This is a genomic window from uncultured Thiodictyon sp., from assembly GCA_903837595.1.
Lineage (GTDB): Bacteria > Pseudomonadota > Gammaproteobacteria > Chromatiales > Chromatiaceae > Thiodictyon.
In genome coordinates, this window is sequence record CAILVI010000471.1 from 1 (window position 1) to 43,525 (window position 43,525).

Here is a 43,525-nt window from a genome sequence, read left to right on the forward strand (position 1 = left end):
CGGCCCCCCGGCCGCGACGGTTTTGATAGCAGCCCCCCCGGCCGCGTCCTGTTCTGCTATTTGACGGCCAGCGAGTCCGCCGCTACTATCTCGCTCCTGCCCTTCAGGGCGCGTAGCTCACCGGTAGAGCATCGCCTTCACACGGCGAGGGTAGGAGGTTCGATCCCTCCCGCGCCCACCAAATTATCAATCAGTTAGAGAAAGCCGGCGCAGTGCCGGCTTTTTTGTGCGCACGCGTTCTTGAAGCTGAATTTTGAGCCTGCCGAGGGCAGGCAGTCGATGGGCTCTCGCCAAGAGGCACACAGTAATGAACCGACTTGAGCCCCCGTTCCCACCGCCTGCCCAGGTCAATGCCTTTCTTGCGGACCATATCGGCCTGCTGCGGCGCAGTTACCGCCACCTCACCGGGCGCGACCTGATCGATTCCGGGCTCACCGACCAAGCCGCTGCACTGGCCTTGTTCGAGGCGCCCTTCGCGTTGCTCTCGCACGGCACTCAGGCCGATCCGATCCTAGCCTATGGTAATCGCACGGTGCTGCGGCTGTTCGAGCTCACCTGGGAGCAACTCACCGCCATGCCCTCGCGCTACACGGCGCAGGCGCCCAATCGGCAGGAGCGGGCGCGATTGCTCCAGCAGGTGACGGCGCGCGGCTATATCGATGACTATTGCGGGGTGAGGGTAGCGGCGAGCGGCCGGCGTTTCATGATCGAGAACGCCTGTGTCTGGAATCTGGTCGATGCGGGGGGCGCCTGTCACGGGCAGGCGGCGACCTTTTCGCACTGGCGCTATCTGGAGTCGAGTGCCGACTGATGTAGACCGCCGGGTGCGGTCGCATTCTGATATTATTGGCATTCTAAGAACCAAATCCGGACAAGGCGCGAATCCTGGGGAATCGACCTGCCGCCCAGGGTCGCCCGATCAACGTCCGCCCAGGGTCGCCCGATCAACGTCCGCCCAGCCAGACTCAGGCCATGCACGCCAACCCCTGTTCACGCATCGCCACACCTGCCCCCGGGGGCGGGGGACGCGCGTCAATTCGCATGCCATCCCGGCCGCTCGGTCGGTCGCGCGACTGCGCGCCCGTGCTCGACCCGTCCCGCGGACGGTGCACCGGACGTAGGGCCCCTGCGGCGTGTCGGTGAGCGCCGCCGCGACGGCCGCCGCCGTCCTGTGCGTCTTGGGACTCGCCCTTGGATGGCGCCTGATACGCCGCCGCTGGTCTGACATTTTGCTAGGTGCGGTGGTTCGCGGCGCGCCCGAGCAAGCGATCCGCCCCGCCTTAGAGGCCCAACGCGGTAGCCTGCGCGCCATCGCCGACGGCGCCGCGGAGGGGATCTTCCTGACCGATGACCGCGGGCGGATCGTCTATGCCAATCCCGCCGGGGAACAACTCCTGGGCTACCCCGCGGGCGCCCTGATCGGCTGCGATGCCCATGCCACCCTGGCGCCCCCGGAGTTACAGGGGCAGTGCCGGCACGGCCTGGAGGGCTTCGCCCGGGATGGCCGCGGGGAGTTTCTCGGCAAGGCCATTACGTTGCCGGCCATCCGTGGCGACGGCCGTCGGGTCCAGGTCGAACTGTGGGTCATCCCGCTCTGGCTGGATGAGTGCTGGCACGCCATCGCGGTCATGCGTGACCTCTCCGAGCGCCACGCACTGGAGCGCGACCTGGATGAGACCCGGCAGAATTTTCACAGCCTGGTCCAGGACAACCTCACCGGCATCCTGATCCTGGATGCCCAGGGCACGGTCCAATTCACCAACCCGGCGGCGGAGAGCCTGCTGGACGTCGGGGCGAACGGCCTGATCGGACAGCCGTTCGGCATCCCCGTCACCGGCGACCAAAGTGAGGCCAGGCAGACGGAGATTCGTACCGTCCGCCACGACGGCAGCGCCGGGGTAGCCGCCATGGGGGTGACCGAGACCCGCTGGCAGGGCCGCCCGGCCTATCTGGTCATGCTCCACGACATCACCGAACGCAAGGCCGAGGAGACCCGCATCCAACGCCTCGCCTTCCAGGACCGACTCACCGGCCTGCCCAACCGCGATCTCTTTTTCGATCGCCTGCACCAAGCCATCGAGTTTGCCTCGCGGGAGGGCAAGGGGCTGGCGGTGGTGTTCATGGACCTGGACCGCTTCAAGGTCATCAACGATACCCTGGGCCATGCGATGGGCGACGCCCTGCTGTGCGCGGTCGCCGAGCGCCTGGGCGCCCTGCCGCGCACCTCCGACACGCTGGCGCGCTGGGGCGGGGACGAGTTCACGGCGGTCTTCTATAATGTGGCCGACCAAGCCGGGGCGGACCGGATCGGGAAACGGCTGTTGAGCGCCTTCCTCCTGCCCTTCAACCCGGAGGGGCATGAGATGTACGTGACCCCGAGTATCGGCATCAGTCTCTTTCCTGCGCTGGCCACTGACCCGGACGTACTGGTGCGCCAGGCCGACGCGGCGATGTACGAGGCCAAGCGTCAGGGCGGCAACGCCTTGCGGCTGTACGATCCCAACACCGCCCTGACTGCCGAGTCCCGACTGGAGATCGAGCGCGACCTGCAAAAGGCCTTGCACCATGGTGAGTTGCTGCTGCACTATCAACCCCAGGTGGCGCTTGCCTCCGGTGAGTGTGTTGGCTTCGAGGCCCTGCTGCGCTGGCAGCGCCCCGGCTGCGGGTTGGTCGGTCCGGCCACCTTCCTGCCCCTGTTGGAAAGCTCCGGGCTCATCGTCGAGGTGGGCAGTTGGGTGCTGGAGGCGGCCTGTTGCCAATTGGAGGAGTGGTCTGCCGCCGGGCTCGTGCACTTATCCCTGGCGATCAATGTCTCGCCCATCCAGTCCGAGCGGGGGGACCTGTTCGCCCAAGTCGCCGAGACCCTGAATCGGCACGCGATCGATCCCCGGCGGTTGGTGCTGGAGTTTGCCGAGAGCGCACTTTTCGCCCACACCAACCGCTCACCGGACCTGCTGCAGCGCCTCGCAGAGCTTGGCGTAACATTGCATGTCGACGACTTTGGGACCGGATATTCCTCCTTCTCCGGACTGCGGCGTCTGCCCGTCGCCGCCATCAAGATCGACGAGCGCTTTGTGCATGATGTGGTGTCCGACGCCGGCAATGCTGCACTGGTAAGCGCCACCCTGACCCTGGCTCACGGCAATGGCAAGCAGGTGGTTGCCGAGGGGGTGGAGACCTTAGCGCAGGCCGCCACCCTCTACCGTCTGGGCTGTGACCTGGCCCAGGGCTATTATTTCGGTCGCCCGATGGTCGCGGCGGCGCTGCCGGAGTGGCTGCGGGGTTGGGGGCAGGGGAGTGGCGCGTGGCGCCTGGTGCGGGACCAGGAATTCTGAGTGAATACAAGATTTTTCAAATGCGTTATTTTGCGGACGACGACCATTCCCACCTTCCACGACACACGAGCCCCCGCGCCATGAGCGAGTCAGAGACCGCGTCGGCGGTGCCGCTGGACCAGGCGCGAGCGGGTGAGGCCGCGCCCGATCGGGGAATCGCCGTGCTGGCGATTGCGGATCCACCGGCCAGTTCCCCGGTACTGATGGTGGCGCAGGACGACCCCGCCGCCGCGCCGCTGCGGGTGACGCACGCCCCGCTGTCGCTGTCGGCGGTGTCTGCACTCCTCGCCGCAGGGGCATTCGACTGCCTCCTGCTGAACCTCGGGTCAGCGGACGCTCAAGCGACCCAGGCCCTGGCCGAGGTGCGGGCACTGGCACCGGACCTGCCGATCGTGGTCTATACGGACAGCGACGACGCCGCGCTCGGTCGGACCCTGATTGCCGCCGGCGCCGAGGACTGGCTGTGCGCGGCGGACCAGGACGCCCGGCACCTCGGGCGCGCCCTGCGCCACGCGGTGGAGCGCCACCGGCTGCGTCGCCAGCAGCGGCGTTGGGCGGAGGCCGCGGACTTGGTCGACCAGCGCGAGAGCGAGGAGCGCGGGGTGGGGCGCCTGCTCGGGGAGTCCGGGCGCGCCGGGGAGGCCGCGCGCATCTATGGCGCGGCCACCCTGCGCGACAGCAATCCCGGTCTGTTCGACGAGTTGTTGGAAGCCTATCTGGTGCTGATCGAGCACGCTGCTGCCAGTCAGATGTACCGCCTGCGGCCGGCGGCGCAGGACAGCGCCCGCCCCTTGGCCGAGCGGCTCGGTTTCATGGGGGCCGGACCGCGCGACGTGATCGAACTGCACACCGAGGCCCTGCGCCGGTTGGCCCAACGGATGGTGCCCACGGACGAGCACCACGTCGCCGTGGAGGGCCGCATCGTGGTCCTGGAACTGATGGGCTATCTGGCGAGTTACTATCGCCGGTATTATTTGAGTCGACAATCGCTCGCCGTCGAACCGGCGAACGCGCCCGACCGTCAACCGGGCTGACCCCCTCGCAATCATGGGCGCCATCATGGGAAAGTATTTATTGAGGCTGTATATCACCGGCCGCACACCGCAGGGCAACCGCGCCATCGCGAACCTGCAGCGTATCTGCCAGACCGAGTTGGCGGGGCGCTATGAGATGGAGGTCATCGACGTGATCGAGGACCCCCAGGCGGCCGAGGACGCCCGCATCATCGCCACCCCGACCCTGATCAAGGCCCTGCCGCCACCGCTGCGGCGCATCATCGGGGACCTCTCGAATAAAGATAAGGTATTGATCGGATTAGACTTGAGTGGTCCAGAAGACCCCAATGGAGACCATCATGGCTGAGCCCAAGAAGCTCCCCGCCGTCACCAAGCTGCCCACCGGCATCGACGGTTTTGACCACATCGGCCTGGGCGGCATCCCGGCGGGTCGTACCACCCTGGTGGCCGGCACTGCCGGCAGCGCCAAGACCATCTTCGCCGCCCAGTTCCTGGCCGAGGGCATCCGCCAATACGACGAGGCCGGGGTTTTCGTTACCTTCGAGGAGTCGGGTGAGGACATCCGCGCCAACGTCGGTTCGCTCGGCTGGGATGTGGCAGCCTGGGAGGCCGAGGGCAAGTGGGCCTTCGTCGACGCTGCCCCCCAGCCTGGGGACGAGGTGGTAGTAAGCGGCGCCTTCGACCTGGGCGCACTGGTGGTCCGGGTGGAGGCGGCCGTGCGGCGCATCGGCGCGACGCGGGTGGCGATCGACTCGCTGGGGGCGGTGTTCTCCCGCTTCGAGAACGAGGTGATCGTGCGTGCCGAGCTGTTCCGGCTCGCCTCTGCACTCAAGGGCCTGGGCGTCACCTCGATCATGACCGCCGAGCGCACCAACGAATACGGCGAGATCAGCCGCCACGGGGTTGAGGAGTTCGTCACCGACAATGTGCTGATCCTGCGCAATGTGCTGGAGGGCGAGAAGCGTCGGCGCACCATGGAGGTCCTGAAGTTCCGCGGGACCGTCCACCAGAAGGGTGAGTACCCATTCACCATCATGCCGGATCAGGGCATCGTGGTGATCCCGCTCTCGGCCATCGAACTGGACCAGCGCTCGTCTTATACCCGTATTACCTCCGGCAATATTGAGTTGGACGCCATGTGCGGGGGCGGTTTTTTCCGCGACTCGGTGATCCTGGTGTCCGGCGCCACCGGCTGCGGCAAGACCTTGACCTCCACCGAGTTCATCGCCGGGGGCGTGGCCCAGGGCGAGCGCTCACTGCTGCTGGCCTTCGAGGAGAGTCGCGACCAGTTGAGCCGCAACGCCTCCGGCTGGGGCCGGGACTTCGACCGCTACGAGCGCGAGGGTCTGCTCAAGGTCGTCGCCGTCTACCCGGAGGCCGCGGGGCTGGAAGACCACCTGATCCGCATCAAGCGCGAGATCGACTCATTCAAGCCCAACCGGGTCGCGGTGGACAGCCTCTCGGCCCTGGAGCGGGTCAGCTCCATCAAGGGCTTCCGCGAATTCGTGATCAGCTTGACGAGTTTTATCAAGCACAAAGAGATTGCCGGGCTGTTCACGGCCACCACCAGTAGCTTGATGGGTGGTGAGTCGGTGACCGAGACCCATATCTCCACCATCACCGACGCGATCATCCTGTTGCGCTATGTTGAGATGTTCGGCGAGATGAAGCGGGGGCTCACGGTGCTCAAGATGCGCGGCTCGGCCCATGACAAGGACATTCGCGCCTTCACCATCGACGGACGCGGCATGCATATCGGCGCCCCCTTCCGCAACGTCACCGGCATCCTCGCCGGCCACCCGCGCCATGTCCCCCCCGCGGAGATCGAACGTCTGGGGCAACTCTTCAGCAACGAGGGGCCGCTGGGGGATTGAGTGGGAGCGCCGCGCTCCCCGCCCTCGTGACACCGCGGCGGCTGTGAAAGTATTCCCGTAGGATGGGTTGAGCACAGCGAAACCCATCGTAAGCGCCTCGATAAGGCATTGATTGCTGCTTTTCGCTGCGCTCTGCCCGGCCTACGGAGGGTGCGTGGATTGGTGCGGCGGCGAATACCTTCATCGTCTCTGCGGCGATGTCGCCCATGGGTCAGGCGCTCCGCGCCGCGAGCGCCGGTGGCCACAGTTATGATCAAGACCGGAGCAAACTTCATGAGCCAAGCCCCTTTGTATCCGTCATCCGTCGCGTTGCCCGGCACCCTCACCCTGGCGCCGATCCTTACCGCCCTGGCACTCGCGGGTTGCGCCGCCTCACCGAACCAGCCGACCGGCGTCATCGACATCACCGTCAAACCCGGCGACACCGGGACCTGTGAGTCCACCCCCTGCCAGGTCAAGTTGGTGATGCCGCCGGGTAAGGGGACTTACGAAGTGACGGGCAACGAGGTGCGGGTCGGCACCTTCCCGGCAGGTCAGACGGTGGCGCTCGGCGGTTACTGGCAGTCCCAGAAATTCGCCATCGTCGGTGCCGGGGTGCCGCCGGTCTATGTCTATATCCCGGCGGACCGGTGAGCGGGCCTTGAACGTTAGGTCGCGCGCGCGTGAGACCGCTGCGGCGGTGTCACGCCTGCGTCAGGCGTTCTGCGCCGGGAGCGCCGGTGGGCCGTCATGATGATCAAAGCCGGTGAGCGACATCATTGATAACCGCCATTGAACAAGCCCGGCGGCAGGTGGCGAGTGGCACCACGGCGAAGAAAAAGGCACTGCTCGGCCAATTTTTCACGCCCGCCAGCACGGCTGAGTTTATGGCCGGCCTCTTTCCTGATGCCCGCGGTGGGACCTGTCACTTGCTCGATGCGGGTGCCGGAATCGGCTCGCTGTCCTGCGCCTTCCTAGAGCGCTGCCTGTCCGGCCGGCTCGATTTCAATCATGTGCAACTGACGGCCTTTGAGTGTGACGAGGCGATCCGGCCCGAGCTGGACCGCTCGCTTTCCAGGTATCGGGACAAACTCGGCTTTTCCTATGAGGTCGTGGGCGGCGATTTCATCGAGTCCGCGGTCAATCGCATGCAGTTCGGGCAGCATGGCTTCACTCACGCCATCCTCAATCCGCCCTACAAGAAGATCAGCAGCAACTCCCGTCATCGCCTGCTGCTGCGCCAGGCAGGCATCGAGACCGTCAACCTCTATTCTGCCTTTGTCGCCCTGGCCCTGCTGCTGATGGCGCCCGGCGGTCAACTCGTGGCGATCATCCCGCGCAGTTTCTGCAATGGGCCATATTACCGACCCTTTCGCAACCTCTTGCTGGAGCGCGCGGCCATCCGGCACTTGCACCTGTTCGAATCACGTACCCAGGCATTCAAAGACGATGACGTGTTGCAGGAAAACATCATCATCCGTCTGGAGCTTGGTGCCCCGCAAGGCCAGGTGACTATCTCCACATCCACCGATGACCGCTTTGCCGACCTGTGCCGCCACGACTACGCGTTTGACCGGATCGTGCGCGCGGACGATCCGCAGCGGTTTATTCATATTCCGACGGCTCCGGGCACCGGGACCAGCGAATGGGCGCCGGCCATTGGCTGTTCGCTGGCCGATCTTGGGATCAGCGTTTCCACCGGTCCAGTCGTCGATTTCCGGTTGAAGGAGCATCTGCGCGACAGCCCGGGGCCGGGCACCGTTCCCCTGCTCTACCCCGGCCATTTCAGCCGTGGGGGCGTCGTCTGGCCCAAGGTCGACCTCAAGAAGCCGAACGCGATCCGGCGCAATGGTGACACCGAGAAATGGCTTTACCCGAACGGATTCTATTGCGTGGTGCGCCGCTTTTCATCGAAGGAAGAGAACCGCCGAATCGTGGCGAGCGTCGTCGATCCAGCCGCGTTCAGCGATGCCCCGATGTTGGGCTTTGAGAACCACCTTAATCTGTTTCATGAACACAAACAAAGCCTGACCGCCGCGCTGGCGCACGGTCTGGCGGTTTTTCTCAATACGACCGCGGTTGATGAATGCTTCCGTCGCTTCAGCGGCCATACTCAGGTCAATGCCACCGATCTGAAACAGATGAAATACCCGAGCCGTGCGGAATTGATCGAGATGGGCGACGAACAGCTGCGGGTGTTGAGGACTTGATCGAGCAAGGCGGTGTCCGCACCGCGCCGGCCCCCGGTTTCCGGACTATGCTTAGAGTCGCCCGCCAGCTCGGGTAGGAGGCGGCGCTGATCGAGGCCCGGCCGGGCCTTGGCACCAAGCCAAGCCGTTCCACGACCCAACGAGGAGTCATGCCATGTCCACCGTATCCCGCCATCGCTCTACGTGGCTTACCGCTGTACTGATGTTGCTTGCCCTCATGGCCCTGCCGGTGCTTGCGCGGGAGCACGCACCGATCACCAAGCAGTTGCAGGCCCTGATCGAGGCCCAGCCGCAGGTCGGCGACCTGCTGACGCAATCCATCGCCGCCGCGGCCAAGGTCAACCCGGACCGGGTGACCAACCCGGTGCAGACCCTGCCTGAGTACTACGCCTTCATCGACGAGGAGACCAAGCTGATCCCGCAGCAGATCGTTGCCAATCCGCCGAGCATGATCCGCGACCAGATCCTGCAAAACATCTGCTACTTCTACTTCCTGGTGGATCAGCCACTGGATGCCTTGAAGGACAAGGGCCTGTTCGACAACACCATCCAGTACGCCGAGCCGTTCTCGGCCTGGCTGCGGGACTTCACCAATAGTTGGGGCCGGTTCCTCGACACCGAGCCGTCCTGGACCCAGGCGACCTATCAGCAGTTCCTGGCGGACCCCAGCTTCGGCCTGATGAACAACTGGTACGAGTCGCCGGCCCGCTGGACCACCTTCAATCAGTTCTTCGCCCGCTATCTGCGCGCCCCGTCGGTGCGGCCCATCGCCGCGCCCGACGACCCGGCAGTGGTCACCGCGCCGGCCGACTCGGTGCCCCAGGGCGTCTGGCCCATTGATGCGCAGTCCCGCATCCAGGTCGAGGGCGGCCTTCAGGTCAAGCTCTCGCGCTTCTTCAGCATCCCCACGCTGCTCGGTCCGGACAGCGCCTACGCCGACGCCTTCGCCGGCGGCGTGCTGACGCACACCTTCCTGAACGTCAACGACTATCACCGCTATCACTTCGCCGTCGGCGGCACCGTCAAGGAGCTGAACCAGGTCCGGCAGAACGTCGCCCTGGAGGTCACCTGGAATCCCGCGACCCGGCGCTACGACCCCGTCGATTCCACCGGTTGGCAGTTCAGCCAGAGCCGCGGCGTGGTCATCGTCGACACCGGGGACCACGGCCTGGTCGCGCTGATCCCGATGGGCATGGCCGTGGTCTCATCGGTCAAATTCGAGCCCGGGGTCACGGTCGGCAGCACGCACCAGAAGGGCGAGATGCTCGGCAACTTCCTGTTCGGCGGCTCCGACTTCGTCATGGTCTTCCAGCCCCAGGCGGGCTTTGTGCTGACCGCACAGAAGGACCCGGCCGATCCGAACGCCTATGCCCACCTGTTGATGGGTGATGCCTACGGGAAGTTGGCTGGCGCCAAGACCGAGCACAAACGGCGGTCTACACGCTAGCTCGGCCGATCGGGCTGAGTCACGTCCCTCGATCAAGGCGGGGACCGTGTCTCCGCCGTGGGGCTCACCCCCGGCCAGGTCTACTGGGTGCGCCGGTGCGCCATCGGCAGCAGTCCGGGCCTTGGACCGATCCGTTGAGTACAATGGCGGTGTTTTGGGTTATCGGCAGCCCAGCCGGGTTCCCCCCTCGACTCCGGATGCCCAAGCTCCGCTTGGGCATCCGGTCTTGGAAGCTCTGCCTCCTATGCTTGCGGGAACAATTTAACCATGCCCCTTAACTTTTTATAAGGTTATGGACCTTTACATCATGATACATGCTGATATCCAGGGAAAGACGGGGGTACCAGAGGACGTTTTGACCTCCTGTTGTCTCGGTTTGTTACGATTGCTGCCAGATGAAAATCTGATCGAACTATTGGCTCTGGCCTGTCATCATGATGGACGCAAGCTTGATTTGACAGGCATTGACACCGTGCGAGAATTAGAGTTTTGGCCTTGGCTGCGTGATGGAGGTGCCCCTGACGCTGTCGCAACTTTGGGCTCAAATTCGACACCACGTCGAGTTAAAATAGTGATTGAGGTAAAGCATGGGTCTGGAAAATCCGGCGGGGATGAGGATCAGTTGGCTAAGTATTATAACGCCGCAGCGCGACAGTACAAGAACCACGACGTTTTTCTAGTATACCTGACCCATCATCGGGATATGCCAATCGGCGACCTTGAATCAAGTCTATCGTGTTTAGCTGGCGGTGCTGTTATTTACTGGTTGAATTGGTTTGCTGTCGCAAAATGGTCTGGCGAAAAACTTCATAGAAGCCAGGCATCAACAATTGAATCGCGCATTCTCTCTACGATAAATACCTATCTGATATTGAAAGGCTACCAACGATTCGATCAACTGAATGCCGCGCCATGGGAGTCGACGGGCGAAACCATTTATGCAAGGAAATATATTGAAAAAGGCGCGCCCTTAAGGCTCTGCTGTGACCCAGCATACAGACGGACATATGTGAAGCAACTAAATCTTCATGCTATTCCCTGTCTTTATACGCGCGGAGGTATATCTAATGAGCTATGTTGAATTGGTTTCGGCGCTAAAGAGTGCTGATGTATTTCATAAGAATCTATTGCTCATGTTTGATGATTTGGTATCCCTGGTTAGAGAGAAAGCTTACAATTCTATATTGAAAGATCTAACTGGGCCAACTGGGCCTGAAGGTGGCTACTGGATCTGGAATGCAAACGCCTCTGAACACAGGCGACTGTGGATCTTCAGTCACGACGATCGCATTCGCTTTGTGGTTATGCTTATAAAAACTCATGAGGATCACTTGAAAGGAAATAGCGCTATTTTCAAAGCGATGTGCGCTCAGCTAAAACGCGACCCCAGGTTTCCTCTGCTGCTCATCTATGGCGTCTTCGAGCCTCGTGACTCCAATCGTTTTAACAAGGATCAAAATCTTCGGCGTCATTGGGCGCGGAACGCCACATTGATCGAGATAAGAGGCGAACAGGAGCATTCTGACATTGCACGGCTACACCTTGGCGATGAATTCACGTTGGAGAGCCAAGTAGACACAGATTCCTGGTGGTGCGAAAAGGGCAAGTTCGTCATTCGTGACCTGACCACAATTACCGACGCAACAGAGCTCTGCTGTGTTGCCGACCATTTGCTGAATTTTTAAGCTTCTGGCCCCAAAAGAGTTTTAGAGGACGGACGCGCAACCACGCCGGAGCCAAGGGGCTAGGGAGCGAAATGGGCCATGCTCGAATTCTTTTCCGGGAAGCAAGAGTATGGGGCTAGGTTATTTAATCAAGCATGGCCCGCTAATGGAAGATCGCATGAAGCAACTTTGAAACCAATAGTCTATATCGAAATTTTAATTGTTAGCTATCTAACGTCGCGGCCAAGCAATGATATCCGTGTAGCCGCAAACCAGAATACAATGATTGAGTGGTGGGGAAATTGCCGTCCCATATTCGATTTGTTTATCTCTGAGAATTCGGCTATGAACCGCCAATAACTTGTACACCCCAAGAACTGATGGAGGGCGGATGTCATGTGGCAAGACCCAATAGTGTAAAGAAACCCGCGAGCGTCGGGAAGGCTATGCTGGGCGGTTCAATCATGACCCCGATGCCATCCTTGAGGATATTCTTAAACGCCAGGGTCAAACGGGGAGAGAGCTGGTGACTATGCCCCCACGCGAGCCCCGATCCAAACACAAAGCGGCCTGACATAAATCACCGCATGCCCTTGGCTGGAGCGACGATCAAGACCCGGTTTGGCCTTGGCCATAACCCCGGTCACCGGACTAACCGCAAGGTCGTTGGTCCGCACAGCGGACCCTACAAGCTACGAGGACGGCGCAAGCCGTTGGCTCTGCTGTGCGGACCGATCGCCCTTGCCCGGAATGATGATCAAGGCGCTACCGCGTTTGCAACGTTAGAAAATCACTGCAAAACGGGGGCGTCGGCGTTACCTTTGGCGGCGATCCGCGCAACGTCTTCGGCACTGAATCCCAGTAACTCGGCGACTTCCCCAGCGTCAAGCCCGGTCAGCAAGCGGCGCACAATCAGTGCCTCGCGCGTCGCATCGCCATCTTCGTACCCGATCGAGTAAGAGGGCAATTGCTTGATATCGACCTGCGTGAGCATTCGTTGAGCCTTTGGCGGTCATAGAGAAAGGTTACCACGATAAAGGCTTGGCGGGTGTGCCACAAGCGGGTTCAGCACCATCACTGCAAGGGTGTCCAAGCGGACGAAGTCGCTGGCGGAAATGGTTTGTGATTTCGGAATCACAACGCCAACGCCAACACCACCGCATCCTCCCGCCCATAGCGCGCCGGATAATACCCCCGGCGGGTGCCGATCTCGCAGAAGCCCTCGGCGGCATAGAGTGCGCGGGCCGGCTGATTGGAGACCCGCACCTCGAGAAAGGCGGTGTCCGCGCCGCGCTGCTTGGCGAGTTTGAGCAGGCGCCGCAGCAGCCGCCGGCCGAACCCCATGCGCTGCCAGTCGCAGTGGACGCAGATGTTGAGTACGTGGCACTCGTCGGCCCCGATGGACATGACGGCATGGGCGACGACCACCTCGCTCATCTCCGCGACCCAGCAGTTGTAGCCGACCCGCAGACACTCGCGAAACACCTCGGCCTCCCAGGGAAAGTCGTAGGTCGCCCGCTCGGACGCCATCACCGCGTCGATATCGCCCTCCTGCATGGGGCGCAGGTTCAGGCCGATTTGCAATCCGGTAGTCACGGGTGCGGCCAGCTGCCTGGATTGGCGGTCAGTCCTCGAAAAGCGACAATGAACGCGAAGGGGGATAATGTGTTGTAAGCGCTTCCGGCAAAGGATAGGCCGCCTGGCGCGTACCGGCGAGATAGCCACCTAACGGCCATGGCGGCGGGGGCCTTGGTCAGCGTGTCGGCCGCCGGCCCTCGCGGCGCGCAGCGCCTGACACCGGCGTGACACCGCTGGAGCGGTGTGACGAGACAAGCTTTTCCACCCACAAGGGGAAAGGGGGCAAGAAGATCGGCGGTTTGCACTAGGACAGGCGCCAATGCCGCGGCAGGGGGCGGGATGATGATCTTGATACTATTCCTTTTCTCAATAGCGTTCATTGTTTTTCGTCGCGCCTTTGCGAGCTAACTGCCGAGTCCAGGTTCACCAGGCGTCCCCGTTATCATGTGGTGCGGTGCATCGGCCGCGGTCGCACACCTTAGCCACTGCACAAGGATCGCGCCAGTGGGCAATTTTCCGCCGAACAGGCACTAGACAGCGTCCCCCGGGCGGGGCTTTGGGTTTATAGTTCTCCGCTGAATTCTTGAGGGGCACGGTCCCTGGCCCGCGCCCCCGCCCCGGTCCTCCCAACTTACGAGAGCAAGCGATGTCGCAATCCGAAATGGTTACCCTCGACGGCAATGAGGCGGTCGCCTATGTCGCCCACATGACCAACGAGGTCATCGCGATCTACCCTATCACCCCGTCTTCGAACATGGGTGAATGGGCGGACGAGTGGTCCGCCCAAGGGGTCAAGAACCTGTGGGGCACGGTCCCCTCGGTGGTCGAGATGCAGAGCGAGGCGGGTGCCGCCGGGGCGCTCCACGGTGCATTGCAAGGCGGGTCGCTCGCGACTACCTTCACCGCCTCCCAGGGCCTGCTGCTGATGATCCCCAACATGTACAAGATGGCCGGGGAACTGTCCCCGGTGGTCATACACGTTGCCGCCCGCGCCCTGGCCGCGCAGGGCCTGTCGATCTTCGGTGACCATTCGGACGTGATGTCGACCCGCTCCACCGGCTTTGCCATGCTGTCCTCGGCCTCGGTCCAGGAGGCCATGGACTTCGCCCTCATCGCCCAGGCGGCGACCCTGGAGAGCCGCGTCCCCTTCATCCACTTCTTCGACGGTTTCCGCACATCCCACGAGGTCGTGAAGGTCGAGCGCATTCCGGTGGAGACCATCCGGGCCATGATCGACGAGGACCTGGTGCGGGCCTGTCGGAACCGCGCGCTCAATCCCAACCACCCGATCCTGCGCGGCACGGCCCAGAACCCGGACGTTTATTTCCAGGGTCGGGAGACGGTGAACGGCTTCTATGACGCCTTGCCCGGCATCGTCCAACGCATCATGGACAAGTTCGCCGGCCTCACCGGCCGTCAGTACAGCCTGTTCGAGTATGTCGGGGCACCGGATGCGGAGCGGGTGATCGCGATCATGGGTTCGGGGATCGGCGCCGCCGAGGAGACCGTGAACGACCTGGTCGCCAAGGGCGAGAAGGTCGGACTGATCAAGGTGCGTCTCTACCGCCCCTTCGATCCGGCCCATTTGCTGGCGGCCCTGCCGGTCACCGCGCGGCGCCTGGCCGTGCTCGACCGCTGCAAGGAGCCCGGCGCGGACGGCGAGCCGCTCTATAAGGACGTGGTCACCGGCCTGGCCCAGGCCCTGTCGGATGGCCGTCTGGCCACTATGCCGCGCGTGATCGGCGGGCGCTACGGCCTGTCGTCCAAGGAGTTCACCCCGGGCATGGTCAAGGGGGTCTTTGATGAGTTGAGCAAGGACACGCCGAAGAATAATTTCTCGATCGGCATCTTCGACGACCTGACCCATCTGAGTCTGGACTGGGACCCGAGCTATCGCCCCGACGCCCCCGGCGTCACCGCCTGCGTCTTCTTTGGCCTGGGCTCGGACGGCACCGTCTCGGCCAACAAGAACTCGATCAAGATCATCGCCGAGGAAACACCCAATTTCGGTCAGGGCTATTTCCAGTACGACTCCAAGAAGGCCGGTGCCATCACCATCAGCCACCTGCGCTTCGGACCGCAGCAGATCCACAGCACCTATCTGGTCGGCGATGACGAGGCGAGCTTCGTGGCCTGTCACCAGCCCACCTTCCTCGACCGCCATGCCATGCTCAACCATGCCCGCCGCGGCGCGACCTTCCTGCTCAACTCCGCCACCCCGGCGGATCAGGTCTGGAACGACCTGCCGCGCAGCATGCAGCAGACCATCATCGACAAGCAGTTGGCCTTCTATGTGATCGACGGCTATGGCATCGCCGAGGCGACCGGCATGGGACGGCGCACCAACACCATCATGCAGACCTGCTTCTTCGCCATCTCCGGCATCCTGCCGCGGGACGAGGCGATCGAGCACATCAAGTATGCGGTCAAGAAGACCTACGGTAAGAAGGGTCAGCGGTTGCTTGACCGCAACTACGAGGCCATCGACGCGACCCTGGCCGGGTTGCATCAGGTGAAGGTGCCGGGTCAGGTCACCAGCACCTTCGACCGCCCGGCGACCGTCCCGGGCGACGCCCCGGAGTTCGTGCGCAACGTCACCGCCTGTCTGATGGATGGACATGGCGACCGCCTGCCCGTCAGCCTGATGCCCGCGGACGGCACTTGGCCGACCGGCACCACGCGGTTTGAGAAGCGCAACCTGGCGCTCAAGCTCCCGGTGTGGGACAAGGACCTGTGTACCCAGTGCGGCAAGTGTCCGCTGGTCTGCCCGCATGCGGCGATCCGCGCCAAGGTCTATCCGGAGTCATTGACGGCCGCCGGCCCGGACAGCTTCCAGCATGTACAGATCAAGGGCAAGGACTTCCCCGTCGGCCACCACGTCAGCTACCAAATCGCCCCGGACGACTGCACCGGCTGCGGGCTGTGCGTGGAAGTCTGCCCGATCCGCGACCGTAAGGACCCCACCCACAAGGCGCTCAACATGGTCGATGCCCATGAGCGTCATGGGATCGAGCTGCCCAACTGGGACTTCTTCCTGACCCTGCCGGAGTACGACCGCCGCGAGTTGGACCCGAGCAAGATCAAGCACGCGATGATGCTCGAACCGCTGTTCGAGTTCTCCGGCGCCTGCGTGGGCTGCGGTGAGACCCCTTACATCAAGCTCGCCACGCAGCTCTTCGGCGACCGGATGATGGTCGCCAACGCCACCGGCTGCTCCTCCATCTATGGCGGCAACCTGCCGACCACCCCCTACACCAAGAACCCGGACGGGCGCGGTCCGGCGTGGAGCAACTCGCTCTTCGAGGACAACGCCGAGTTCGGCCTGGGGATGCGCCTCGCGGTGGATAAGCAGGTGGAGCAGGCGCGCGAGCTGCTCCACGTGCTGGCGGAGCCGCTAGGGGGCGAGCTGGTCGAGGCCCTGCTCAACGCCGATCAGAGTAGCGAGGCTGGAATCTTCGAACAGCGCGAGCGGGTCGCGGCACTCAAGACCCGCCTGGCCGGGATCGACCGGCTGGAGGCGCGTGTGCTGGAAGGGATCTGCGAACAGCTGGTGAAGCGCAGCGTCTGGATCATCGGCGGCGACGGCTGGGCCTATGACATCGGCTACGGCGGTCTGGACCATGTGCTGGCCTCCGGGCGCAACGTCAACATCCTGGTCCTGGACACCGAGGTCTATTCCAATACCGGCGGGCAGAACTCCAAGTCCACGCCCATGGGCGCGGTGGCGAAGTTTGCGGCCGGCGGCAAGGCGTCATTCAAGAAGGACATGGCGATGATGGCCATGGCCTATCAGAACGTCTATGTGGCCTCGGTGGCCTTCGGTGCCAAGGACATGCAGACCGTGCGAGCCTTCCTGGAGGCGGAGAGCTATGACGGTCCCTCGATCATCATCGCCTATGCCCCCTGTATCGCCCACGGGGTGGATCTCTCCAACAACCTGCGGCAACAGGACCTGGCGGTGAACTCCGGCCACTGGGGGCTGTTCCGTTATGACCCGCGCCGCGCCGCCGCCGGCGAGAACCCGCTGCTGATCGACAGCAAGGCGCCGAGCGTCCCCTATCGGGACTTCACCAGCAGCGAGACCCGTTTCTCGATGCTCACCCGCAGCCACCCGGAGGTCGCCGAAGGGTTCTTGCAGCAGGCGCAGAAGCATGTGCAAACCCGCTTCCAGCTCTATGAACAGCTCGCGCACCTGGCCGCTCAGACGGCCGATGTGCCGGTAGGGGCCAAGCCCAAGGAATAAGCAAGCGCACCGCTTGGACGCACCGCCACTGCCGAGCGCGGCGGTGTCGGTGCGTGCCGTGCGGTCACTGATCCTATTCGCTCAACCCCCATTCAACCCATTTCGGAGCAATTGCCGTGGACCTGAGCACCAACTATCTGGGCCTTGCCCTCAAGAATCCCCTGGTTCCCTCTGCCTCGCCGCTCTCCAAGAGCGTCGCGACGGCGCGGGCACTGGAAGACAACGGCGCGGCGGCCATCATCATGTGGTCGTTGTTCGAAGAGGCCGTCACCGCCGATGCCGAATCGATGGTGCGCTTTCTGCACCAACAGGAGACCGGCTTCGGCGAGGCCGAGGGCGGCTTCCTGCCCGCCTTTGAGGACTTTGACAACATCCTGGATCTCTATCTGGACAATGTCCGCCGCCTCAAGGAGTCCTTGAGTATCCCGGTGATCGCCAGCCTCAACGGGGTCACCCCGAGCGGCTGGATTCGTACCGCCAAGGACCTGGAGCAGGCCGGGGCCGACGCGCTGGAGCTCAATGTCTATTACATCGCCGGCGACCTCGACCAGAGCGGCGCCCAGGTGGAGGAGCGCTATCTGAGTGTGCTGCGGGAGCTGCGCGGGCAGGTGAAGCTTCCCATCAACATGAAGCTCTCCCCGGCGTTTAGTTCATTAGGGTATACGGTCAAGCAGATGGCCGCGGCCGGGGCTAACGGGGTGGCGCTCTTCAATCGCTTCTATCAGCCGGATATTGACATCGACGCCCTGCGGCTGCACCCCATCCTGAAGCCGTCCACCTCCGCCGACGCACTGCTGGCGATGCGCTGGATTGCCATTCTCTACGGACGGATCGACGGGCTGTCACTGGGCGCCACCGGCGGTGTCCATACGCCGGCCGACTCCATCAAGCTGCTGCTCGCCGGGGCGGACGTGGTCCACCTGTGCAGTTCACTGCTGGCCCGGGGGCCCAAGCACTTGGCGACCATCCTGACCGGCATCACCGATTGGATGGGCGAGCAGGGCTTTGAGTCGGTCACCGACTTCCGTGGCCGGGTCAGCGCGCTCACCGTCCCCAACCCCGCCGCATTCGAACGGGCCAACTATATGAACACCCTGGACAGCTATAGCGCCGCGGCGGGGGTGATGGTCTAGGTCCGGCGGCGGCATGCAGGCGACGCGCGAGCATTAAGCGGACGCGTCGCCGCCGCCCGCGGGACCGTGCATGCGCCGCCCTTATTAGGTAGTTCGTCCCGCGAAATCTAGTTGGGCCAGGAGAAAGAGAATGGCCACATACATTGAGAAAGAAGAAAAATACGGGAAGGAATTCGATTGCATCATTGTTGACAAATCGGATCCAAACCACACAAATCGGGTTTTCTCGATCTGCGAAGATTTATATCCGTTGGAGAACTCGAAGTTTTATCGCTTTCGAGTGCAAGGAGTGGAATATCATCCAGATATAACTCTAGATGAGTCGGAATTTCTTGAGTTTGTGGAAGCGGTAAACAAGATCGCAGAAAAGATCACAAAGTCCAGCCCGAACCACGGCCACTGAGCCGCCCCCGGCGGAGGACCGGTGGATTCGCCAAGCCGGCGCAGTCCTGCCAATTTGGGATATTGCATAGGAGAGGAGATCGGACTCATGGGCCTAACCTACGCCGATATCGTGCTCGAAAGTACGTTCAGGCAGCGACGCCTGCCGGTGCGGGCGCTGGTGGACTCCGGGGCTGTTTTCATGATCATCCCCGCGCACGTCGCGTTACAGCTCGGCTTCGATGTCGAGGAGGTCAGCACGCGGGAGGTCATCCTGGCGGATGGCTCCCGGAAGGCCGTGCCGATGGTCGGACCGCTGCGTGTCCATTTCGGGGATCGCTATTGTGACCTGTCCGCCTTGGTCTTTGGCGATGAACCACTGCTGGGCGCGGTGCCGATGGAAATGATGGACCTGGTCCTGAACCCCGCGACCCAAACGCTGTCTGTCAATCCCGCCAGCCCCTACCTGCCGGTGGCGTTGGCGAAGTAGCGCCGGCCCCCCGTGCGACCCCCCGCGGTCTGTTAGGTAGTTTGTCCGGCAAAACGAATGAGGCACGCATCGCGTCGCCCTTTGTGAGGAGTCCGTTCGCATGGGTATGACCTATTGGCTGCAAACCCTGCAGGGTCGCCTGATGTCGAGAGACGATGATGACCACTCTCTCATGCACGGGCTTTCCGATGAGCTCGACGCCGTCTGCGACGAGCTGAAGATCCCCAAGCTATCCTCCTTCGCTGACTTCACCGATCTCGAATTGAACATGTCTGATGAGGATATGGACGACGAAGCTGACGAGGAAGATACGGTCGATCCTGAAACGGGCTCTGGGTACGGGATCGACGAGATGCAGTGGTTTGATCTTTCCTCTGGGTTGAGGTGCCTCGAGACCTTGCGTAGCCATGTGGCCGCGGGCTGGAACCCCAAGCTTGAAGCGGAAACGAAGGCCGAACTCCTTGAAGAACTGGATGACTGTATTGCTAAGCTCCGGGCTGCACCGGCAGGCACCGACAGGTTCCACCTGGCCGTTATCATGTGACGCCTGGCCGCTTGCCCAAGCGCCCGTCTTCACTCGAACGTAGCCGTTTTTCCAAATGCGAGAGGAACTTCAAGTGCCTTCTGTTCGCATTGAATTCGACTTGACTGACGTCGCGGTAAGGCAGGCGGCCCGCGAAGAGTGTGATAGCGTGTTTCGAGAACATCTGCGGCTCCGAGACGCGCTGATTGTTCTGGGAGGCACGATCTTCCTGCAATCATTCTGGCTGGTGTGCCTCCGGTCTGGTTCCCGGATTCCGCTGCCGGTCGACGCACTCCCACCAGAGGCAGTCAGTATCTTCGAAGCAAGGTCTGTCGCGGCAAAGTAGCGTGGATGGGCCGACGGCCGGTGCCTAACGGCGGTCATTCAACCCTGCCAGTCCCTACCGGTCGGTCGCGCTGGCGAAGTAACGACCGGAGCCCCCGGCGCGACCCCCGCCCGCCGCTCCGGCCTGTCCGGAAGGCAACAAACCCATCCAGAGCGGGTGGGTCTCACGTTAAGTCGCCAAAACGCAAAGGTTATTCAGTGCTTTGTCAGCCTTCTGCGACTTAACCGGCAAGTGATCTCAGTGCGTGGAGTCCGTTGTTGTTCTTGGCGTCTTGGCGCCTTGGCCTGAGAATTCTTAGGTCTTGGGTCGCGCACCAGCTTCCACCTGGCACTAGTTTTGCTTCGGTCTTGGACCAACGACCGCAACGAGCCACTGACCATGCCAACCGACCTCTCACTGACCACGCTGGCCCACGGCATCGTAACCGGCGAGATCGTCCCTTATCTCGGCCCCGGAGCCCTGACCGGGGTCATCGATCCCGCCAGCGGTGAGCCCATCCCGGCCGACAGCGACAGCCTGATCATCGCGCTCAACGACGGCAAGCCCATGTCGCCCCGACTGATGTGGGAGTTCCCCCGGGCGGCGATGAACGTGGAGCTCAAGCGCGGGCGAGCGGCCGTCCACCGCTTCCTCGACACCACCTACGGCGTGCGCACCTGGACCCGCGCCCCGGTCCATGACTGGCTCCAGGCCTGCCGGCCACCGTATGTGATCGACATCAACCGCGACACCCAACTTCAGGACTCCTATGCCGGGGTCCCCCACACGCTGGTGCGCGGGATCTCCCGGGTCGGCGGCACCGACTATCGCTTCCGCATCCATCACTACGACGGCGCGGCCTACCGTGAAGTGGATCAGGACGCCGTGGACCCGGCGTTGCCGGTGCTCTTCAAGCCCATGGGGAGCCCGCGGCCGGATGCCACTTACATCGCCTCCGACGCGGATTATGTCGATTACATCACGGAGCTGATGGGCGGCTTCGCCATTCCCTCCTTCCTCAAGACCTACCGCCAGGGCCGCCGCTACGCCTTTCTCGGTCTGCGGTTCTTAAGAGATACCGAACGCATGGTCATGTCGGATATGATCTACAGCGCCGGGGCACCCCCCGGCTGGGCCCTCATTTCGGAGCCGACGCCCAAGGAGCGGCGGTTTTGCGAGCGCTTGGGCATAGAGATCATCGCGGCGGGCATACCGGACCTGCTTGCGGCAGCGGACCTGCCCCCCACCCATCATGAGGCCGGTGGCTGAAGGAGACCCATGCTTCTGATCGACGACTTCAAGACCCGTTTTCTGCTCGGTGTGCCGGCGATGGACCGCACCCACCGGGAGTTCGTCGATCTGGTCAACAACTTGGGTGAGGCGGGCGCGGCCGTCTTCGCCTATCTCTATCCTGACCTGGTCAATCACACCCACGCCCATTTCGCTAACGAAGACATGTTGATGCGCGAGACCGGCTTCCCGGCCATCAAAGAACACCGCGACGAGCATGCCCGGGTCCTGGGCGAGATGGACGGCTTCCGGTTACGCGTCAACAGCGGACGCATCGCGCTCGCCAGGGCCTATGTGACAGAACAACTCCCCGCCTGGTTCGCCCAGCACGCGCTCACCATGGACAGCGCACTGGCGGCCCATGTGAAGGCGCAAATGAAGAAAAAGGGGCAGGGCTAGCGCGGCCTGGGAGCGCCGACCTCCGGTCGGCCCCCTAGGGGCCAAACCCCACCGGCAGGCGCTGCGCGCCCCAGTCGCCGGGCGGGCCGTCGAAGACCCCGGCGCAGGGCGTGCCGCAGGTGGTGCAGCGGCCCGTGGCGTCCAACCCCCAGTGACCGAGTTGGTACCAGTCCCGTTCGATCAGCAGCGCCTCGCATTGGTGACACCAGGTGCTGCCGCCGCGCGTATCATGGACATTGCCGGTATAGACATAGCGCAGGCCGTTACGGCGGGCCAGCTCACGGGCGCGGCTCAAGGTCGCGGGCGGGGTCGCCGGGGCGTCGCGCAGCTTCCAGTCCGGGTGGTAGGCGGTGAAGTGCAGCGGAACCTCCAAGCCCAGGTTGTCCACGATCCAGGCCGTCATCGCGTCCAACTCCGCGTCGCTGTCGTTGTAGTCGGGGATCAACAAGGTCGTGAGTTCGAACCAGACCCGGGTTTCGTGGCGCAGATAGCGCAAGGTCTCCAGCACCGGCTCCAGGTGGCCGCCGCAGACCCGGCGATAGAAGTCCTCGGTGAAGCCCTTCAGATCCACGTTGGCCGCGTCCATGGGGGCGAAGAAGGTCTCGCGGGCACCGGGACTCACATAGCCTGCGGTGACGGCCACGTTGCGCAGGCCGAGCGCCCGGCATGCCAGCGCGGTGTCTACCGCGTATTCGAGGAAGATCACCGGGTCATTGTAGGTGTAGGCCACACTGCGGCAGCCAAGGTCGGCCGCGCGCCGGGCGATCAGTTGCGGGCTGGCGGCGGCGGCCAGGGTATCCTGGTCGCGGGACTTGCTCATGTCCCAGTTCTGGCAGAAGCGGCAGGCGAGGTTGCAGCCGGCGGTGCCGAAGGACAGGACCGGGGTGCCGGGCAGAAAGTGGTTGAGCGGCTTTTTCTCGATGGGGTCCACGCAAAAGCCGCTGGAACGCCCATAGGCGTCCAGGACGATGGCCCCGTTGCGCGCGCTGCGCCCGAAGCAGAAGCCTTGCTGGCCGTCGCGCAACTGACAGGCGCGCGGGCAGACATCGCATTGCACCCGGCCGTCCGGGAGCAGCTGCCAAAACTCGGTGGGATGGCTTTTCATGGCGTGTACTCGCTTGTTTGGCCCGGTCACCAGTGCCGGTCCGATTCGCCCCCGGGGGGAGCACCTACTAGAATGGTGACAGAACGCCCGCCTTGCCGGGCCTGACTGTGAAGTTCTGGTGCCTATGTCGTTTTCTGAACCCACAATGTTAGACGATGAGTCGCGCCGGCAGCTGCTCGGGGCGGCCTGGGAATCGATCCGTCATGGCCTGGCCCAGAGGGTGTCGACCCAGCCGAACCCGGCCGACTATCCGGAGCCGTTGCGTGCGCACCGTGCCGCCTTCGTGACCCTGCACCACTTCAACACGCTGCGCGGCTGCATCGGCCACCTGGAGGCCTACCAGCCACTGGTCCTGGACGTGGCGGACAATGCGTACGGCGCGGCCTTCCGCGACCCGCGGTGTGAGCCGCTCCAGGCCTGGGAGTTGGACGACCTGACGCTCTATATCTCGGTCCTCTCCGCCCCCGAGCCGATGCACTTCAGCGACGAGGAAGACCTGTTGCGGCAGTTGCGGCCCGGGGTCGATGGCTTGATCCTTTCCGATGGCGGGGCGCGCGGGACCTTCCTGCCCGCGGTTTGGGAGTCGCTCCCGCAGCCGCGGCAGTTCCTGACCGAGCTCAAGCGCAAGGCCGGGCTTTCCGGCAGCCATTGGAGCGGGACCCTGCGGGTCTCGCGCTATTACACTGAGGCCTTCGGCGGGTGAACTGCCGATCGCCTCGCCATTCACTCAGGGGTACCGGCCGACCGTGAACGACATCCCGCTGACCGGACTCTTGATCGCCCTGGTGATCCTGATCGGGCTCTCGGCCTTCTTCTCGGGGACCGAGACGGCCCTGTTTACGCTCAACCGCTACCGGCTGCGCCATCATGCGGATAAGGGAAACCGGGGGGCGCGGCTTGCCCGTGTCCTCCTGGAGCGGCCGGACCGCCTGATCGGGCTGATCCTGCTCGGCAACACCTTCGCCAATATCCTGGCCTCCTCCATCGCCACCGTAATCGCCATGCACTGGGGCGGGGAGGCGAGCATCGGCATTGCGGCCGGGCTGCTGACCTTCATGGTTCTGATCTTCGGCGAGGTGGCACCCAAGACCCTGGCGACCCTCAAGCCGGAGCGCATGGCCTACCCGGCAGCCTATGTCTACACCCCGCTGCTGAAAATCCTCTATCCCGTCGTGTGGCTGATCAATTTCCTGGCCAACGGGGTGCTGCGCCTGATTGGTGTGCGGCGCGGAGCGGGATCGGGCACGGCCTTAAGCCGCGAGGAGTTGCGCACCGTGGTGAGCGAGGCCGGTGCACTGATCCCCGAGCGCAGCCGCTCCATGCTGCTCGCCATCCTGGATCTCGAAAGTGCCACGGTGGAGGACATCATGATCCCCCGCAATGAGGTCGAGGGCATCGACATCCAGGACGACGCGGATGAGATTATCCAGTCCATCCGCCATGCTGGCTACACCCGCCTGCCACTGTTCGACGGCGGGATCGACAACCTGATCGGCGTCTTTCATTCGCGCAACGCCCTGCACGCACTGCTGGATGAGGGGCTTGGCAAGGACCACCTGCGAGCCATCGCGCAGGAGCCCTATTTCGTCCCCGCTGGTACACCGCTCTACCAGCAACTTCAGAACTTTCAGCGGGAGAAGGAGCGTATCGCGCTGGTGGTGGACGAATACGGCGATTTCCTGGGTCTGATCACCCTGGTGGACCTGCTGGAGGAGATCGTCGGTGAGTTCACCACCGACCCCTCCGACAGCATCACTGAGATCCACCGGGTGGATGACGGCAGCCTGCTGGTGGATTGCGGCATCGGCGTGCGCGACCTCAACCGGGCGCTGCGTTGGGAGCTGCCGACCGATGGCCCCAAGACCCTCAACGGGTTGATCCTCGAATACATGGAGACCATCCCCGAGCCCGGCACCAGCCTGGTGCTGCATGGCCATCCCATGGAGATCATCCAGACGACCGAGAATACGGTGAAGACCGTCAAGCTGCCGCCGCGGGCGGGGCGCAAGGGGCGGCGGACGGAGCGAAAGGGGTAGGGGAGGGACGCCATTCCCGCCGGGACGCCGGAATCCAGGCCAGGGCGGGCCAGCTCTGGGTCGGCACGAACCCGAGGGCCCAAGCCGAACACATCTGCTGTTCTCGTTCGTTCTCGTTCCCAAGGTCCCCTTGGTAATGCGGTCTTGGAAGCTCTGCTTATCGTCTCCCCGGGCCTTGGTCATCGTTTCGGCCATTTGCCCCAGGGATAAGCCAGAATTTCCCATTCTCTGCGTCTCCGCGCCTCTGCGTGAGACATTATTGACTTACGCAGAGACGCGGAGGCGCAGAGGAAGATCAGAATAGCCCGTCGGCATCGCGTTTGGTGGATCCGGCGCGCCTGGATCATCGCTCCGGTCGCGGGCCTCAGGGCGCAGAGCGCCCAACACCTGCGTGACACCGCCGGAGAGACTGGGCCAGTATCCCCGTAGGATGGGTAGAGCGCAGCGAAACCCATCGTTTGCGCTTAGGTCAAGCGTTGATTGCTGGGTTTCGCTGCGCTCTACCCAGCCTACAACGAGCGCGGCGCTGCTCCGACCTGCGTCGCCGTCAAATCAGAAGGGCTCGAACAGGGCCGCCTCGAAGGTGGTGCGGGCGGATTGGCGCAGCTTGGCGGCTTCGCTGCGTTTTTGCTCGGCCGACAAATGACTCGCATCAAGCAGCAATAGCAGCGACTTTTGCTCAGCGATGGGTAGCAGCGGCACAGATAGTGCGGCGACCTCACGGCTATTGATCGAAGCCAAATTGGTTGTCTGCTTGGCCTTTGAGCGGAAATAGCTCTGCCCGTGCCGGCTATTGATGACCGCCAAGACAAACTCGGGAAGCATCACATCTTGATCAAGGCGGACGCGCAGTATGTGATTCTGATGTACGCAATCGCGAATTTCGCCGCGCCATATTGCCGCGCGCCCGACCAACTCAGCGCTGTTTCCCTCGCAGAGCAGAAGATCGCCGACCTTAAGCAGTACCTTGGGTAAATCGGCGTCTGATACTTCGATAAATTTGATTTCCCGCAGGTCCAGTGTCCCACGCTGAACATTCGCGACGCGCAGATAGGGGCGGGCGAAGGTGCCCGGCCTGTTACCCGACCATTTCTGGATACCGTAAGCAATGGTTCCAACCGAACCTAATGCAACCATGGGCCAAACAGTGCCGCCGATGGTCGGCGGAAGGGATGCTCGGAGGATTCCCTCATGGCTCCATTGGTCTAGGTCCTTGAAGCGTGCGATGAACAACGGCCGATCAGGCAAAGGCGGCGGGGGCAACATTCCCAGAGCCTCTTCAAAGCCATGCAAGCCCGCGCTTTCGATCTTCTCTGCCTCCTTTTCGAGCGTGGCAGCCCGCTCAATGGCATCCATATAGGCAGCGACCAATGCATCTTGGTCTGCCAGGCTCGGTAGCGGAATCGTCAAAGCCTCAAAGTCGCTCGGCTTGATACGCGCCTTCGATGTATTGCCCGAGCGTAAGGCCGAGACCCGCGACTTAAATGGCGCGGAACTGACCATCAGTCGCAGGAACTCCGATACTATTTGGGTGTCGTCGAGCCCATAAACCGGATATTCGGGACTCACCGCCAGATGCTCGAGATCGCTTGGCACAATACACAGCGAACCCTGGGCAACACGAATCTTGGAGATGATTAGATCGCCGGGACGAGCAAGAAGCAGTGGCCCTTTATAATTTCGCTTGTCTTCAGCCGTCCGTAAATGCAATGCCCCGCCAAAGCTGATCTTGGCAATGACATTGAGTTGTTCGAGCGATACTTCGTCTCTTGATATTGGCTCGATCCTACGGGCCAATAGTCCTCTTAGGGCATGTTCGGCATATCGGCTGATGTATGCGCTTATTCCATCCTCGATCCAGCGCTCGATGTCCCTCCATCTGCGGATCAGGCAGTGGAGGGCCGCTGAAAATTTGGCGCATTCTCCGCTTTGGCCCCATTCTCCATCCAAGATAAAAAGGCTCGCCAGGCGGCCAAGGTGGTCTCGAAATCATTGGCCACCCCTTCCCCCGTCTCGCCGGTCGACGTGATCCCCACCGTCTTGGGGGCGGCAACGAAGACGGGATAATCGAATAACTCGCGGACCCGTGCCCAGAGTGCCGCATTATGCGCCTCATCAATCGGGCGGTAAGCGGCCTTGAGTGCAGCCAGGGCCACGGCACTCGCCCCCTGCGCTTGAGTCAGGGCCACTTGCGCCTGACGTTTGAGTTCCGCTGCCTTTGCACCTTGGCCATGCTGGGCCTTGCCGGTCCAAGCCGGGGCGGCCTGGGTAGTCCGGCCAATCGCGCGCGGATAGGGCGGTGGTTCTCCGAGCTTCCAAGGCGGCAATTCCCGCCGTACCCCTAAGGTCGCAAGCTCAGACAGCAGGCGCGCGGCTTCGGTGTCACCGCCGGTCAGGATAGCCGGTGCGCTGGCGGCGTGCAGGGCATTGCGCTGTGCATCGAATCCGTTATCCAACTCAGCCTGAGCTTGTGCCCAGGCGGCATCCCAGGCAGTACTATCTGTCTCGGTGAAGCGTCGCAGAAAGACCAGCGATGCCTTTACAGTTGCATCGCTGGAGCGAAAGGTTTCGGGCGGCAGGCTGACCACGGCCATGAGCCTGGCACGGCCCTCGGCCCAGCGGCGTAGCCAGGCGAGCGATGGATTATTGAGATTGCCATCGGGCAGGACGATGCCCATCCGGCCGCCAGGCTTGAGCAGGTTCAGGCAGCGTTCGACGAAAATCAGCTCGGTGGGTCTGTTGTTCTTACCCTTGCCGATCTCAAACAAATCGAGAATGGGTGTCTTGGCGATTTCCGCTTGCCGATGGAGTCGGTGACTCAACTGCCAGGGTCGCCCATAGCGTATCTCGCACCGGTCCAGATAGGCGAGATCGAGGGAGACCTTGGATTCCGCGCTGGCCCCGACCTTTTGATCCGAGCCGACATTCGAGCCGAACGGCGGATTGGTCAATACCACATCGAAGCGCCCGCCGAAGATGCCGTTGATGTCGAGCAGGCCATCATGGTGATGGATGCCGCCATGCCCGTCGCCGTGCATGATCATGTTCATCTTGGCGGTGCGGGCGGCGCGCGGTTCGGCATCGGTGCCATAGATGCATTGCCAGGCCAGACGCCCGACGCGGCTATCGATCGGCTGATTGTTATCACCGCTCGGGAGCAATTGTTCATTGAATCGCGCAAACGCGGCCTCGATTTCCCGATCTTCTTCCTCCTCGGGCAGGGCTTCCGCCTCGATCAGTGCGCGTGCCTCGTCCTTCTGCGCCTGGATATCGGCGACGATATGGTCGCGAACATACTCGAATGCGCGGATCAGAAAACCGCCCGATCCGGCGGCGGGGTCACAAATCAGCTCCCGCTCCCGCGGATCGATGAGTTGGACCATGAAATCGACGATCGGGCGCGGCGTAAAAAACTGGCCCAGTTCGCCGCGAAAGGTGGTTCCCAGGAACCGCTCAAAGGCCAAGCCTTTGATATCGTCGCCGGTCTTTGAGAGGTCGAAGCGCTCCAGTTCCTTGACGATGCGGCGAAAGGTTTCCTTGGAAATGTCGAGCAGGTCGGTCTCTGAGAACAGGTCGTCCGCCCGATAATGCTGTTTGGTCAGCTCGAACAGACCGTCATGCACCAGCGGATCGTTGGGCATGCGCGAGGCATCGCGCCGGTCGAGATAGTCCGTCGTAAAAGTCCCATGCAGGCCGGTACGCTCGACATACATCTTGATGAACAGCACCTTGGAGATGGTGTCGAAGGCCCGTCCCGGGTCCATCTTATGCACATCCCGCAGGATACTGTGGCACTTGAATAGCAGGTCCTGAAATTCCTTGCGGTTGAAAGCGCGCAATGAGTCGCGGATTTCTTGCAGCCGCTTGGCATTGCCCCAGTCCGCCGCCTTTGGGATCTCGTTGATGGCGACGAATTCGCCGGGCAGGCCAGGCACCAGCCGGAAGGTCGCCGTGTGCCGGCTATTGGTCGCGATAAAGAACTCGCATCCCACGGCCCGGGTGTAGGACTCGCCTTGATAATAATCACCTACCAGGATCTCGATGCCGTCCGCTTTGCATTCGATGACCAGTATGGGGGTACGGCTCGCCGTCTTTTCGTCGAGAGATTCCCATACCACGATATCGGCCCGCGGACTGCGATGCCCATGCAGGGTCCGCCGTTCCTGATCCATTTGCTCCAGTGAGTAACCATATTCCTCTATCAAGATGCGAATGAAGCGCTGCCGCACGACCTCCTCTGGCTTGTTGCTGACGTCGCGCCATTCGTTGCGCAGCGGTACCCACAGGCGGTCGCCGTCCCGATGCAACTCATTGGCTGACGCCGGAAATGCCGTATTGGGGTCGGCGATGCGGGATATTTTCTTGGCCATCAGCTGGTTGTCTCTGGTCAAATAAAGAAAAAGCCGCCAGGAGGCGGCTCTTTCTTGCTGAATCACACGCTAAACCGCGAGTGACTCAGGACGCTTCCTGAAAAAGTATGCTGTGCCGGCGGCCTAGTTGCAATCAGCCTGCTGCCAAGTGGCGAATTACTCGTTTCAAGCAGCGTTTGGCACGGCGCTCATCAGGGCGCGCAGTTTACCACGATTTCATCGCTGAACTGCCCGAATTCCTTGTAATTCTTGACATAAACGGCCGTATACCGCCGCAGTTCGGGCTTGCCGGGCACCAGCAGGGGGCGCCGGTCGATAAAAGGCGAGACATTGGCCAAGCCCAGCAGCACCCAGCCGGTGTCACCTTCGCGCTGGCAGTAGAGGTGGATGGCGTCGCTCATCGGCCCCTTGGTGAAGTCGATCTGGATCTCGCCATCCGACAGATCCAGGCCACTCAGGCTCGGCTTGGCCGTGGCGGGCTTCGGGGTGTAGTCCGCGCCTTCCAGTCCCATCAGGGCACCCAGGGCTGGGGTATATTTGGCATGGGCCTTGATGCGGCGGCCAACGGCACGGAAGTTGCGCTCAACGCGGTCGCGGATGTCTTTCTTGCGCGCGACCGCATTTTTGTGCGCGGTGGCCGACTGGTCGGCCTCGGCCACCCCGGCATGGAGTTCCGCCGCCCCGGTCTGCAATTGCGCCAGGTCCTCGGGCAACAGACAGTCTCCGGCCTCCTTGGCACGGGCGAGAAATTTATCCAGCAAACGGAGAAAGTCGGCATCTGAAGGGGGAACATAGTCTGATTTTGACATCGTGCCTCTCCTGATTGGATCGATCTTGAGGATTGCGTGGGTGTTAGGCTTCCGGCGCGATCTTGGGATACGCCAGACGCTTTCTACCGCGTCCGATGCGACGGCCTCCTTGCGGTTGCGCCTTCGGCTAGGCGCCAAATAAGTATAGCTGGTTCGCCAGAATCTGTTCGCGGGTGTGTTTGGATGCAGCGCCTGGCCCCGAAGGTCATCTGCCGCGCAGCAGAAATAATCTGCCGTCCGGCAGAAATCGTGTGGGACCCGGTAGGCAGAGTCCGCAAGCTGGCGGAGATCATCTGCCGCCCGGTAGAAGCAGTCTACCGCCAGGCAGTTTACATCTGCCTTCTAGAATCGAAAAAAACGGTTATTTTTCATTAACGTAGTCATGCGCGACAGAGGGCTTCTGCCGGCTGGTAGGAAGCCTCTGCCATCTGGCAGAAAGTCGCTACCAGCCGGCAGGAAGTGTCTTCCGCCGGGTAGAAGAGGTCTGCCCCACGGTAGAAAGTATCTGCCAGCCGGCAGAAAGGGTCTGCCACCTGGTAGACGGTTTCTGCCGGCTGGCAGATGCCTTCTACCAGGCCCAAGAAGGGCTCCGCATTACGATAGCAAGGGAGTCGCTATCGCCCAGGACCGATATCGCAAGTTTCCTATCACAGCTTGGCGCCTTGGCGTGACAAACTGCTTTTTCTAGGTTCAAGGTAACCCCCTGTGAGATATCCAATCGCAATCGAGCCGGGCGATGACTGCAACGCCTTTGGCGTGGTGGTTCCGGACCTGCCCGGCTGTTTTTCGGCAGACGACACGCTGGATGCGGCCCTGGCCAACGCCGGCGAGGCCATCGCCCTGTGGGTTGAAACGGTCTTAGACGCTGGGGGGCTGTACCGCCCCCGGGACGGCTGGAGACCCATCGCGCCAATCCGGACTTTGTCGGCTGGGTCTGGGCTTTCGCAGAAATCGATCCGGCCCCGGTCTCGGATCACGCTAAGCGGATCGATATTCCCTGTTAGGTCCTACAGGTTCGTTCCGGTACATAAGGTAACGAAGTCCCTGGCATCTCTCCGCAACGCGGCGGGCGCTTCTGCCAGATCGGGCAGGCTCACACGCTAATCCCGTCCCGCTCTATCTCGCCCATGAGCAGTCGCGGCACATCGTGGCCATTTTCCGCCAGGGCGATGGGGTGGATCGCCTGACCGCTCTCCAGGATCAGGTCGTAGGCCGCGTCCGCCAGTGTGTCCGTGTCTGCACAGGTGGCACCGTGGCGCAGGAACACGGCCAGGTCCCAGCGGAGGCCAAACCGGCTTGCCGACGCGCCCTGGACCCGAACAGGACGACGCGCGCGACTCGGCCAGGCAAGGCCGCCTCCGCGCGCTCCTTGAAGCGGCGCATCAGGTCCAGATCGGGTGTGGGGTTCATGTTCGGAGAGGGCCAAGCGGCTAGAGATGACAGTAGACGATAGCACTCTCCTGGGGTGTTTGCCGCTTTCTGGCCTACCCCGCGAGCGGTAGAGGGGTCTGACCGGTTACGATGCACACCATCGTTCAGTCACGCACAGCCCTGGGCTCCCCGGTGTCGCTGTGCCACACGAGGGTTGCGGTCATGGGGTGGTGGGGTAAGGCGGTCGGCGGGACCCTGGGTTTCCTGGTGGGTGGCCCACTGGGGGCTGTGGTCGGCGCGACGATGGGTCACGGGGCGGACCGCGGGGCGGCGCACTTCGCGGACCTCTTCACGCCGGCGCGGATCGCCGAACGGGCGCGCAACCAGGAGACCTTTCTGGAGACCACCTTCGCGGTCATGGGCTACCTGGCCAAGTCCGACGGGCGGGTGAGCGAACTGGAGATCGCCTATGCGGAATCGGTCATGACGCGCATGGCGCTCAACCGCTCGGTGCGGCGCAAGGCCATCGCGTTCTTCAACCAGGGGAAGGCGGACGGCTTCAATCTCGGCGCGGCCCTGGTTGCCTTCCGGCAGGCGAGCGCCGGGCAGACTCAGTTGCACCACCTGTTCATGGAGATTCAACTGGCAGCGGCCTACATGGATGGGCCGCCGACGGCGATCAAGCGTATGATTTTGGAGCAGTGCCGCCAGGGGCTCCAGGTCTCCCCGACCAGTTTCCGACGCCTGGAGCAGTTGATCCAGCTCCAGTACAGTCTCTTGGGCGGTGCCGCCGGTTGGCGCACGGCCGGCGGGCGCACCAATGCCCCGGGCCGGCAACCGGGCCAGACCTCGCTGGCTGGGGCCTATACCACGCTCGGCATCACGCCCCAGGCGAGCGACGATGAGGTCAAGCGCGCCTACCGCAAGCTGATGAACCGTCACCACCCGGACAAGCTGATGTCCCGCGGCGTGTCCGAGGAGGTGGTTAAGCTGGCCTCCCAGAAGACCCATGAGATCCGCCGTGCCTACGAGACCGTGACCCAGGCGCGCGGGACGTGAGGCGCGAGTGAAAATCTCCGGCGCTTCGGTTAGAGTTCTGGGCCTTCTAACAACACACCTGGCCGATACCGCATCACACGGCCGGGGAAACCCCGGGGGACCGACTGCCATGGCGCTTGACCTGATCGCACCTTCTATCCTTTCCGCGAACTTCGCCCGGCTGGGGGAGGAGGTCGACAACGTGCTGGCCGCCGGGGCCGACATCGTCCACTTCGACGTGATGGACAACCACTATGTCCCCAACCTGACCATCGGCCCGCTGGTCTGCGAGGCCCTGCGCAAGCACGGCGTCACCGCCCCGATCGATGTCCACCTGATGGTCAAGCCGGTGGACCGCATCATCCCTGACTTCGCCGCCGCCGGGGCGACCTACATCACCTTCCACCCGGAGGCGAGCGAGCACGTCGACCGCACCCTGCAGCTCATCCGCAACGAGGGGTGTAAGGCCGGCCTGGTCTTCAACCCTGCCACGCCCTTGAGTTATCTGGACTATGTGCTGGACAAGGTCGACATGATCCTGCTGATGTCGGTCAACCCGGGCTTCGGCGGTCAGGGCTTCATCCCCTCGGCACTGGACAAGCTGCGGCAGGTGCGCGAGATCATCGACGACTCCGGGCGCGATATTCGCCTGGAGATCGACGGCGGCGTGAAGGCCGACAACATCGCCGAGATCAAGGCCGCGGGGGCGGACACCTTCGTCTCCGGCTCCGGTATCTTCAGCCAGGCGTGCGACACCGATCCCCACCGCTATGACAGCATCATCCGTAAGCTGCGTGAGGCCATGGCGGCGGTGAGCCGCTAGTCGCGACCAGGACCCAGGAGCCGCCGCATGCTGACGCCTAAGATGATCCTGATCGACCTGGACGGGACCCTGATCGACAGCGTCCCGGACCTGGCCTACAGCCTGAACGCCATGCTGGCGCGACTCGGACGCGCGCCGCAGGGCGAGGCGGCGGTGCGCAACTGGGTCGGCAATGGGGTGGAGCGGCTGGTGCAGCGCACCCTGGTCGGGGCGCTCGACGGCGAGCCCCCGGCAGCCGATTTGGCGCTGGCCTTGCCCATCTTTATGGAGGTCTATGCGCAGAACACCTCCGGGCGTTCAGCGGTCTATCCCGGGGTGCGCGAGGGGCTTGACTATCTGCGCGAGGCCGGCTATCCGCTCGGTTGTGTCACCAACAAGGCGGCCCAGTTCACCTTGCCGCTGCTGCGCGACCTGGAACTCTTCGACTATTTCGGCATCGTCGTGAGTGGGGATACCCTGGCCGAGAAGAAGCCGCACCCGGCGCCGCTGTTGCACGCGGCGGCACACTTCGGGGTCGCGCCCGGGGATGCGCTGATGATCGGTGATTCGGTGAGCGACGTGACGGCGGCGCGGGCGGCGGGCTTCCACATCATCTGCACCAGTTACGGCTACAACCACGGTCAGGACATCCGGAAGGCCGGTCCGGACGCGGTGATCGACAGTTTCATGGACCTGCGCGCCCTGGTCGCCTCCTCGATCGAGCGCCGCGAAGCATGACGCGTGATGCCAAACTGGCTATTGAACAACAGTCAGGAAATTGGACAGGATTAACAGGATTAGGCAAGATTAACAGGATTCTTGGTTGCGAAACGCAACAGCGATACATCCTGTGAATCCTGAGAAATCCTGTTAATCCTGTCTATTTCTTAAATGATTTTTTGGGATAACGGAATGGAGCGGTGGTTTGTGGTTTTCGGTTTTGAATTGAGGGCGACGATGGTCGGACGGCGATGGCGACGCTTGTATTGAATCAACCGTCGTCCGTTTGAATCCTCTTGCCGGAGCCTCCAATGACCCCTGAAGTTTTTGCTGACCTGACCGCCGCGGGCCACAACCGTATCCCACTCGTCTGCGAGGTCCTCGCGGACCTGGACACCCCGTTAAGTGTCTACCTCAAGCTGGCCGAAGGGCGCTATTCCTATCTGTTCGAATCGGTCCAGGGCGGCGAGAAATGGGGCCGTTATTCCATCATCGGGCTGCCCTGCCGCACCGTACTGAAGGTCACCGGCCATCAGGTCCAGGTGGAGCGCGACGGTGCGGTGATCGAGACCGCCGAGACGACCGATCCGCTCGCCTGGATCGGTGAGTTCCAGGCGCGCTTCCGGGTTGCCACTCACCCCGGCCTGCCGCGCTTCACCGGCGGGCTGGTGGGCTATTTCGGCTATGACACCATCCGCTATATCGAGCCGCGCCTCGCCCACTGCCCCAACCCGGATCAGCAGAATACCCCGGACATCCTGCTCCTGGTCTCGGACGAGGTCGTCGTCTTCGACAATCTCAGTGGCCGCATGTACATCATCCTGCACCTGGACCCCCACGCCGGGGATACCCTGGAGTCCGGTCGGGCGCGCATGCAGGACCTGATCGGGCGTATGCAGCGCGGCGCCCCACGACGGCCCCCGCAGGGCGAGCGCCGGGTCCATGAGGACGACTTTGTCTCCGGCTTCACCCAGCAGGGATTCGAGTCGGCGGTCGAGCGGATCAAGGACTATATCCTGGCCGGCGACTGTATGCAGGTGGTGCTCTCCCAGCGACTCTCCATCCCCTTCCAGGCCCGGCCGCTCGACCTGTATCGGGCGCTGCGCGGACTCAACCCCTCGCCCTACATGTACTTTTTGGACCTGGGTGACTTCCAGATCGTCGGCTCTTCGCCCGAGATCCTGGTCCGTCTGGAAGATGGGCTGGTGACGGTCCGCCCCATTGCCGGTACGCGGCGCCGCGGCGCCACCGAGGCCGAGGATCAGGCGCTGGAGGTCGAGCTGTTGGCCGACCCCAAGGAATTGGCTGAGCACCTGATGTTGATCGATCTCGGGCGCAACGACGCGGGGCGCATTGCCCGGACCGGCAGCGTGAGGCTCACCGACCGCATGATCGTGGAGCGCTATTCACACGTCATGCACATCGTCTCCAACGTGGTCGGTGAGCTGCAGGAAGGGCTCAGCGCCATCGATGTGCTGCGCGCCACCTTCCCCGCCGGCACCGTCTCCGGTGCACCCAAGATCCGCGCCATGGAGATCATCGACGAACTGGAGCCGGTGAAGCGGGGGGTCTATTCCGGGGCCGTGGGCTATCTCTCCTGGAACGGCAATATGGACACGGCGATTGCCATCCGTACCGCCGTCATCAAGGATGGCACCCTGCATATCCAGGCCGGCGCCGGGATCGTGGCCGATTCGGTCCCGCGTCTGGAGTGGGAGGAGACCATGAACAAGGGGCGCGCCATCTTCCGCGCCGTGGCCCTGGCCGAGGCCGGCATTGACCGCGGTGGGGTCGATTGCTGAGCGGCGTCAGCCTACCTCATCCGTCCAGACCCTGAACCCGGTCAGCGTATTGGGGCCGAAGGTGCTGCTGAGCGCCACGTCGGCGGCATCCCGGCCGCGGGCGATCAGCACCCGGCCGATGCGCGGTACGTTGTTGCGGGCGTCGAAGGTATACCATTGACCGCCCAGGTAGACATCGAACCAGGCCGAGAAATCCATCGGACTGTCGGCCGGCGGGACCCCGATATCGCCCAAATAGCCGGTGCAGTAACGGGCCGGGATATTCATACAACGGCAGAAAGTGACGGCAAGGTGTGCGTAATCGCGGCACACCCCGCGCCCTTCATTGAATGCCTCCCAGGCGGTGCGGGTGGCGCGTGCGTGCTCGTAGCCGAAGGTGATATGGCGATGCACGAAGTCGCAGATCGCCTGCACCCGCCCCCAGCCGGTCGGTCCCTTGCCGAACAGGTCCCAGGCCGTCTGGGAGAGCCGATCGGTCTCGCAATAGCGGCTGCCCAGCAGAAACACCAGGGCCTCCTCGGGCAGGTCCTGCACCGCGTGCTGTATGGCCGTAGGGACTATGACGTCCGGCGCCCCCGAATCATTCACCACCGCATCAGTCGACAGGCGGAACTGACCCTTGGGTGCCACGATCCGGCTGCACCAATTGCCGAAGCCGTCGCGATAGGCGGTGATGGGGACCGACGGCTGGGTGACTAGGTGGTCGGGGACCATGAGGTCGGACACGCGCGTAAAATGCACATGCAACGTCAGGATCATCGGCGTCGGCTGGGGACAGTCATAGACCAATTCGTAGCCAACTCGGATCTTCATACTAAGCCTCGTGTTGGTGGGTTCACCGCAGTTGCATTGCCATGTCGATGGCGGCCCGCAAACTCCCCAGGTCGGCCCGATCGGTGCCGGCCAGGTCGAGCGCGGTACCATGATCCACGGAGGTGCGGATGATCGGCAGCCCGAGCGTGATGTTGACGGCCTGGCCAAACCCCAGGTGCTTGAGTACCGGCAGACCTTGATCGTGATACATGGCGAGCACCGCATCCGCACCGGCCAGACGCTCGGGCACAAAGACCGTATCGGCCGGCAGCGGGCCCCGCAGGTCCCAGCCGCGCCCGCGTAGCCGCTCCAGTACCGGCTCGATGATCTCGATCTCCTCGCGCCCCAGGTGCCCGCCTTCCCCGGCATGGGGGTTGAGTCCGCAGACCAGGATGCGCGGGTCCGCGATACCGAACCGTCGCACCAGGTCCCCATGCAGGATCGTGAGTACTTCAGCGAGCAGGGGCGCCGTGATCGCCGCCGCGACCTCCTTCAAGGGCAGGTGGGTGGTGACCAGGGCCACCCGCAAGCCCGGTGTGGCGAGCAGCATCACCGGGTGCGCCGCGCAGCGCGCGGCCAGGAACTCGGTGTGGCCGGTGAAGGGCAGGCCCGCGTCGTTGATGATACCCTTATGCACCGGCCCCGTGACCAGGGCCGCGAAGGCGCCCGCGCGCGCGCCGTCGCAGGCGACCCGGAGCGTTTCCAGCACATAGGCCGCATTGGTGCAGTCGAGTCGGCCCGGGTAGACTGGGGCGCCCAAGGCTACCGGGACCACCATCACCGACCCCGGCGGGTTGGGGGCCCGCGCCCCCTCGGATTCATACTTAAGGCATTGCAGGGGCAGTCCGAGGGCGCGTGCGCGCGCGGTGAGCAATCCCGGGTCCGCCACCGCCACCAACTGGGCGTTGAGCGGCTCCTGGACCAGCCGTACCAGGAGGTCGGGGCCGATCCCGGCCGGCTCCCCGGGGGTGACCGCGAGCCGCGGCGTGGCCTGGCCGGGTCTGGCCGTGGGCCACTCAGCGCTTGGGGGCAGGGTCATCGGAGCGCAGCTGGACATAGGCCTCGTCACGCAGCCGTTTCAGCCAGGCCTGCATGGCCTCCTCGGCCTTGCGCCGCTGGATGGCTTCGCGTGCCCGCAGGCGCAGTAGCTCGTCCGCGGTGTCCTGGGTCCGGCGCTCCTGGACTTGCAGTAGGTGCCAGCCGAATGACGAGTGGAACGGCTCGCTCAACTCGTTCGGGTTGATCTTAAGCATGACGGACTCGAACTCAGGTACCGTATCACCCGGGCTGACCCAGCCCAGATCGCCGCCCTTCAGCGCCGAGCCGGTGTCGTCGGAGTGGGCGCGCGCGAGGGTGGCGAAGTCATCGCCGCCGGTGATGCGCATCCGCAATTGATTGAGCCGGGTCTTGGCGTCGCTATCGGAGACCAGCTCGTTGGTGCGGACGAGGATGTGACGCGTCTTGTACTGGGTGACGTTGCTCGGCAGGCCGCCCTGGATGTCTGTCAGGCGGATGATGTTGAAGCCGCTGGGGGTGCGGATCGGGTCCGTGATCTCGCCCTTGGCCATGGTCTGGGCCTTGTCCGCGACCAGGCTCGGGACCGCGGCCATCTCGAACCATCCCAGATCCCCGCCCTGCAAGGCGGTGCGCCCCTCTGAGTTGGCCGCCGCGACCGCCGCAAAGTCCGCCCCGCCGCGCAGTCGCCCGACCAGTTGCTTGGCCTTGGCCTCGGCCTGGGTGACCTGGGCGGGGGTCGGCTGATCCGGCAGGGCGATCAGGATGTGCTGCAGGCGCACCTGTTCACGCGGTATCAGTTTGCCCTTCTCGCGCTGCAGAAAGCGCTCTACCTCCTGATCCGAGACCTGGATGCCGGGCATGACCTCTTGGCTCTGCAATCGGCCCAAGAGGATCTGCATGCGCGTATCCTCGCGAAAATCCTGGAAGCGGACGTGCCCGCTCTCCAGCGACGTCTTCAGTTCCTCGACTGACAGGCCATTGCGCCCCGCGATGGTCTGGATGGCGGCGGTCAGGGTGGCCTCGTCGACGGTGATGCCGAGTTGCTTGGCGCGCTGTTGCTGGAGCCGCTTCATGATGAGCCGATCCAGCACCTGCTTGCGCAACTGCTCCGACGGCGGCACCGGGCTACCTCGCTGTTTGAGTTGGGGCACCGTCAGGTTGATCTCGTTGAGCAAATCGCTCTGGACGATGACATCTTCGTTGACCACCGCGACGATTGAGTCCAGGGCCTCGGCCGCCGCGGCGCAGTCCAGCCAGCAGACGCCTAACCACAACCACAGCAATAAGGCAACGCCCAGCGGCAGAATCCCGGCGGCGCCGGCCCCGGGTCCGCGGCGGTCGCGGCGTTCAGTTTGAGTCATCACCATAGCCATAAATTCGTTGTTCCAAGAGGTTGTCGATCTTGTCGCCAATGGAGCCTAAGCCTGCAAGTTCCAGTTCCAACATGATGCTGGTGGTGCCGGAGCTGGTGGCACTGGTCTTGAGTTGACGCCCGAGGATGCGCAGCCGCCAGCAACAGCGACCGCCGTATTCGATGCCGCCAAAGGCCTCGACGGTATTGTTCTGCAGGAGCGAATACAGCCAGCGCCCGACTACGCTGATATTCGAGCCAATCGGCATGCGAAAGGAGACGTCGGTATTCTTGTAGGTCTCGGGTGTGGTCGCACCCAAGCTGTAGCGATAGGCCAGGTTGAACAGGCGATCACCGCTCGGGGCATAGCTTAACTGGAACACTTGCTGTTCCCACTCATTGCGGGTTGTGCGGTTGGGCCCCCATTGAAAGCTGGCGCGGGCGGTCAGACCCGCGATCGGATTCGTCGCCAATTCGCCGGCCAAGGCCGAGCGCGGGGTCGTGTCCGGCGCCGTCCCCGTGGCCTGGACCCGGCGTGAGTCGAAATAGAAGATTTCACCCAGGCTGGCGCGCAGCCACTCGCGACCGTCGCGCCCGCCCAAGGTGCGGGAGGTCAGACCGACGGTGAGCCGGTTTTCATCGCTGATGCGGTCATAACCGGTGAAGCGATTGGGTCGAAACAGGCTGGAGTAGCTGAACGTCAGTGGGCTGGTGTCGAACAGCGGGGTGGTGGACTGGTTTGCGTAGGGTGTGTACACATAGTAGAGCCGGGGTTCCAGGGTCTGCAGGACCGCCTTACCGAACCAGTTGGTGTTGCGATCGAAGACCAGGCCGCCATCCACGTCCAGGTTCGGGATCAGGAAGGATTGTTGTTTCGACACGTTCGGCCCCGTGTTCGCCAACTCGTAGGCGGTGGCGTAGAGACGCACCCGCGGGATCAAATGACCGAAGCTGCGGCGCAGGGGCAGGCGTGCCGAGGGCAGGAGGACGCCCCGGCTCCCATAGGTCTTGGCCGTGTTCTCGAAATAATCGTACTGGCCGTCAAAGGTATATTCCACGGGCCCCCACTTGCGCGGCGGCACGACCAGCTGGAGGTGAGGGCGTTGGGCATAGGGTCTGCCGGCGCCCGTGATTCTCGGGTCGACGGTCTGGAACTGCTGTACCCAGGCGAGTGCGTAATACCCGGTGCCATAGTAAGCGAGACTGGCCGTCTGCGTCAGGTTGACCAGGCTGGTGATGTCGAGATTGTTGCCGAAATCAGTGATGAACGTGCTGTCGGATACCGCGTTGTAGTTGATGCCGGTAGCCCAGCGCCCCATAGCGCCGCTCTGCGTCAGATGGATGTCCCAGCGGGTCCCAAGCTGCGGGGCCTTGTCATCATGTGGCAGCACCGCACCGTCCAACTCGAACTTCTGGTTCTTGGTGAGGCCGCGGACCTGGGCACCGAGCATCGGCCCCCGCATGCTCATGATGCGTGGGAAGAAGGTTGCATCCAGGTTGGGGGCAATATTCCAGTAGTAGGGGACGGTGATGTCCACACCGTTGTTAGTGGAGTAGCCGACGCTCGGCATGAGTACGCCGCTGCGCCGCCGGCTATCGATGGGAAATTGCAGGTAAGGGGTATAGAACACCGGTACCGGCCCGAACCGCAGCCGGGCGTGACGGGCGGTGCCCAGACCCTCCTGCTGGTCGAGTTCCAGCTCGCTGGCGCGTAGCGACCAGTCGGAGCGTCCCGGTGGGCAGCTGGTGTAGATGACGTCCTTGTAGTGGGAGATATTCCCGGCCAGGAGTTGCGCCGTGGTGGCGGTGCCGCGCAGATTCGTCGCGCCCGAGAGGCGGTAATGGACGTCGTCCAGTTTGCCCTGCTTCGTCACCAGGTTGATGTCGGCCGTCTTGGCCAGCAGCCGTGTCCCCGGATACTCGAAATAGACGTTGCCCACGGCCTTGGTGGCGCCGCTCTTTTGATCGTAGCTGGAACGGTCTGCCTCCAGGTGCTGGTTGCCCTGGGTCATCTTGACGCCGCCGCTCAACCGAACGATCTGGGTCACTTGGTCGTAGTCGGCACAGTTGGCATCGGCCGCGACCGGGAGCGTGGAGTCAAGCGTTGGTGGGGCGAGCTGATTGAGGCCGGCGGTCGGCTGGGCGCGTCTGCCAGGTCGGGTTTGCGCTCCGCAGTGATTCCACGGCAGCCCGACATAGAGGCGCGACTCGTCGACGTTCTGCAAGGGCGCCGCCGTGCGCGGGCCCGGCGCTGCCGCCGGGCGAGTCTCACCCGGCGGCGGGACGCCGCAGGACCCGCTGCCAGTTCCGTCGGGCCGCGTCGGCGCCGCCACCGCTGGGCGGTCGGGCACGGGCCGGCCCTGTGCTTGCGCACCGGCGGGCAACGCCGACGACAGGGGAAGATCCACCGGGGTCGACACTGTGGGCTCGCGCGGTGGGATGGGGTCGGGCACGGCCGGGGCGCCAACCGTGGCGCCCTGCGGCGTGGGCTCGGGTATGACGGGGAGCGCCAGCGGGGTGTCGCCCGTTGTCACCACGGGCAAGGTGTTTGGTTCGGTCTTGCGCTCCTTGGGCGGGGTCCCCGCCGGGGCGGGGGCTTCGCCTACGCCGCTGGCGGCGGGGGGCGCCGCCGGGGCGGCGGGAACCTCAGGGGCCGCCGGGGTTGCCGGGGGCACCGGGACGGTCGGTGGTGCCGGCACGGCGGCCGTCTCGGGGACCGTGGGAGCGGCAGGAGTCACAGCGGACGTCGGCACGGGTGCCGGCCCGGGGCGAGCCGGTGCGGCGGCGTCGGCGGCGGCCCGCTCGGCGAGGGTCGCGGTCGGCGCGGCGAGTGACAAGATGAGGGCGACGGCGAATGGACGCACGATGGTTAAGTTGGTGATGTAGAGCGGTGCCGGTGGGTAGGCCATGGTACCTGGTTCCGGGGGGTAATCGGCACTGGCCGGCGCCTTAAAGGTTGGGATTTTGGCGTAACCATGTCACATTCCGCGGGGTCCGGCAATGCGGGTCATTGTCGCCCGGGCCGCCCGACGGCTACCACTACCAGGGGATTTGCGTGACGACACGGCATGATTTGTTGAGGCGATGGGTCGCCTCGGTCCTTGGCAGGAACGATTTTACCCTCGAACCGGCCTCTTCCGACGCCAGCTTTCGTCGCTACTGGCGTGTTCGCCACAGTGACAATACGCTGATTATTATGGATGCCCCGCCCGCGCAGGAGGATTGCGGCCGCTTTGTCGACCTGGCGCGGCGCCTGCGTGCCATCGGCCTGCACACCCCTGAGATCCACGCGCAGGACCGGGCCAACGGCTTCCTGGCACTCTCCGACCTGGGCGACCGGCTCTATCTGGCGGAACTCGACACCGCGAGCGCGGACCGGCTCTATGCCGATGCGCTCGCCGCCCTGGCCGTCATCCAGGCGCGCGGACCCCAGGACGGCCTGCCGTGCTACGACGCCCCTTTCCTGCGGTGCGAATTGGAGATCTTCCGCGAATGGTTCCTCGGCCACCACCTGGGGCTCACGCTGACCCTGGCCGAGTCGGCCGGCTGGGACCGCGCCTGCGACGCCCTGGTCGCGAGCGCACTGGAACAGCCCCAGGTCTGCGTCCACCGCGACTATCACTCGCGCAATCTGATGATCATCGAGCCGGCGGGCCCGGGCATCCTGGACTTCCAGGACGCGGTGGTCGGACCCGTCACCTACGACCTGGTCTCACTGCTCAAGGACTGCTATATCCAATGGCCGGCCGAGCGGGTCACCGATTGGGCATTGGGTTACCGGCAATTGGCGATGGCGTCCGGCGTGCTGCCGGCCGTGGACCCGGTGCGTTTCATGCGCTGGTTCGACCTCATGGGCACCCAGCGGCACCTGAAGGCATGCGGTATCTTCGCCCGCCTCAACCATCGCGACGGCAAGCCCAATTACCTGAACGACATCCCGCGCACCCTGGGCTACGTCCGGGAGGTGGCGGCACGCTATCCGGAGCTTGGGGATCTCCAGCGGCTGCTGGCCGAGAGGATTGACCCAGCGATGGCGGGCGAGGGGGGCTGAAGTCCCCTTCGTTACCAAGCGTATTCCCCGTAGGATGGGTTGAGCGCAGCGAAACCCATCGTCAGCGCTTCGTAAGGGCTTGATTGCTTGGTTTCGCTGCGCTCTACCCAGCCCCCCGGCCGGACGGGGCATGCGCCCCGTCCGGAACGTTTTCGACCTCGTTGCCCTCGTTTGCCCTCGTTTGGTAACGCTGGCCCGGGAAGCTCTGCTACCCATGGCCCCGCGCCGCCCCTCGCAATAGTCGCCCCGCCCCCGCCCCCGCCCCCGCCCCATCCCTTATGATCCAGCAATGGCAACCACCCTCATCAGTTGGCTCGGACGCACAGACCTTCGCGCTGTTACTGAGGCCGACC

At 63.4% G+C, this 43,525-nt stretch carries 35 protein-coding genes, 1 tRNA gene and 1 pseudogene; 26 read left to right on the forward strand and 11 right to left on the reverse strand.

Translation table 11 applies throughout. From position 1 onward, the window contains the following. Positions 1-106 precede the first annotated feature (106 nt). The 11 genes from QZY44_RS28025 to QZY44_RS28075 all read left to right on the forward strand — a co-directional run bounded on the left by QZY44_RS28025 (position 107) and on the right by QZY44_RS28075 (position 11,546). A tRNA-Val gene (locus QZY44_RS28025) sits at positions 107-181 on the forward strand. A 126-nt stretch (positions 182-307) separates the two neighbouring features. Further along, complete coding sequence (locus QZY44_RS28030; RefSeq protein WP_295455836.1) at positions 308-811, forward strand: MEKHLA domain-containing protein; 504 nt, start codon at positions 308-310, stop codon at positions 809-811. 328 nt (positions 812-1,139) lie between these two features. Then, positions 1,140-3,335: a bifunctional diguanylate cyclase/phosphodiesterase gene (locus QZY44_RS28035; RefSeq protein WP_295455839.1), complete on the forward strand. Its 2,196-nt coding sequence runs from the start codon at positions 1,140-1,142 to the stop codon at positions 3,333-3,335. Between the two features lie 80 nt (positions 3,336-3,415). After that, a complete protein-coding gene (locus QZY44_RS28040; RefSeq protein ID WP_295455841.1) occupies positions 3,416-4,369 on the forward strand; it encodes a hypothetical protein in 954 nt (317 codons plus the stop codon). A gap of 22 nt (positions 4,370-4,391) precedes the next feature. Next, positions 4,392-4,697 carry a circadian clock protein KaiB gene (gene kaiB / locus QZY44_RS28045; RefSeq protein WP_295455906.1) on the forward strand — a complete coding sequence of 102 codons (306 nt, stop codon included), beginning with the start codon at positions 4,392-4,394 and terminating at the stop codon, positions 4,695-4,697. Continuing rightward, positions 4,690-6,225 (forward strand): circadian clock protein KaiC, encoded by a 1,536-nt coding sequence (kaiC, locus tag QZY44_RS28050; RefSeq protein WP_295455843.1) that lies wholly within the window; start codon positions 4,690-4,692, stop codon positions 6,223-6,225. The genes kaiB and kaiC overlap by 8 nt, the downstream gene beginning before the upstream one ends. Positions 6,226-6,498: 273 nt before the next feature. Beyond that, positions 6,499-6,858, forward strand: a complete 360-nt coding sequence (locus tag QZY44_RS28055) for a hypothetical protein (RefSeq protein WP_295455845.1) — start codon at positions 6,499-6,501, stop codon at positions 6,856-6,858. A gap of 125 nt (positions 6,859-6,983) precedes the next feature. After that, a complete protein-coding gene (locus QZY44_RS28060; RefSeq protein ID WP_295455847.1) occupies positions 6,984-8,414 on the forward strand; it encodes an Eco57I restriction-modification methylase domain-containing protein in 1,431 nt (476 codons plus the stop codon). Between the two features lie 154 nt (positions 8,415-8,568). Next, positions 8,569-9,861: a phosphatidylserine decarboxylase gene (locus tag QZY44_RS28065; protein ID WP_295455849.1), complete on the forward strand. Its 1,293-nt coding sequence runs from the start codon at positions 8,569-8,571 to the stop codon at positions 9,859-9,861. 385 nt (positions 9,862-10,246) lie between these two features. Continuing rightward, on the forward strand, positions 10,247-10,942 hold the full coding sequence (locus QZY44_RS28070) for a hypothetical protein (RefSeq protein ID WP_295455851.1): 696 nt from the start codon (positions 10,247-10,249) through the stop codon (positions 10,940-10,942). Next, positions 10,929-11,546 (forward strand): hypothetical protein, encoded by a 618-nt coding sequence (locus tag QZY44_RS28075; protein WP_295455853.1) that lies wholly within the window; start codon positions 10,929-10,931, stop codon positions 11,544-11,546. Before QZY44_RS28070 ends, QZY44_RS28075 begins: the two co-directional genes overlap by 14 nt. Before the next feature lie 769 nt (positions 11,547-12,315). Here the strand turns inward: QZY44_RS28075 and QZY44_RS28080 are convergent. Then, positions 12,316-12,519 carry a hypothetical protein gene (locus tag QZY44_RS28080; protein WP_295455855.1) on the reverse strand — a complete coding sequence of 68 codons (204 nt, stop codon included), beginning with the start codon at positions 12,517-12,519 and terminating at the stop codon, positions 12,316-12,318. A 140-nt stretch (positions 12,520-12,659) separates the two neighbouring features. Further along, a complete protein-coding gene (rimI, locus tag QZY44_RS28085; RefSeq protein ID WP_295455908.1) occupies positions 12,660-13,082 on the reverse strand; it encodes a ribosomal protein S18-alanine N-acetyltransferase in 423 nt (140 codons plus the stop codon). Positions 13,083-13,749: 667 nt separating this feature from the next. Here rimI and nifJ point away from each other — a divergent pair. The 7 genes from nifJ (at position 13,750) to QZY44_RS28120 (ending at position 21,887) form a co-directional block, all read left to right on the forward strand. After that, the gene (gene nifJ / locus QZY44_RS28090; protein WP_295455857.1) at positions 13,750-17,346 is read left to right on the forward strand and encodes a pyruvate:ferredoxin (flavodoxin) oxidoreductase; all 3,597 of its coding nucleotides are present in this window, start codon (positions 13,750-13,752) and stop codon (positions 17,344-17,346) included. Positions 17,347-17,462: 116 nt separating this feature from the next. Continuing rightward, positions 17,463-18,479: a dihydroorotate dehydrogenase-like protein gene (locus QZY44_RS28095; protein WP_295455859.1), complete on the forward strand. Its 1,017-nt coding sequence runs from the start codon at positions 17,463-17,465 to the stop codon at positions 18,477-18,479. Between the two features lie 130 nt (positions 18,480-18,609). Then, on the forward strand, positions 18,610-18,882 hold the full coding sequence (locus QZY44_RS28100) for a hypothetical protein (protein WP_295455862.1): 273 nt from the start codon (positions 18,610-18,612) through the stop codon (positions 18,880-18,882). 87 nt (positions 18,883-18,969) lie between these two features. Further along, on the forward strand, positions 18,970-19,350 hold the full coding sequence (locus QZY44_RS28105; RefSeq protein WP_295455864.1) for an aspartyl protease family protein: 381 nt from the start codon (positions 18,970-18,972) through the stop codon (positions 19,348-19,350). 100 nt (positions 19,351-19,450) lie between these two features. Next, the gene (locus QZY44_RS28110; protein ID WP_295455866.1) at positions 19,451-19,894 is read left to right on the forward strand and encodes a hypothetical protein; all 444 of its coding nucleotides are present in this window, start codon (positions 19,451-19,453) and stop codon (positions 19,892-19,894) included. Between the two features lie 703 nt (positions 19,895-20,597). After that, positions 20,598-21,467 carry an SIR2 family protein gene (locus QZY44_RS28115; RefSeq protein ID WP_295455868.1) on the forward strand — a complete coding sequence of 290 codons (870 nt, stop codon included), beginning with the start codon at positions 20,598-20,600 and terminating at the stop codon, positions 21,465-21,467. 9 nt (positions 21,468-21,476) lie between these two features. Beyond that, complete coding sequence (locus QZY44_RS28120; protein ID WP_295455870.1) at positions 21,477-21,887, forward strand: hemerythrin family protein; 411 nt, start codon at positions 21,477-21,479, stop codon at positions 21,885-21,887. Between the two features lie 34 nt (positions 21,888-21,921). On the opposite strand, the gene amrS is transcribed toward QZY44_RS28120, so the two are convergent. After that, entirely contained in the window at positions 21,922-22,992 is a 1,071-nt protein-coding gene (gene amrS, locus QZY44_RS28125) for an AmmeMemoRadiSam system radical SAM enzyme (protein WP_295455873.1), read from the reverse strand. 145 nt (positions 22,993-23,137) lie between these two features. Between amrS and amrA the strand changes: the two genes are divergently transcribed. Beyond that, on the forward strand, positions 23,138-23,695 hold the full coding sequence (gene amrA / locus QZY44_RS28130; RefSeq protein ID WP_295455876.1) for an AmmeMemoRadiSam system protein A: 558 nt from the start codon (positions 23,138-23,140) through the stop codon (positions 23,693-23,695). A 43-nt stretch (positions 23,696-23,738) separates the two neighbouring features. After that, a complete protein-coding gene (locus tag QZY44_RS28135) occupies positions 23,739-25,028 on the forward strand; it encodes an HlyC/CorC family transporter (protein ID WP_295455878.1) in 1,290 nt (429 codons plus the stop codon). 552 nt (positions 25,029-25,580) lie between these two features. Here QZY44_RS28135 and QZY44_RS28140 read toward each other — a convergent pair. The 3 genes from QZY44_RS28140 to QZY44_RS28150 all read right to left on the reverse strand — a co-directional run bounded on the left by QZY44_RS28140 (position 25,581) and on the right by QZY44_RS28150 (position 30,207). Then, on the reverse strand, positions 25,581-26,825 hold the full coding sequence (locus QZY44_RS28140) for a hypothetical protein (protein WP_295455880.1): 1,245 nt from the start codon (positions 26,823-26,825) through the stop codon (positions 25,581-25,583). Positions 26,826-26,914: 89 nt separating this feature from the next. Beyond that, positions 26,915-29,398, reverse strand: a complete 2,484-nt coding sequence (locus tag QZY44_RS28145; protein WP_295455882.1) for an N-6 DNA methylase — start codon at positions 29,396-29,398, stop codon at positions 26,915-26,917. Positions 29,399-29,589: 191 nt separating this feature from the next. Further along, on the reverse strand, positions 29,590-30,207 hold the full coding sequence (locus QZY44_RS28150; RefSeq protein WP_295455884.1) for a hypothetical protein: 618 nt from the start codon (positions 30,205-30,207) through the stop codon (positions 29,590-29,592). 705 nt (positions 30,208-30,912) lie between these two features. Here QZY44_RS28150 and QZY44_RS35985 point away from each other — a divergent pair. Continuing rightward, positions 30,913-31,211: pseudogene (locus QZY44_RS35985) on the forward strand (type II toxin-antitoxin system HicB family antitoxin). 89 nt (positions 31,212-31,300) lie between these two features. Here QZY44_RS35985 and QZY44_RS28155 read toward each other — a convergent pair. Continuing rightward, a complete protein-coding gene (locus tag QZY44_RS28155; protein ID WP_295455886.1) occupies positions 31,301-31,474 on the reverse strand; it encodes a hypothetical protein in 174 nt (57 codons plus the stop codon). Between the two features lie 254 nt (positions 31,475-31,728). Between QZY44_RS28155 and djlA the strand changes: the two genes are divergently transcribed. The 4 genes from djlA to trpE all read left to right on the forward strand — a co-directional run bounded on the left by djlA (position 31,729) and on the right by trpE (position 35,940). Beyond that, positions 31,729-32,637 carry a co-chaperone DjlA gene (gene djlA / locus QZY44_RS28160; protein WP_295455888.1) on the forward strand — a complete coding sequence of 303 codons (909 nt, stop codon included), beginning with the start codon at positions 31,729-31,731 and terminating at the stop codon, positions 32,635-32,637. Between the two features lie 109 nt (positions 32,638-32,746). After that, on the forward strand, positions 32,747-33,439 hold the full coding sequence (gene rpe, locus QZY44_RS28165; RefSeq protein ID WP_295455890.1) for a ribulose-phosphate 3-epimerase: 693 nt from the start codon (positions 32,747-32,749) through the stop codon (positions 33,437-33,439). A 27-nt stretch (positions 33,440-33,466) separates the two neighbouring features. Then, a complete protein-coding gene (locus QZY44_RS28170; protein WP_295455892.1) occupies positions 33,467-34,156 on the forward strand; it encodes a phosphoglycolate phosphatase in 690 nt (229 codons plus the stop codon). A 293-nt stretch (positions 34,157-34,449) separates the two neighbouring features. After that, a complete protein-coding gene (trpE, locus tag QZY44_RS28175; protein ID WP_295455894.1) occupies positions 34,450-35,940 on the forward strand; it encodes an anthranilate synthase component I in 1,491 nt (496 codons plus the stop codon). A gap of 6 nt (positions 35,941-35,946) precedes the next feature. Here trpE and QZY44_RS28180 read toward each other — a convergent pair whose 3' ends face one another. The 4 genes from QZY44_RS28180 to lptD are packed head-to-tail and all read right to left on the reverse strand — an operon-like array spanning position 35,947 to position 42,030. Next, positions 35,947-36,753, reverse strand: a complete 807-nt coding sequence (locus tag QZY44_RS28180) for a transglutaminase family protein (RefSeq protein ID WP_295455896.1) — start codon at positions 36,751-36,753, stop codon at positions 35,947-35,949. Positions 36,754-36,775: 22 nt separating this feature from the next. Then, entirely contained in the window at positions 36,776-37,792 is a 1,017-nt protein-coding gene (gene pdxA, locus QZY44_RS28185) for a 4-hydroxythreonine-4-phosphate dehydrogenase PdxA (protein WP_295455898.1), read from the reverse strand. Next, positions 37,770-39,137: a peptidylprolyl isomerase gene (locus QZY44_RS28190; protein ID WP_295455900.1), complete on the reverse strand. Its 1,368-nt coding sequence runs from the start codon at positions 39,135-39,137 to the stop codon at positions 37,770-37,772. Before QZY44_RS28190 ends, pdxA begins: the two co-directional genes overlap by 23 nt. Beyond that, positions 39,118-42,030, reverse strand: coding sequence for an LPS assembly protein LptD (gene lptD / locus QZY44_RS28195; RefSeq protein WP_295455902.1), 2,913 nt, complete (start codon positions 42,028-42,030; stop codon positions 39,118-39,120). The genes QZY44_RS28190 and lptD overlap by 20 nt, the downstream gene beginning before the upstream one ends. 146 nt (positions 42,031-42,176) lie before the next feature. Here lptD and QZY44_RS28200 point away from each other — a divergent pair, with 146 nt between their 5' ends. After that, complete coding sequence (locus QZY44_RS28200) at positions 42,177-43,172, forward strand: phosphotransferase (protein WP_295455904.1); 996 nt, start codon at positions 42,177-42,179, stop codon at positions 43,170-43,172. Positions 43,173-43,525 lie beyond the last annotated feature (353 nt).

Coding starts and splice junctions, on each gene's coding strand:
- lptD (WP_295455902.1), bottom strand. CDS start 42,030: ATGGCCTACCCACCGGCACCGCTCTACATCACCAACTTAACCATCGTG.
- QZY44_RS28030 (WP_295455836.1), top strand. CDS start 308: ATGAACCGACTTGAGCCCCCGTTCCCACCGCCTGCCCAGGTCAATGCC.
- kaiC (WP_295455843.1), top strand. CDS start 4,690: ATGGCTGAGCCCAAGAAGCTCCCCGCCGTCACCAAGCTGCCCACCGGC.
- QZY44_RS28150 (WP_295455884.1), bottom strand. CDS start 30,207: ATGTCAAAATCAGACTATGTTCCCCCTTCAGATGCCGACTTTCTCCGT.
- QZY44_RS28075 (WP_295455853.1), top strand. CDS start 10,929: ATGAGCTATGTTGAATTGGTTTCGGCGCTAAAGAGTGCTGATGTATTT.
- rpe (WP_295455890.1), top strand. CDS start 32,747: ATGGCGCTTGACCTGATCGCACCTTCTATCCTTTCCGCGAACTTCGCC.
- QZY44_RS28120 (WP_295455870.1), top strand. CDS start 21,477: ATGCTTCTGATCGACGACTTCAAGACCCGTTTTCTGCTCGGTGTGCCG.
- djlA (WP_295455888.1), top strand. CDS start 31,729: ATGCACACCATCGTTCAGTCACGCACAGCCCTGGGCTCCCCGGTGTCG.
- trpE (WP_295455894.1), top strand. CDS start 34,450: ATGACCCCTGAAGTTTTTGCTGACCTGACCGCCGCGGGCCACAACCGT.
- QZY44_RS28145 (WP_295455882.1), bottom strand. CDS start 29,398: ATGGCCAAGAAAATATCCCGCATCGCCGACCCCAATACGGCATTTCCG.
- QZY44_RS28065 (WP_295455849.1), top strand. CDS start 8,569: ATGTCCACCGTATCCCGCCATCGCTCTACGTGGCTTACCGCTGTACTG.
- QZY44_RS28055 (WP_295455845.1), top strand. CDS start 6,499: ATGAGCCAAGCCCCTTTGTATCCGTCATCCGTCGCGTTGCCCGGCACC.
- QZY44_RS28080 (WP_295455855.1), bottom strand. CDS start 12,519: ATGCTCACGCAGGTCGATATCAAGCAATTGCCCTCTTACTCGATCGGG.
- pdxA (WP_295455898.1), bottom strand. CDS start 37,792: ATGACCCTGCCCCCAAGCGCTGAGTGGCCCACGGCCAGACCCGGCCAG.
- QZY44_RS28040 (WP_295455841.1), top strand. CDS start 3,416: ATGAGCGAGTCAGAGACCGCGTCGGCGGTGCCGCTGGACCAGGCGCGA.
- QZY44_RS28115 (WP_295455868.1), top strand. CDS start 20,598: ATGCCAACCGACCTCTCACTGACCACGCTGGCCCACGGCATCGTAACC.
- QZY44_RS28110 (WP_295455866.1), top strand. CDS start 19,451: ATGGGTATGACCTATTGGCTGCAAACCCTGCAGGGTCGCCTGATGTCG.
- amrS (WP_295455873.1), bottom strand. CDS start 22,992: ATGAAAAGCCATCCCACCGAGTTTTGGCAGCTGCTCCCGGACGGCCGG.
- QZY44_RS28100 (WP_295455862.1), top strand. CDS start 18,610: ATGGCCACATACATTGAGAAAGAAGAAAAATACGGGAAGGAATTCGAT.
- nifJ (WP_295455857.1), top strand. CDS start 13,750: ATGTCGCAATCCGAAATGGTTACCCTCGACGGCAATGAGGCGGTCGCC.
- rimI (WP_295455908.1), bottom strand. CDS start 13,082: ATGCAGGAGGGCGATATCGACGCGGTGATGGCGTCCGAGCGGGCGACC.
- QZY44_RS28190 (WP_295455900.1), bottom strand. CDS start 39,137: ATGGTGATGACTCAAACTGAACGCCGCGACCGCCGCGGACCCGGGGCC.
- QZY44_RS28105 (WP_295455864.1), top strand. CDS start 18,970: ATGGGCCTAACCTACGCCGATATCGTGCTCGAAAGTACGTTCAGGCAG.
- QZY44_RS28180 (WP_295455896.1), bottom strand. CDS start 36,753: ATGAAGATCCGAGTTGGCTACGAATTGGTCTATGACTGTCCCCAGCCG.
- amrA (WP_295455876.1), top strand. CDS start 23,138: ATGTTAGACGATGAGTCGCGCCGGCAGCTGCTCGGGGCGGCCTGGGAA.
- QZY44_RS28170 (WP_295455892.1), top strand. CDS start 33,467: ATGCTGACGCCTAAGATGATCCTGATCGACCTGGACGGGACCCTGATC.